General features: G+C 74.2%; 48 protein-coding genes and 1 pseudogene (1 of these 49 cut by a window edge). 25 read left to right on the forward strand and 24 right to left on the reverse strand.

The features are described from left to right. Positions 1-167 precede the first annotated feature (167 nt). Positions 168-812, reverse strand: coding sequence for a fasciclin domain-containing protein (locus ACFYW3_RS14585; protein ID WP_389386435.1), 645 nt, complete (start codon positions 810-812; stop codon positions 168-170). An 852-nt stretch (positions 813-1,664) separates the two neighbouring features. Here ACFYW3_RS14585 and dhaL point away from each other — a divergent pair. Both dhaL and ACFYW3_RS14595 read left to right on the forward strand, forming a co-directional pair. Further along, complete coding sequence (gene dhaL / locus ACFYW3_RS14590) at positions 1,665-2,270, forward strand: dihydroxyacetone kinase subunit DhaL (protein WP_351763520.1); 606 nt, start codon at positions 1,665-1,667, stop codon at positions 2,268-2,270. Continuing rightward, positions 2,267-2,674, forward strand: a complete 408-nt coding sequence (locus ACFYW3_RS14595; protein ID WP_351763518.1) for a PTS fructose transporter subunit IIA — start codon at positions 2,267-2,269, stop codon at positions 2,672-2,674. Before dhaL ends, ACFYW3_RS14595 begins: the two co-directional genes overlap by 4 nt. 29 nt (positions 2,675-2,703) lie before the next feature. Here ACFYW3_RS14595 and ACFYW3_RS14600 read toward each other — a convergent pair whose 3' ends face one another. Continuing rightward, positions 2,704-3,081: an RNA-binding S4 domain-containing protein gene (locus tag ACFYW3_RS14600; protein ID WP_053681862.1), complete on the reverse strand. Its 378-nt coding sequence runs from the start codon at positions 3,079-3,081 to the stop codon at positions 2,704-2,706. A 134-nt stretch (positions 3,082-3,215) separates the two neighbouring features. Here ACFYW3_RS14600 and ACFYW3_RS14605 point away from each other — a divergent pair, with 134 nt between their 5' ends. The 3 genes from ACFYW3_RS14605 to ACFYW3_RS14615 all read left to right on the forward strand — a co-directional run bounded on the left by ACFYW3_RS14605 (position 3,216) and on the right by ACFYW3_RS14615 (position 6,701). Continuing rightward, the gene (locus ACFYW3_RS14605; protein ID WP_053681863.1) at positions 3,216-3,611 is read left to right on the forward strand and encodes a molybdopterin-binding protein; all 396 of its coding nucleotides are present in this window, start codon (positions 3,216-3,218) and stop codon (positions 3,609-3,611) included. A gap of 178 nt (positions 3,612-3,789) precedes the next feature. Next, on the forward strand, positions 3,790-4,617 hold the full coding sequence (modA, locus tag ACFYW3_RS14610) for a molybdate ABC transporter substrate-binding protein (RefSeq protein ID WP_389386436.1): 828 nt from the start codon (positions 3,790-3,792) through the stop codon (positions 4,615-4,617). Positions 4,618-4,775: 158 nt separating this feature from the next. Beyond that, on the forward strand, positions 4,776-6,701 hold the full coding sequence (locus tag ACFYW3_RS14615) for an ABC transporter permease (RefSeq protein WP_389386437.1): 1,926 nt from the start codon (positions 4,776-4,778) through the stop codon (positions 6,699-6,701). A 12-nt stretch (positions 6,702-6,713) separates the two neighbouring features. Here ACFYW3_RS14615 and ACFYW3_RS14620 read toward each other — a convergent pair whose 3' ends face one another. The 3 genes from ACFYW3_RS14620 to ACFYW3_RS14630 form a co-directional block, all read right to left on the reverse strand. After that, complete coding sequence (locus tag ACFYW3_RS14620; protein WP_389386438.1) at positions 6,714-9,464, reverse strand: phosphodiester glycosidase family protein; 2,751 nt, start codon at positions 9,462-9,464, stop codon at positions 6,714-6,716. A 99-nt stretch (positions 9,465-9,563) separates the two neighbouring features. After that, positions 9,564-11,633, reverse strand: a complete 2,070-nt coding sequence (locus tag ACFYW3_RS14625; RefSeq protein ID WP_351751317.1) for a SpoIIE family protein phosphatase — start codon at positions 11,631-11,633, stop codon at positions 9,564-9,566. Between the two features lie 39 nt (positions 11,634-11,672). Beyond that, complete coding sequence (locus tag ACFYW3_RS14630; protein WP_389386439.1) at positions 11,673-13,013, reverse strand: DUF6777 domain-containing protein; 1,341 nt, start codon at positions 13,011-13,013, stop codon at positions 11,673-11,675. A 149-nt stretch (positions 13,014-13,162) separates the two neighbouring features. On the opposite strand from ACFYW3_RS14630, the gene ACFYW3_RS14635 reads away from it, so the two are divergent. Together ACFYW3_RS14635 and ACFYW3_RS14640 are read left to right on the forward strand one after the other, a co-directional pair. Beyond that, the gene (locus ACFYW3_RS14635) at positions 13,163-14,428 is read left to right on the forward strand and encodes a streptophobe family protein (RefSeq protein ID WP_389386440.1); all 1,266 of its coding nucleotides are present in this window, start codon (positions 13,163-13,165) and stop codon (positions 14,426-14,428) included. A 105-nt stretch (positions 14,429-14,533) separates the two neighbouring features. Then, positions 14,534-14,899 carry a hypothetical protein gene (locus ACFYW3_RS14640; protein WP_351751314.1) on the forward strand — a complete coding sequence of 122 codons (366 nt, stop codon included), beginning with the start codon at positions 14,534-14,536 and terminating at the stop codon, positions 14,897-14,899. 77 nt (positions 14,900-14,976) lie between these two features. On the opposite strand, the gene ACFYW3_RS14645 is transcribed toward ACFYW3_RS14640, so the two are convergent. Genes ACFYW3_RS14645 through ACFYW3_RS14655 form a run of 3 tightly spaced genes read right to left on the reverse strand, consistent with a single transcriptional unit; the run spans position 14,977 to position 19,303 of the window. Next, the gene (locus tag ACFYW3_RS14645; RefSeq protein ID WP_389386441.1) at positions 14,977-15,987 is read right to left on the reverse strand and encodes a protein kinase; all 1,011 of its coding nucleotides are present in this window, start codon (positions 15,985-15,987) and stop codon (positions 14,977-14,979) included. Continuing rightward, entirely contained in the window at positions 15,987-16,751 is a 765-nt protein-coding gene (locus ACFYW3_RS14650) for a hypothetical protein (protein WP_389386442.1), read from the reverse strand. The genes ACFYW3_RS14645 and ACFYW3_RS14650 overlap by 1 nt, the downstream gene beginning before the upstream one ends. A 5-nt stretch (positions 16,752-16,756) precedes the next feature. Beyond that, positions 16,757-19,303 carry an FHA domain-containing protein gene (locus ACFYW3_RS14655; RefSeq protein WP_389386443.1) on the reverse strand — a complete coding sequence of 849 codons (2,547 nt, stop codon included), beginning with the start codon at positions 19,301-19,303 and terminating at the stop codon, positions 16,757-16,759. 151 nt (positions 19,304-19,454) lie between these two features. Here ACFYW3_RS14655 and ACFYW3_RS14660 point away from each other — a divergent pair, with 151 nt between their 5' ends. From ACFYW3_RS14660 to ACFYW3_RS14680, 5 genes are all read left to right on the forward strand, one after another. Continuing rightward, on the forward strand, positions 19,455-20,480 hold the full coding sequence (locus ACFYW3_RS14660) for a cation diffusion facilitator family transporter (RefSeq protein WP_389386444.1): 1,026 nt from the start codon (positions 19,455-19,457) through the stop codon (positions 20,478-20,480). Between the two features lie 70 nt (positions 20,481-20,550). Then, on the forward strand, positions 20,551-21,030 hold the full coding sequence (locus tag ACFYW3_RS14665; protein ID WP_351373183.1) for an NUDIX domain-containing protein: 480 nt from the start codon (positions 20,551-20,553) through the stop codon (positions 21,028-21,030). Between the two features lie 48 nt (positions 21,031-21,078). Continuing rightward, entirely contained in the window at positions 21,079-22,332 is a 1,254-nt protein-coding gene (locus ACFYW3_RS14670) for a Tm-1-like ATP-binding domain-containing protein (protein WP_351751308.1), read from the forward strand. Between the two features lie 118 nt (positions 22,333-22,450). Then, entirely contained in the window at positions 22,451-24,094 is a 1,644-nt protein-coding gene (locus ACFYW3_RS14675; protein ID WP_389386445.1) for a protein kinase, read from the forward strand. Continuing rightward, on the forward strand, positions 24,091-24,849 hold the full coding sequence (locus tag ACFYW3_RS14680) for a hypothetical protein (protein WP_389386446.1): 759 nt from the start codon (positions 24,091-24,093) through the stop codon (positions 24,847-24,849). The genes ACFYW3_RS14675 and ACFYW3_RS14680 overlap by 4 nt, the downstream gene beginning before the upstream one ends. Positions 24,850-24,970: 121 nt before the next feature. On the opposite strand, the gene ACFYW3_RS14685 is transcribed toward ACFYW3_RS14680, so the two are convergent. Then, on the reverse strand, positions 24,971-26,260 hold the full coding sequence (locus ACFYW3_RS14685) for a bifunctional GNAT family N-acetyltransferase/ATP-binding protein (protein ID WP_351751303.1): 1,290 nt from the start codon (positions 26,258-26,260) through the stop codon (positions 24,971-24,973). Positions 26,261-26,484: 224 nt separating this feature from the next. After that, positions 26,485-27,288 carry an alpha/beta fold hydrolase gene (locus ACFYW3_RS14690; protein ID WP_351751301.1) on the reverse strand — a complete coding sequence of 268 codons (804 nt, stop codon included), beginning with the start codon at positions 27,286-27,288 and terminating at the stop codon, positions 26,485-26,487. Between the two features lie 311 nt (positions 27,289-27,599). Between ACFYW3_RS14690 and ACFYW3_RS14695 the strand changes: the two genes are divergently transcribed. Next, on the forward strand, positions 27,600-28,376 hold the full coding sequence (locus tag ACFYW3_RS14695) for a trypsin-like serine peptidase (protein ID WP_389386447.1): 777 nt from the start codon (positions 27,600-27,602) through the stop codon (positions 28,374-28,376). A 33-nt stretch (positions 28,377-28,409) separates the two neighbouring features. Here ACFYW3_RS14695 and ACFYW3_RS14700 read toward each other — a convergent pair whose 3' ends face one another. From ACFYW3_RS14700 to ACFYW3_RS14715, 4 genes are read right to left on the reverse strand one after another with little or no spacing between them, the layout of a single operon-like run. Beyond that, positions 28,410-28,718, reverse strand: a complete 309-nt coding sequence (locus ACFYW3_RS14700; protein ID WP_351751298.1) for a hypothetical protein — start codon at positions 28,716-28,718, stop codon at positions 28,410-28,412. After that, positions 28,711-29,235, reverse strand: a complete 525-nt coding sequence (locus ACFYW3_RS14705) for an NUDIX domain-containing protein (protein ID WP_389386448.1) — start codon at positions 29,233-29,235, stop codon at positions 28,711-28,713. The genes ACFYW3_RS14700 and ACFYW3_RS14705 overlap by 8 nt, the downstream gene beginning before the upstream one ends. Before the next feature lie 37 nt (positions 29,236-29,272). Further along, positions 29,273-30,931 carry an apolipoprotein N-acyltransferase gene (gene lnt, locus ACFYW3_RS14710; protein WP_351751295.1) on the reverse strand — a complete coding sequence of 553 codons (1,659 nt, stop codon included), beginning with the start codon at positions 30,929-30,931 and terminating at the stop codon, positions 29,273-29,275. A gap of 44 nt (positions 30,932-30,975) precedes the next feature. Continuing rightward, the gene (locus ACFYW3_RS14715) at positions 30,976-31,491 is read right to left on the reverse strand and encodes a hypothetical protein (RefSeq protein WP_351751293.1); all 516 of its coding nucleotides are present in this window, start codon (positions 31,489-31,491) and stop codon (positions 30,976-30,978) included. Between the two features lie 398 nt (positions 31,492-31,889). Here ACFYW3_RS14715 and ACFYW3_RS14720 point away from each other — a divergent pair, with 398 nt between their 5' ends. Further along, entirely contained in the window at positions 31,890-32,864 is a 975-nt protein-coding gene (locus tag ACFYW3_RS14720) for an ADP-ribosylglycohydrolase family protein (RefSeq protein ID WP_389386449.1), read from the forward strand. A gap of 43 nt (positions 32,865-32,907) precedes the next feature. Here ACFYW3_RS14720 and ACFYW3_RS14725 read toward each other — a convergent pair whose 3' ends face one another. Next, a complete protein-coding gene (locus ACFYW3_RS14725) occupies positions 32,908-33,702 on the reverse strand; it encodes an aspartate/glutamate racemase family protein (RefSeq protein ID WP_351751289.1) in 795 nt (264 codons plus the stop codon). Between the two features lie 221 nt (positions 33,703-33,923). Here ACFYW3_RS14725 and ACFYW3_RS14730 point away from each other — a divergent pair, with 221 nt between their 5' ends. From ACFYW3_RS14730 to ACFYW3_RS14750, 5 genes are all read left to right on the forward strand, one after another. Continuing rightward, positions 33,924-35,096: a glycosyltransferase gene (locus ACFYW3_RS14730; protein WP_389386450.1), complete on the forward strand. Its 1,173-nt coding sequence runs from the start codon at positions 33,924-33,926 to the stop codon at positions 35,094-35,096. Positions 35,097-35,342: 246 nt separating this feature from the next. Then, the gene (locus ACFYW3_RS14735) at positions 35,343-35,849 is read left to right on the forward strand and encodes a DUF6643 family protein (RefSeq protein WP_389386451.1); all 507 of its coding nucleotides are present in this window, start codon (positions 35,343-35,345) and stop codon (positions 35,847-35,849) included. Between the two features lie 81 nt (positions 35,850-35,930). Beyond that, on the forward strand, positions 35,931-36,758 hold the full coding sequence (locus ACFYW3_RS14740; RefSeq protein ID WP_389386452.1) for an MOSC domain-containing protein: 828 nt from the start codon (positions 35,931-35,933) through the stop codon (positions 36,756-36,758). A gap of 265 nt (positions 36,759-37,023) precedes the next feature. Further along, positions 37,024-37,635 carry a hypothetical protein gene (locus ACFYW3_RS14745; protein ID WP_351751284.1) on the forward strand — a complete coding sequence of 204 codons (612 nt, stop codon included), beginning with the start codon at positions 37,024-37,026 and terminating at the stop codon, positions 37,633-37,635. 162 nt (positions 37,636-37,797) lie between these two features. Next, positions 37,798-40,266 carry a right-handed parallel beta-helix repeat-containing protein gene (locus ACFYW3_RS14750; protein ID WP_351751282.1) on the forward strand — a complete coding sequence of 823 codons (2,469 nt, stop codon included), beginning with the start codon at positions 37,798-37,800 and terminating at the stop codon, positions 40,264-40,266. Positions 40,267-40,318: 52 nt separating this feature from the next. On the opposite strand, the gene ACFYW3_RS14755 is transcribed toward ACFYW3_RS14750, so the two are convergent. After that, a complete protein-coding gene (locus ACFYW3_RS14755; RefSeq protein WP_351751281.1) occupies positions 40,319-42,667 on the reverse strand; it encodes a hypothetical protein in 2,349 nt (782 codons plus the stop codon). Between the two features lie 194 nt (positions 42,668-42,861). On the opposite strand from ACFYW3_RS14755, the gene ACFYW3_RS14760 reads away from it, so the two are divergent. Further along, positions 42,862-43,422: an SRPBCC family protein gene (locus tag ACFYW3_RS14760; protein ID WP_389386453.1), complete on the forward strand. Its 561-nt coding sequence runs from the start codon at positions 42,862-42,864 to the stop codon at positions 43,420-43,422. A 73-nt stretch (positions 43,423-43,495) separates the two neighbouring features. On the opposite strand, the gene ACFYW3_RS14765 is transcribed toward ACFYW3_RS14760, so the two are convergent. Then, the gene (locus ACFYW3_RS14765) at positions 43,496-44,623 is read right to left on the reverse strand and encodes a PLP-dependent cysteine synthase family protein (protein WP_351751277.1); all 1,128 of its coding nucleotides are present in this window, start codon (positions 44,621-44,623) and stop codon (positions 43,496-43,498) included. 231 nt (positions 44,624-44,854) lie between these two features. Here ACFYW3_RS14765 and ACFYW3_RS14770 point away from each other — a divergent pair, with 231 nt between their 5' ends. Then, positions 44,855-45,463 carry an ATP-binding protein gene (locus tag ACFYW3_RS14770; RefSeq protein ID WP_389386454.1) on the forward strand — a complete coding sequence of 203 codons (609 nt, stop codon included), beginning with the start codon at positions 44,855-44,857 and terminating at the stop codon, positions 45,461-45,463. A gap of 73 nt (positions 45,464-45,536) precedes the next feature. On the opposite strand, the gene ACFYW3_RS14775 is transcribed toward ACFYW3_RS14770, so the two are convergent. After that, positions 45,537-46,799 (reverse strand): ROK family protein, encoded by a 1,263-nt coding sequence (locus tag ACFYW3_RS14775; protein WP_351751275.1) that lies wholly within the window; start codon positions 46,797-46,799, stop codon positions 45,537-45,539. A 40-nt stretch (positions 46,800-46,839) separates the two neighbouring features. After that, complete coding sequence (locus tag ACFYW3_RS14780) at positions 46,840-47,562, reverse strand: alpha-ketoglutarate-dependent dioxygenase AlkB family protein (protein WP_389386455.1); 723 nt, start codon at positions 47,560-47,562, stop codon at positions 46,840-46,842. Between the two features lie 257 nt (positions 47,563-47,819). On the opposite strand from ACFYW3_RS14780, the gene ACFYW3_RS14785 reads away from it, so the two are divergent. Together ACFYW3_RS14785 and ACFYW3_RS14790 are read left to right on the forward strand one after the other, a co-directional pair. Further along, positions 47,820-48,071 carry a DUF6332 family protein gene (locus ACFYW3_RS14785; RefSeq protein ID WP_351751272.1) on the forward strand — a complete coding sequence of 84 codons (252 nt, stop codon included), beginning with the start codon at positions 47,820-47,822 and terminating at the stop codon, positions 48,069-48,071. A 124-nt stretch (positions 48,072-48,195) separates the two neighbouring features. Continuing rightward, positions 48,196-48,834: pseudogene (locus ACFYW3_RS14790) on the forward strand (phosphatase PAP2 family protein); the annotation flags it as partial. Positions 48,835-48,873: 39 nt separating this feature from the next. Here ACFYW3_RS14790 and ACFYW3_RS14795 read toward each other — a convergent pair. The 3 genes from ACFYW3_RS14795 to ACFYW3_RS14805 form a co-directional block, all read right to left on the reverse strand. Next, positions 48,874-49,557 (reverse strand): response regulator transcription factor, encoded by a 684-nt coding sequence (locus ACFYW3_RS14795; RefSeq protein ID WP_351751271.1) that lies wholly within the window; start codon positions 49,555-49,557, stop codon positions 48,874-48,876. Further along, on the reverse strand, positions 49,554-51,104 hold the full coding sequence (locus ACFYW3_RS14800) for a histidine kinase (protein WP_389386456.1): 1,551 nt from the start codon (positions 51,102-51,104) through the stop codon (positions 49,554-49,556). The genes ACFYW3_RS14795 and ACFYW3_RS14800 overlap by 4 nt, the downstream gene beginning before the upstream one ends. A 102-nt stretch (positions 51,105-51,206) precedes the next feature. Continuing rightward, positions 51,207-52,178, reverse strand: coding sequence for a spherulation-specific family 4 protein (locus ACFYW3_RS14805; protein ID WP_389386457.1), 972 nt, complete (start codon positions 52,176-52,178; stop codon positions 51,207-51,209). A 309-nt stretch (positions 52,179-52,487) separates the two neighbouring features. On the opposite strand from ACFYW3_RS14805, the gene ACFYW3_RS14810 reads away from it, so the two are divergent. Continuing rightward, on the forward strand, positions 52,488-53,714 hold the full coding sequence (locus tag ACFYW3_RS14810) for an MFS transporter (RefSeq protein ID WP_389386458.1): 1,227 nt from the start codon (positions 52,488-52,490) through the stop codon (positions 53,712-53,714). Positions 53,715-54,094: 380 nt separating this feature from the next. On the opposite strand, the gene ACFYW3_RS14815 is transcribed toward ACFYW3_RS14810, so the two are convergent. Next, positions 54,095-54,793 carry a TetR/AcrR family transcriptional regulator gene (locus ACFYW3_RS14815; RefSeq protein ID WP_389386459.1) on the reverse strand — a complete coding sequence of 233 codons (699 nt, stop codon included), beginning with the start codon at positions 54,791-54,793 and terminating at the stop codon, positions 54,095-54,097. Positions 54,794-54,942: 149 nt separating this feature from the next. Here ACFYW3_RS14815 and ACFYW3_RS14820 point away from each other — a divergent pair, with 149 nt between their 5' ends. Further along, positions 54,943-55,401, forward strand: coding sequence for a nitroreductase/quinone reductase family protein (locus tag ACFYW3_RS14820; RefSeq protein ID WP_389386460.1), 459 nt, complete (start codon positions 54,943-54,945; stop codon positions 55,399-55,401). Between the two features lie 477 nt (positions 55,402-55,878). On the opposite strand, the gene ACFYW3_RS14825 is transcribed toward ACFYW3_RS14820, so the two are convergent. Beyond that, on the reverse strand, positions 55,879-56,709 hold the 3' portion of the coding sequence (locus tag ACFYW3_RS14825; RefSeq protein ID WP_351751324.1) for a geranylgeranyl reductase family protein. 396 nt of this gene lie beyond the right edge of the window; only the last 831 of its 1,227 coding nucleotides appear in the window; its start codon lies beyond the right edge, outside the window; the stop codon is at positions 55,879-55,881.

Here is a 56,709-nt window from a genome sequence, read left to right on the forward strand (position 1 = left end):
TCTGTCTTTTGGGGGGTGGGGTCCGCGGGTTGGTATCGGCCCCGGCAAGGGCCCGTTTACCATAAAGGGCCGGGGCCCCCCCCCCGGGCCGGGGGGGGTGCGCCCCGGCCGGCGGGGGCCGCACGGCGTGCGCTCGTCCGTCGCGCGCGCCCTCGCGCGCGTCGGTGCTACTTGGGCATCAGGACGGTGTCGACGATGTAGACGGTGGCGTTGGCGGTGGGGACGTTGCCGCAGACCACGTTGGAGGTTCCGTTGACCTTGTAGGCCTCGCCGGAGCCCGCGGTGGTGATCTTGCCCTTCTCCAGGGTGTCGAAGGAGCCCGAGTCGAGCTGCTTGGGAGCGAGCTTCTGGCCGACGACGTGGTAGGTCAGGATCTTGGTGAGCATGGCCTTGTCGGCGAGGACCTTGTCCAGGTCGGCCTTCGGGATCTTCGCGAAGGCGTCGTTGGTGGGGGCGAAGACGGTGATGTCCTTCGCGTTGTTGAGGGTGTCGACCAGTCCGGCCTGCTTGACGGCCGCGACCAGCGTGGACAGGGCGGGGTTGTTGGAGGCGGCGGTGGCGACCGGGTCCTTGGCCATCCCGTCGAAGCTGCCCGCGCCCTCCTTCGGCACACCCGCACACGCCGGGCCGAACGGGGCGTCCATCGCCATGGCGGGCGTGGAGGCGGCGTCCGCGCCGGGGGTGGCCTGTTCGGAGGCGGCGCTGCCGGCGCTCGACTTCTCACCGGAGTCCGAGCAGGCGGCCAGCGCGAAGGGAAGGACCGATGCGGCGGCGACGGCGACGGCGGTACGGCGGAAACGAAGAGCCATCATGACGGTTGTTCTCCTTGGGATCATCCGGGGGTACTTCAGGGGGATTCAGGCATGGGGGTGGTACGGGAGGAGCGGTGTGGGGGTGGCGGCACCGCCGCCGGGTGGGTCAGGCGGCGGGAACCACGACCGGGTGCCGGCGGCTCGCGCGGCCGGTGGGGGGTCTGCGGTCCGGGCCGGGAGCACCGGTGGGTGCCGGGCCCGGCCGGTCGGGGGAACCCGGCACCGCCGAGGCCCGCGCGGAGTGCCCCGGCGCCGACGGGATGCCCCGAGGGGTCACCACCGTCCGGACGGGGACTCCGGACGGCAGAACTGTCGGCGCCGCCTGGGCGTCGCGCTCGATGGTGCTGCCGTTGTCGCTCACACCCGGTCTTCGGCGCCGGGGGGCGGGTGGATTGGTCATTCCTCCTCTCGGATGACAACCGATCATCGGGTTGACGTCTTGCGAGCCTTTCGGGAGTTCACCTGCCGCCCGGTTCCGGCGCAGCACCGCCGACAAGGGCGTATGGGCCGCAGGGCCCGGCGCGAGGAGAGGAGTCCGCGCGGGCTCCGGGGAGGGCCGCGCGGGTCCGGGGGCCGCACGGCGAGGAGACTCGGCCGACGGGGTGTCAGTGGGCGCCGGCACCCATGGGCCCATGCCTGATGACGGGGGGGCACGACCGGGCCGGGGACGGGGCCGAGCCCCGGGCGGGGGCGGTGTCCAAGCCCGGGGCGATGACATCGCGGCAGCGCGCCCACCCGGTTTCGCTTCCGATGACGGCGCCACGCGGTACCTCGCGCCGAGGGCCGTCGGGCCGGGGTGACCGTAGGGTGGTGGAAGGACTGCCCCGGTGGACGTGAGGCGAGGAGATTCCGGTGCGTGACGCAGACTTCTTCCGACGCTGGATGGACGCCGTCGCGTCCGTCGTCGAACGGGAGGCGGACCGGCTGACCGAGCTCGACTCCCCCATCGGGGACGCCGACCACGGCAGCAATCTCCTGCGGGGGTTCGTCGCCGTACGGGCGGCCCTCGAAGCCGAGAGCCCCGCAACGCCCGGCGCGGTGCTGCAACTCGCCGGCAGGACCCTGATCTCCACGGTCGGCGGCGCGTCCGGACCGCTGTACGGAACGCTGCTGCGCCGCACCGGCAAGGAACTGGGCGACGCCGCCGAGGTCTCGGACGAGGATCTGCGCAAGGCCCTGTACGCGGGGGTGGGCGCGGTCGCCCAACTCGGCGGGGCGGCGCCCGGCGACAAGACGATGCTCGACGCGCTGGTGCCGGGGGTGGCGGCGCTCACCACCTCGTTCCGCGCGGCCGCCGAGGCGGCGGAGAACGGGGCGCTGGCGACGGTGCCGCTCCAGGCGCGCAAGGGCAGGGCCAGCTACCTGGGTGAGCGCAGCATCGGGCACCAGGACCCGGGGGCCACTTCGTCCGCGCTGCTGCTGGGGGCCCTGGCCGAGGTCGCGGAGGCACGTGGATGAGCGCCGAACCGATGGTCGGAATCGTCCTGGTGTCGCACAGCGAGGGGGTCGCGGAGTCGGTGGCCGCGCTGGCCACGGGTCTCGCCGCGGGCGGCGCGACGGCCCTGGTGGCCACGGCGGGCGGTGGCCCCGACGGCGGCCTGGGCACCAACCCGGAGCTGATCGTGACGGCCGCCCGGACCGTGGACCGGGGCGCGGGCATCGCGATCCTGGTGGACCTCGGCAGCTCGGTGCTGTCGGTCAAGTCGCTGCTGCTGGACGAGGAACTGCCCGAGGGCAGCCGACTGGTCGACGCGCCGTTCCTGGAGGGGGCGGTGGCGGCCGTGGTGACCGCCTCCACCGGAGCCCCCCTGGACGCGGTGGCGGCCGCGGCCGAGGAGGCGTACGCGTACCGGAAGGCCTGAGCCCCCCGGCGCGTTCCGAACGTGACGCTTCAGCGGCCGCGCAGGGTTTCGATCTCGCGGCGCTCCCGCTTGGTCGGGCGTCCCGCGCCCCGGTCGCGGATGCCGACCACGGCCGCCTCGACGGGCGTGGGCGGCGGCGGACTGTTGTCGGTGAGGCATTCGGCGGCCACCGGGGCGCCGACCCGCTTGGCGACCGTCCGCCGCACCACCACGATGCGCTCGCGCCCCGCGTGGAAGAGTCGCACCTCGTCCCCCACCCGTACGGGCTGGGCCGGTTTGGCGCGTTCCCCGTTGACCTTCACGTGGCCCGCCCGGCAGGCGGTCGCCGCGGTCGAGCGGGTCTTCGTCAGACGCACGGCCCAGATCCACGCGTCGACCCGAACTGTTCCCGATCCCTCTTCAGCCATGCCCCGACTTTAACGAGCGGCTCGGGGAAAGCCGGAACGGCTTTTGGCGGAAACACCAATCACCATGGCATCTGCCATGTACATCGCCCCAATGGAATTGCAAATGCGCGACAAGTGCCCCTACCTTGTCGCCCATGCAGTCCTACACCATCGGACAGGCCGCGCGTCTGCTGGGCGTCAGCCCGGACACGGCGCGTCGCTGGGCCGACGCCGGCCGGGTCGCGACCCATCGCGACGAGGGCGGTCGCCGGCTGATCGACGGCCGCGCGCTGGCCGCCTTCTCCGTCGAGGTGGGCCAGGGAGCCCACACCGAGGACGAGGAGCCCTACACCTCCGCGCGCAACGCCTTCCCGGGCATCGTCACGGCCGTCAAGCTCGGCGACGTGGCCGCCCAGGTCGAGATCCAGGCGGGTCCCCACCGTCTGGTCTCCCTGCTCACCCGTGAGGCCGTCGAGGAGCTCGGACTGGAGGTCGGCATGCGGGCCACCGCCCGCGTGAAGTCCACCAGTGTGCACATCGACCGCACCTGATCCCTCCCTCGTGGCGGGTCACGGCGTCCCCGACCGACCCGCCGCCGATCAGCGGTCCCCGCACCACCGCTCAGCACCACCGAACGTCCCCACCCGCTCCGCCCGTCACCGGCGCGGGTCACCACCACGCGGTCCCGGCACCAGGCCGGCCGCCGACCCGACCGAGGAGCTCCTGCTCATGTCCCCGACGCTGAACCGCCGTCGTACCGTCGCCGCAGCCCTGACCACCGCCCTTCTCGTGCCGGTCCTGGCAGCCTGTGGCGGCGGTGACGACAAGAAGGACGAGTCGGCCTCCTCCCCGAGCGCCGCCCCCTCCTCCGCCGGCTCCGCCGCCCCCAAGGCCGCGAACCTCACCGTCCTCGCCGCGTCCTCCCTCACCGACGTCTTCAAGAGCGCCGGCGCCGCCTACGAGAAGGCGCACCCGGGCACGAAGGTCACGTTCTCCTTCGCCGGTTCGCAGGAACTCGCCGCGCAGGTCAAGCAGGGCGCCCCGGCCGACGCGCTGGTCACCGCGGACACCAAGACGATGGACGGCCTGAAGGCCGAGACCAACAGCCCGACCGTCATCGCCAAGAACCGCCTGGTCATCGCGAGCGCCAAGGGCAACCCGTTCAAGATCGACGAGTTGAAGGACCTCGCCGACACCAAGATCAAGGTCGTGCTCGCCGGGCCCGAGGTCCCGGTCGGCCGCTACAGCAAGCAGATCCTCGACGCCCAGAAGGTCGAGGTGAAGCCGGTTTCCCAGGAGCCCAACGTCCGCGCCGTACTGGGCAAGGTGGAGCTGGGCGAGGCCGACGCCGGTCTCGTGTACAAGACGGACACCCTCAAGTCCGGTGACAAGGTCGCCGTCGTCGACATCCCGGACGGGCAGAACGCCGTGGCCTCCTACCCGGCCGCCTCGCTGAAGGGCTCCAAGAACGCCGATGCCGCGGCCGCGTTCGTCGCCTGGCTGAGCACCCCGGAGGCGCAGAAGATCCTCCAGGACGCGGGCTTCCAGAAGCCGTAACGGGCCCCGCGCCCAATGCCGAGAGGGGTTGCCTGGTCCGGGGGGACAGGCGGCCCCTCTCGGCGTGTCCCGTCCGCGTGTCGTCCGTTCCGGCCGCGCCGTCCGCCCCCGTCGCCGTACGCTTCCCACCCGGCGAAACTCCCAGCCAGGAACCCCACATGACCAGAGTCCGTACCCGTGTCAGGCCGCCCGTGGCCCTGGCGCTGCCCGCCCTGCTGGCCGTCGCGTTCCTGCTGCTGCCCCTCGTCGGCATCCTCACCCGCACCCAGTGGGGCGAGCTGACCACCCATCTGACCAGCCCCGACGTGGTTCAGGCCCTCGAACTCTCGCTGGTCGTCTCCTTCTGGGCCCTCGGTCTCTCGCTGGTCCTCGGGGTGCCGCTGGCATGGCTGTTGGCCCGGGTGGAGTTCAAGGGGAAGGCGTTCGTCCGGTCGCTCGTCCTCCTGCCCATGGTGCTGCCGCCGACCGTCGGCGGTGTGGCCCTGCTGCTGGGCTTCGGCCGGCGCGGACTCCTCGGGCCCTGGCTGGAGGACACCTTCGGCATCACGCTGCCCTTCCACACCTCCGGCGCCGTCGTCGCCGCCACGTTCGTCGCGATGCCCTTCCTCGTCATCAGCCTGGAAGGGGCGCTCGGTGGACTGAAGCAGAGCTACGAGGAGACCGCGTCCTCCCTCGGCGCCTCGCCGGTCCGCGTGTTCTTCACCGTGACCCTGCCCATGGTGGCCCCCGGCCTGGTCGCCGGAGCGGCGCTCACCTGGGCCCGCGCGCTCGGCGAGTTCGGCGCGACGATCACCTTCGCCGGGAACCTGCCCGGCGAGACCCAGACCCTGCCGCTCCAGGTCTACCTGCTGCTCCAGGACAGCCCCGAGGCGGCCACGTCCGTGTCGCTTCTGCTGCTCGCGATCGCCATGGGCGTACTGATCGCCCTGCGCGGGCGGTGGACGGGAACCCCCGTCGCCCGCAAGGACGTCGAGACCCCCGCGGCGCCCGAGGACTCCCCCGCGGCCCGTGTTCCGCAGGCGCCTGCCGCCGCCGCGCACGAGGACGGCCGCTGGGCGTTGCACGCCGAGGTGACCGGCTTCAACCGGCTGATCCTCGACGCCGAACCCGGCACCACCATCGCCGTCGTCGGCGAGAACGGCGCCGGGAAGACCACCCTCCTGCGCGCGCTCCTCGGACTCACCCCGCGCGCCCACGCCCGACTCACCCTCGGCGACACCGACGTCACCGCCCTGCCCCCGCACAAGCGACACGTCGCCTGGGTCCCCCAGGACGGCGCCCTCTTCCCGCACCTCACCGCACTCTCCAACACCGCCTACGGGCTCCGCGCCCACGGCACGCCCCGCGCCCGCGCCCGCACGGAGGCCCGGCAGTGGCTCGACCGCCTCGGCGTCGGCCACCTGGCCCACCGCAAACCCGGCCAGCTCTCCGGCGGCCAGGCCCAACGCGTGGCCCTGGCCCGCGCCCTCGCCACCCGACCCCGGCTCCTCCTCCTCGACGAGCCCCTCGCCGCCCTCGACCAGACCACCCGGGCGCGCGTCCGCCACGCCCTGCGCACCCACCTCGCCGGCTTCGGCGGGGTCTGCCTCATCGTCACCCACGACCCCGTCGAGGCCGTGTCGCTGGCCGACCGGGTGCTCGTGCTCTCCGACGGCCAGACCCTCCAGGACGCCCCGCCCGCCGAGGTCACCCGCCACCCCCGCAGCCCCTGGGTCGCCCGCATGCTCGGCCGCAACGCCTGGCCGGGCACCACCACCGCCCATGGGCTGGCGCTCGCCGGAGGCGGCCGGCTGGTGGTGCCGGAGGCGCAGCCCGAGGGGGCGCCGGCGCTCGCGATCATCGCCCCGGAGGCCGTGTCGCTGCACCGGGACCGCCCGAGCGGAAGCGCCCGCAACGTCTGGCCCGGAACCGTACGGGAGATCACCGCGACCGGCAGCCGACTGCGCGTGCTGGTCTCCTCGCTCGAAGTGCCCGACCTGGTCGCGGAGATCACCCCGGAGGCGGCGGCCGAACTGGGCGTCGTCGACGGGGCCTCCGTCTGGTGCAGCGTCAAGGCCACCGAGATCACGCTGGTGTCGCTCTGAGCGGTGCCCGCGTCAGGGCGCGACGCCTCCGGATCCTCTCGGCCGCGGCGGCGATGGCACCGGCGCCGGCCCGGGCAGGATCGAGAGCCACTCCCCCGCCGCGAAGGCGTCGACTCCGATCAGGGTCCGGCCGGCGCGCCCGACCGTGACGGTCGGCACGCCCTCGGTGCGGGCGGCCGTGAAGCGGGGGGCGTCGAGCGTGAACAGGGCGGCGCGTTTCCCGGTGGCGCGCCGGAACTCGGCGAGGCGCCGGGTCAGCAGGGCGGCCTCGTTCCGGTCGACGGTGCTCGGCGCGTACCGCTGTACGACGGCCACCGCGCCCGTACCCGGCTCCCGTGCGGCGGCCGTGAGGGCGTCGGCGAGGACCCGCATCCGGTCCAGCCCGCCGCCCGCGTCGAGCGTACGGCGGCGACCGTCGAGCGGCACGAAGCGTACGCCCCGGTGTGTGAAGCCCGGGCGGCCGTCCACCCCGTCCAGGACGAAGTCCGCGCCGGCGCCCGGTACCCGCCCGTCCGGCGAGACCGCGAACCGCCAGGGCCGCGCGCGCACCCCGGCGGGCGTCGACACGACCGGGTCAGGGGGGAGGGTGACCCTCGGGGCGGATCCGGTCGGCGGGGTCTCGGCGGTCAGCGTGTCCAGCAGCAACCGGGCCGGGCCGCCCCCGTCGGTGGCCGACAGCCCGGTGAGGCGCAGCGGTGGCTCGGCCGTCGCCGGCAGCGGCAGGGTGATCCGGCGCCAGCCGGACCAGTCGGCGGCCGGTCCGCGCAGGGTGAGAACTGCCCCGTCCCCGTCGGCCAGGTGCACCACCGGTCGCGCCCCGGACCCGTCCCCGGCGACCCACAGGGACACCGAACGGGCCTGCTCCGGAAGGGGGATCGGGCGGGGGGCGACGGCGATGGCGGTCGGGGCCGGGGCGGGAAGGGTGAGGGCGATCCCGGTGCCCGGTCGGCCCTCGCCCGGGGCGGCGGTCGCACCCGCGCCCTTCCAGTGGCCGGCGTCCTCCAGGTCGGCGAGGGGCAGCGCCTCCAGGCCCGCCCCGAGGGCCAGTTCGGCGGTGGCGCCGGTGGCCGGGACGGTGAGGCGCAGCCGCCCGGTGGCCCGCGCGACCAGTGCCCGGACGGTGAAGCCGCCCCGCCCGTCGGGGGTGACCCGCCAGCGGGAGCGGTCGTAGCGCAGGACGGTGTCCCCGGGTTCGACGGTGGTCGCGCGGCCCTGGCCGTCGTACCCGGTCAGCTCGAAGCCGGCGCTCTCCGTCCGGTCGGCGAGCCCGATCCGGTCCCGGGTCGGGCGGATCCGGGTCAGCGGCCCGAGCACCTCCAGCGCCAACGAGCCCTCGGCCGGGCCGCTTTCGGCCGGGCCGGCGCCGGGCCGGGCCGTGCGGGCCCGTACGGTGACGGGCCCCGGCCGGGAGCCGCGCAGGATCCCGTCGGGGCCGATCCGGCCGGCGCCCTCGGCCGACCAGGAGGGTGTGCCGGGGGCCGGCCCGAGCGCGGGGTCGTGGCCGATGGCGGTCAGGGTGCGGGTCAGCCCGGGAAAGAGGCGGCCGGCGCCGCCGGCGGCCTCGATCCGGTAGCCGGTGAGCCGGCCGGAGCCCACCGGGGCGGTGAGCACGAGGCCGTTGGGGACCGGGCGGGGCTTCCCGTCCGACGGGGTGTTCTCCAGGCGCGGGGCGCTCGCCCCGGCGAGTGCGGCGAGGAGCGTCGAGGAGCCGCCGCCGTCCAGGTTGAGGGCCTGGTGGGATCCGAGCCGGTGCATCATGCGGCCGAGCCCGGTCAGGGTGAGTCCGCCGCTGGCCCGCATGCGGCCGTCCACGGTGACCAGGCGCAGCGACCGGCCGTCCCGCGAGAGGCCGACCGCCGTGCGCGGGGCGGCGGTGTTGTTCGGTTCGCCGTCGTGGTTCTGCGGGATCCCGGCCACGACGAGGGACTCCCGCCCGCCGACGGCCGCCAGGGGTACCGGTCCCGACTCCGGCAGCGGCGCGGCCGTGACGGTCACGGGATCCCCGACGCGCAGGGCGGCGAGTTCGGTCGCCGCCGCGCCGGCCGCGACCAGCAGGGTGGTGCCGGGGGCGGGGCGTTCGCGGCGCGCGGGCCGCCGCGGGACCGGTGTCGGGGCCGCGACGGCGACGCGGCCGTCGCGCAGTTCCACCGCCGGCCCGGTGTCCGGGAGTGCGGAGCCGGGCCAGTCGGCGGTGTACGCGGCGAAGCCCTCGGCGGGTGGCAGGGCGGCGTTGTACCCGGCCGGGGTGCGGACCGCACCGCCGGGCAGGGTGACGCTCCCGGTGAGACCGAGGCGCAGGACGCGGCCGCTGCCGTCCGGGGCGAAACCGACGGCGGCGCCGGGGCCGGGCGAGGCGGAGTGCAGCAGCCGGCCGTCCCGTACCCCGGGGCCGAGGGGGGCGCCGGTGCCCCGGATGTCGAAGAAGTCGCCGTTGACGGCTCCGACGACGCGGCGTCCCGGCCCGGCCGGGTGGTGGGCGACGGCCTGGGCGAGCGTCTCGGCGCCGTGCCCGCCCAGGTACTCGGCCCGTACCCCGCCGGGTGCGGCGAGGTCGACGACGAGTTCGTCGATCCGCAGCCAACGGTCGCTCTCCAGCCGGTCGTACGACTCCAGCCGCACGCCGGGGGCGACCGGGCGGGAGGTGCGGGCGGTCTCGATCCCGGCGTCGACCTCCGCGGCGAGCGCGGGCGGCGGAACGGCGAGCAGGGCGCCGCAGAGCAGCGGGGCGAGCAGGGCCGGCAGGGGCGACCGGGGGATCGACACCCGGGAAGGATTTCGCGGGTCGGCGCGGTACCGGGAGCACCACCCGGTCCGGGAACGGCGGGTTCAGCCATTCGCCGTGCGGCCGGGCGGCGGGCACCGCTACCCGGTCCGCCGCGGGACGATGAACTCGCACCACACGCACTTGCCGCCGCCCCGGGGTTCCACCCCCCAGTCGTCCGCGAGCCGGTCCACCAGCAGCAGTCCGCGTCCCGACACCGCCCAGTCCCCCGCCTCGCGCCGGTGAGGCAGGGCGCTGCTGGAGTCCTCGACCTCGATGCGGATCCGCCCCTCGGCGGTCAGCCGCAGGCTGACGTGTCCCGCGCCGTCGGTGTGCACCAGGACGTTCGCCATCAGTTCGTCGGCGGCCAGCTCGACCTCGTCCGCGCGCTCCCGGGCGCCCCAGGCAGCCACCGCGGCCCGGATCAGATGTCGGGCCAGGGCGGGGCCGTCAGGGTCGCCGGGGGCGAGTTCGTGGCGCAACGGGCCGCCTCCGCGCGGGGCGGGGGTGCCCCGGCGGCGCAGCAGGAGCAGGGCCATGTCGTCGCCGCCGCCCGCGTCGCCGACGAGGTCGCACAGCACGTCGGCCAGTCGCTCGACGTCGACCGGTCCGCCCCGGACGGCCTCCATGACCTCCCGCATGCCGGAATCGGCCCGGTCGCCGCGACGTTCCGTCAGGCCGTCCGTACAGAGCAGCAGGGTGTCGCCGGGGTGCAGTTCGACGCTGGTCACGGGGTAGCCCGTACCGGTTCCCGGTTCCTCGCGGGCGGGCAGGCCGAGCGGCAGTCCCCCGGCCACCTGGATCCGGTGGCAACTGCCGTCGCCGCGGCGGACGATCGGGTCGAGGTGGCCTGCCCGCACCAGGTGCAGCATGCCGGTGTTCAGGTCCACCTCGCCGTAGGTGCAGGTGGCGAACCGTTCCGTCGCGAGTTCCCGCAGGAAGGTCGAGGCGCGCGCCATCGCCGTGCCGGGCGTGTGTCCCTCGGCGATGTAGGCCCGCAGGACGATCCGCAACTGGCCCATGACGGCCGCCGCGTCGGTGTCGTGGCCCTCCACGTCCCCGATCACCACCCCGACCCGTCCCTCCCCGAGGGGGATCACGTCGTACCAGTCGCCGCCGATGTCCCGGCCCATCCTGGCCGCCCGGTACCGGACGGCGATCAGCGCGCCCGGCACCTCCGGGATCCTGCGCGGCAGCATGGCCCGCTGGAGCCCCTCCGCGAGGTCGTGCTCCTGTTCGAAGAGGATGGCCCGCTGCAGGCTCTGTGCGATGCCGCTGCCCAGGGCCACCAGCAGGTTCCGTTCCTCGGTGGTGAAGTCCCCGTCCCGGCTGTAGAGCAGCCCGAGCGCGCCCACGGGACGGCCCTGGGCGATCAGGGGCAGGTAGACCCCGCTGCGCACGTCCAGCGGTTCGATGTAGGGCCACAACTCCGGGTAGCGCCTCTGGAACTCCTCGCGGGACGCGACGTAGACCGTCTGGAGGGTCCGGACGGCCTCGCTCATCGGGAAGCGCGCGTCGACGCGGGTGTACTCGATCTCGGGCACGTAGGAACCGAGCTGTCCTTCGGCGACGAGGTGGACGCGGGCGCCGTCGACGACGCCGAGCATCACGCTGACGGCTCCGAGGTGCCCGAGGGCCTCGGGGTCCTTGAGCACGTCGGTCACGTCGTTGACCGTGCGCGCGTGGGCGAGGATCGCGGTGGTCCGTTCGACGACGCCGGTCATCCGGCGGCGCCCCTCGTTGCGTTCCCCGGCGGCGCCCGGCTCGACGGGGTCGTGGGCGGCGTCGCGGAGGATCCCGATGACCCGGTACGGACGACCGTCGTGCGGGTCCCGCAGGATGTGGCCCTGGATGTGGGTCCAGCCGAGGGTTCCGTCCCGCCTGCGACTGCGGAAGTACGCCCCGTAGTGGCTGCGGCCGTCCTTCATCGCCTGGGCGACGCGGGCGTCGATCCGCGACTCCTCGCCGGACACGAGACGGATGCGCAGTCCGGCGGGGGTCCCCGTGAACTCGTCCGGACGCAAGTCGAGGACCTCGAGGGCGGTGGGATCCAGGTGCATCCGTCCGCTGTCGAGGTCCCAGTCGAAGGTGCCCATGCGGTTGAGCGCGAGACTCGTGTCGGGCCGCGCGGGCCAGTCGACCTCGGGGGTCGTGATTCCCCGCTGGTCCATGCAGCCAGGGTCTCACTGTTCCCCGGCCCGGGCGCGCGGTCACTCCGTGCGGGGGTTCGCCTGCGAGGGGGGCGCGGCCGAGGACGGGGTGACCGGCGGCGTGTCCGACGGGGCGACGCGGGCGGGCGGCGAATCCGCCGGGGCCTCGCTCGGGGTGCTGTCGCTCGGTGCGCTGTCGCTCCGGGTGGTGTCGGCGGGCGAATCCGAGGCGGGCTCCTCCGGGGACTGCTCCGGGGATCGCCCCGGGGACTGCGCGGAGGACTCCGGGGGGCTGTCGGACGGGGTGATGCCGGGGGTGTCGCCCGGCGATCGCGTCGGGGTGTCGGTGTCCGTCGGCGAGCCGCTCCCGGGGGCCGTGGCGGTGTCCGAGGGGGCGGTGCCCGTCGGGGTGGGGGTCACCGGCGGGGGCACCGGCTTGTCGCGCTTGCCGTCGTGGTCGGCGCGGTCCCGTCCGTACCAGGTCCCGTTGTGGTGGTCGTAGATCACGAAGGTGTTCACGACCTTCACCGAGGGAGCGATGACCACCACCCGCTGGGGCCGGTACGAGGGCCACGACTGCCCGGTGCGCTTCGCGTCGGCCCCGAGCGCCACCGGCTCCCCCAGCGGATTGCCGCACGCGCAGCGCACCCGCGGCACCCCGCGGTCGTCCACCAGCACCGCGGTACCGGCCTGCAGCACCGCCTGGTAGGGGGTGGCCCTGCCGTCGCGGTAGCCGTGGTTGGTGACCCGGGTGTCCGCGCGCAACCGCAGGGGGGTCAGGGAGCGCAGGTAGGCGGGTACGGCCTCGGGTCGGATCCCGAGGGCGGAGGCGAAGGCGGTGTTCTTGGCCGGTTGCCCGGTCAGCGCCGTGATCTGTTTCCCGACGTCGCAACTGGCGGTGTTCCGGGTGCCCCCGTACAGCCCGGGCGCGGCCCCGCTGACGCTGCGCGTGACCGTCGCCCCGGTCGCCGGCGCGCTGTCGCTCGCGGTGGGCGGCGGGCTCTGCGACGGCGGTGTGGCCTCCTCGGCCGCCGTGGACTCGGTGAACGGGGCGGGTCCGGTCGCGGAGGCGGGCTGGAGGAAGACCTCCCCGCCGCCCGCCCGGGTGGAGGAGGGCGTGCCGCTCGGCCGGGTGAGCACCACCACCAGCGCCACGACGGCCGCCAGGGCGACGACCGCCGCGGCCAACCGGGGGCCGGAACGCCACCACGGGCCCTTGCCGGACGGCCCGGTGGGTGCGGGACCGCCGGGGCCGGCGGGCCCCCCGGGCGGTTGCTCGGGCGGGCCTCCCCGCCGCCCGCCCGACAGGGGGCCGGAAGGGGGACCTGACGGGTGCTCGGACGGCGACTGTGACGACCGCGGGGGCAGCGGCGGTTCCTGGCCGGAGGGTTGCGTGGTCACGGGCTCTTCTTCCCTGACGGCGGAGTTCCGGTCCGGGGCGGACGTTCCGTGGTGGTGTACGGAAATCTCCGGATTTCTTGCACTCTTGCGGACCATTGTGTGGGGCCTCCCGGTGGTGGCCGCAAGCCGAGGGTGCCTACCGTTGTCGGGTGAGCCGAACGTCAGCAACGACCTCCGGTGGTTCCGCGCGGGCTTGGCGTGACGCCCTGGTCGCCGTCGTGGCGGGTTTCGTGGTGATGATCGTGATCGCCTCGGCGGGATTGGCCTGTGCGGGTGCGGGCGACCTTCCGGAGGGTGCGTTCCCCCGGGTGGTCGCCGCCGTGGTCGTGATGGCGGCCGGCGGCTCGATCGCGGTGTCGGGCGGCGCCGGGTTCCTGGCCGAGGCCGACGTGAACCTGTCCGTGCTCCCGCTCTCGGTGACCCTGGCCGGCGCCCTGACGGTCGGCCTCTGCTTCCTGCGGCCCCTGCACAACCGGGCCGTGGCCCACCCGCGCGAACTGCTGGGGCGCATGGTGCCCTTGGTGGTGCTGTGGCTGCTCGCCCTCCTCGGCGTCGCCCTGATCGCCCGGCAGGAGTTCGGGATCTCCACCGGCGACTCCCCCGTCGGGGAGATCGGCGAACTCCTCGACGCCGCGCCGACGGTGGGCTTCCGGGCCGAGGTGCCGGCCACGCTGTTCTTCGGACTGCTCTGGATCCTGGGCCTGCTGTCGATCACCCTGCTGGTCTCCCGGCGTGCGCCGTTGCCCGCCGCACTGGTGCGCTTCCACACGGCGGTGCGTCCGGCCGCCTTCGCCACGGTCGTGCTGCTGCTGGCGTACGTGGCGATCGGTGTGGTCACCGGTCTGGTGGTGGCCGCCACCCGGGGGGACGCCGCGCAGACGTTCGCGGTGATCCTGCTGGGCCTGCCGAACCTGGCCTGGCTCGCGCTGACCCTGGGCTTCGGCGGGTCCTGGGAGGGCCGCGTGGACGGGCCGTTCGGGCTGCCGATGCCGCGGATTCTGGACCAGACGCTGCGCGGTCCCGACCTGTCCACGGTGGACGTCGCCTCGCTCGCGGAACACGACTCCCGGGCATGGTGGCTGGTTCCGGTGGCCGCCGTCCTGCTGCTGGGCACCGGGGTGCTGGCGGCCGTACGCTCGCCCGCGCACGTCCGGGCGCGACAGCACGCGCTGCACCTGGCGGTGGCCCTGGCGCCGGCGACACTGGCGGTGTGCCTGATGGCCTCCGTCCACGCCGAGTTCGGTCTGTCACTGCTCGGCATCGGCGACGCGGGCGGTCTCGGGGGCAGGGTCGAGCTCAGTCCGCACCTGTGGCGCAACGTCGGTCTGGCCCTGCTGTGGGGCGCCGTGGCGGGATTCCTCGGAGCCCTGGTGGCCCGCCCCCTGCGCCGCCGCGGCCGTGTGGAGCAGCCCTGATCCCCACAGGGATCGACCCCGAACCCGGCAACCGATGGGCCGTACGGGTGAAGAGCGGGATATCGGTTCATCGGGGCATCGTTTCTGCATGCCAATCTCACCTCCGTGAACACGTTTAGAGGCCTGTTCCGGCCGCTCCACGCCGGCGGCCTGCTTGCCGTCTCCGCCGTCGCCCTGACCCTGTCCACCGCACTCCCCACGGAGGCGACGACCGGCGCGCGCTACCTGGCCGGTCCGGTCGGCGTGCAGGACGCCACGCCCCGCAAGGTCTCCGGGAGCGCGGTCTACTGCCCCGACGGCATGCTCGTACAGTCCGGCGGCTACTCCCTGGAGAACGGCCGAACCGGGCCCGTCCTCGCCAGTCACCCCGTCGTCGGACCGCACGGGCGCAAGGGTTGGTACGCCTCCGCCTCGCACGCGGACGTCCGCGCGTACGTGCTCTGCCTGCCCACTCTCGGGGACGGATCCTGACCACGTCGGGCGACGGGGTCCCCTCACCGGGACACCGGGACACCGCGACACGGCCACACGGCCACACGGCGCAGGCGTCAGGCCCGGTCCCGCGGCCGGAAGACGGGCAGCGCCCAGCGCGGCGGCGGGGGCGCCGGTTGCGACTCGCCCGACTCCGGGGCGTCGACGGGCGGGGCCGGAACCGTTCGGGTGGCCGCGCGCCGGCCGTCCCCCGGCGCTTCCTCCCCCGCCCGGCGCAGCGCCGCGGTGAACTCCAGGCAGGTGCGCCAGCGTTCCTCCGGCGACTTGGCCAGGGCCTTCGCCACCACCTCGTCCACCGCGGCCGGCAGGTCCGGCCGCTCCGCGCTCACCGGTGGTGGCGGGTCGTACTGGTGGGCCCACAGGAGGGCCATGTCGTCGTCCCGCCGGAACGGTGGTCCGCCGGCCAGCATCTCGTGGACGACGCACCCCAGGCCGTAGACGTCGCAGCGCCCGTCCACCGGCTTGCCGGAGATCTGTTCCGGCGCCACGTAGTCCAGCGTTCCGACGAACTGTCCGACGCTCGTGAACCCGGTCAGCGACAGGGACTTCTTCGTCAGCCCGAAGTCCGTCAGGTACACGTGCTCGGGGTGTTCGCTGTCGGTGCCCTCCGCCACCAGGATGTTGCCCGGTTTGACGTCCCGGTGGACCAGGTCGTGGTCGTGGGCCGCGTCCAGGGCCGAGGCCACCTGGCCCGCGATCCGCGCGGCCGTCGCCACCGGCAGCGGACCGGTGCGGTCCAGCATCGCCCGCAGGTCCTGTCCGGCGACGTGGCGCATGGCGATGTACAGCAGACCGTCCGCCTCGCCCGCCTCGAAGACCGGCACGATGTGCGGGTGGTCGAGGGACGCCGCCACCCGCGACTCGTGCGCGAACCGCTGTCGGAACGTGTCGTTGCGGGCCAACTCGGGTGCCAGCAGCTTCAGTGCCACGACACGGTCGAGGCGCAGGTCCCGCGCCCGGTAGACGACGGCCATCCCGCCGCGCCCGATCTCGCCCTCCAACCGGTATCCGGCGATCCGTGTCCCGGTGCCGGCCGGTCGGCCTCCCGGGGCGTCCGCGGCGGACATCACCGGCCACCGCCCCCGGGTGTGTCGACGATCCGCGTCGGCTCGTGTCCGTCCGCCGGCCCGGGGGGCACCCCGCCGGGCCCCTCGCCCGCCGGGCCCGCCTGTTCGTCGGACGCGGGCGCGGGCGCTCGTTCATCGGGCGTGGGCGCGGGCGCGGCGGGCGCTCGTTCGTCGGACGCGGGCCCGGGCGCGGGCGCGGCGGGCGCCTGCTCGTCGGGCTCCGGGTCCTCGACCGGCGGCCGGGGTCCGGGGGCGGTGCCCGGTTCCGCGACGACCGCGTAGGTCGCCCGCCGGGTGCCGTCGCCGTACATCCACCGCCCGGCCGTCTCGTCGTAGAGCCAGATCTCCGCCCCGTCGAGCACCACCCCGGCGCGCAGGCCGCGGGTGGCGCGCCGGAAGCCGTCGGCGTCCGTCCGGCCGGAGGCGAGTTCGTCGGCGGCCCGGCGGTAGCGCTCCAGAGCCTCGACTCCGCGGGCGAGCAGCGGTCGGGGGTCCTCGGCGCGGGTCAGGGGGCGTCCCGCCGTGGGCGGCGGTTGCGGGACGACGACCAGCAGTCGCCCGTCCACCCAGGCGGACCAGCCGTTGGCGCACAGGATCTCCGCCCATTCGCCGCGCCGGGACAGCAGTTGCACGGGCAGGAAGGCGTCCAGGGCCGCGGTGGGCCGCGAGACGTCCGGTGCCTCCCAGGCGGGCAGGCCGTCCCGGGGCACGACGTGGGTGGGCCGGAAGTCGGCGACGCCTTCGGGTGCTTCGGGGCTCGTCACGCGGCCTACTTCCGCATGATGGCGGGTTCGTGGCGCCGCAGCAGCCGGGAGACCAGTACGCCGAACAGCACGCACAGCACGACCAGCATCCCGAGGTTCAGCAGCCACACGCCGACGGTGTGCGCGAACAGCGGGTCGTCGGTGAGGGGGCCGGGCACGATCGCGCCCAGGTCGATGGTGCCCGCCATCGCGCCGAGTGCCCAGCGGGAGGGCACCAGCCAGGAGAGTTGTTGGATCACCGGCACCCCGTCCAGTTGCAGGAGCGCCCCGCAGAAGACCACCTGGACGATGGCGAGGAGGACCAGCAGCGGCATGGTGACCTCCTCCTTCCTGACCAGGGCGGAGACCAGCAGGCCGAGCATCATCGCGGTGAACGACAGCAGGGCGACGGCGATCGTGATCTCGATCAGCGGTGGCATGAGGACGCCCTTGCCGTCGGGGGCGCCTAGGTTCACGCCCAACAGGGCGACGAGGGTCAGCACGACGGCCTGGGCCACCGTGATCGCGCCCAGGACCACCACCTTGGACATCAGATAGGCGGAGCGCGACAGCCCCACCGCGCGTTCGCGCTGGTAGATGGTCCGTTCCTTGACCAGTTCGCGCACCGCGTTGGCGGCGCCGGTGAGCACGCCTCCCACGCACAGGATGAGCAGGGCGTTGATCGCCGTCTCCTGGGTGAGGCGGCTGCCGGCCAGGGCGCGGGCCATGGCGCCCATCACGAACGGCAGCGCGACCATGATGGCGAGGAAGGTCCGGTCCGCGCTCAGCGCCGCCGCGTACCGCCGGACCAGGGTGGAGAGTTGGGAACCCCAGCTCTGCGCCTTGGGCGGAGGGGCGACGAAACCGGCCGGTCCGGGCCTGCCGTCCGCGACGGGGGGCCGGGGGGCGGCCCCGCGCACGTACCTGCGGTGCAGGGGGGACGCCGCGTACTCGGCGGCCCAGTCGCGGTCCTGTTGGTTCTCGAAGGCCTCGAAGGCCTCGGGCCACTGCTCGTAGCCGAAGAAGTCGAGGGTCTCGTCGGGCGGCCCGAAGTAGGCGACGCGCCCGCCCGGGGCGAGCACGAGCAGCCGGTCGCAGACGTCGAGGCTGAGCACGCTGTGGGTGACCACGATGACGGTGCGACCGTCGTCCGCGAGGCCGCGCAGCATGTGCATGACCGAACGGTCCATCCCGGGGTCGAGACCGGAGGTGGGTTCGTCGAGGAAGAGCAGGGAGGGTTTGGTGAGCAGTTCCAGGGCGACGGACACCCGCTTGCGCTGGCCGCCGGAGAGGCTGTGGATGGGCTGGTCGGCGCGCTGTACGAGGCCGAGCTCACCGATCACCTCGTCCACCCGCGCCTGGCGTTCCGCCTTCTCGGTGTCCTGGGGGAAGCGCAGTTCGGCGGCGTAGGTCAGGGCGCGACGCACCGTGAGCTGGGCGTGCAGGATGTCGTCCTGCGGCACGAGGCCGATGCGGCTGCGGAGTTCGGCGTAGTCGCGGTACAGGTCGCGTCCGTCGTACAGGACGGACCCCTGGTCGGCGGGGCGCAGGCCGGTGAGGGCGCCGAGCAGGGTGGACTTGCCGGCGCCGCTGGGGCCGACGACAGCGAGCAGGCATTTGGCGCCGACGGGGAAGGAGACGTGGTCGAGCAGGACCTTGCGGCCGTGGTCGACCGTGACGGCGAGGTCCTGGACGTCGAGCGAGACCTCACCAGTGTCCACGTACTCCTGGAGCTGGTCGCCGACCAGGCAGAAGGCGGTGTGTCCGATGCCGACGATGTCGCCCTCGGCGATCGGCGCGCGCTCGACGCGGGCGCCGTTCAGGTAGGTGCCGTTGTGGCTGGCGAGGTCGACGATCTCGTACGTGCCGTCCGCGCGTGCCCGCAGCTCGGCGTGGCGGCGCGAGACGACGAGGTCGTCGACGACGAGGTCGTTGTCGCCGGCCCGCCCGATGCGCACGGCGGTTCGCGCGGGCAGCGGGCGGACCGAGGTCGGCCGGGCGAAGGTTCCGGTCAGCCCGGGGTGCGCCACGGAGGACGGCCGCGAGGTCCCGCCTGCGGGCCCGGCGGGCGGTACGGGCGTCGACGGCCACGCGGGTTTGGCCGGCGGCGCCGAGCGCAGGGGAAGCGCGGGGGCGGACGGGCGCACGGAAAGCGCGGGGGCGGACGGGGCCGGCGGGGGCTCGGCCGGCGCGGGGGCCGACGGGGCCGTGCGCGCGGGGGTCGCCGCCGGCTCCACGGGTCTGGCGGGCGGCTCGGGGCCGAGCAGGAGGGCGCGCGGGCCGTCGTCGACGCTGCCGAAGCGCAGCTCGCTGCCGGCGCCGACGTTCCAGGCGTGGACCCGGCGGCCGTCGGCCCAGGTGCCGTTGGTGCTGTCCTCGTCCTCGACGGTCCAGTGGTCGCCTTCGGCGCGCAGCACGGCGTGGTGCCAGGAGACGCGGGCGTCGTCGAGGCAGATCTCGCAGAGGGGGTCCCGGCCGACGTGGTAGGTCCGGACCGGGCTCATCGCGGTGGAGCCCCCGGCCGTTTCCAGAACGAGTTCGGGTGCGGTCGGCACACCGGGGCGCTGGACCATGGTCAGATTTTCCCACGATCCGACCGGCTCGGCATAACCGCAGGTCAGAGCCCTCTTATGGGTAATGACAACGGTCCCCGTTGCAGCCTTTGCCCATCTTCGAAAGGTGCGCTTCACTTCACGCGTCGGAACCGAACAAACGGGGGACGCCATGACCGGGCACGACCACGCGAAGGACCACACCCACGCCCACGGCGGCCACGCCCACGGCGGACACAGCCACGGGGTCGACCCGAACGCCGACCGCCGCTGGCTGGGAATCGCCCTCGCCCTGATCGCGGGCTTCATGGCCGTCGAGGTGGTCATCGGCGTCATGGCGCACTCCCTGGCGCTGATCTCCGACGCCGCGCACATGCTCACCGACGCCGTCTCGATCGTCCTCGCGTTGATCGCGATGCGACTAGCCGCCCGGCCGGCGCGCGGTGGGTTCACCTACGGCCTCAAGCGGGCCGAGATACTCTCCGCCCAGGCCAACGGCCTCACCCTGCTCCTGCTGGCGGTCTGGTTGGCGTACGAGGCGGTGCGCAGGCTGCTCGACCCGCCGCCGGTGGAGGGCGGACTCGTCCTGGTGACGGCGCTCGCGGGGATCGTCGTGAACGTGGCGGCGGCCTGGTGCATCTCGAAGGCGAACCGCTCCTCCCTGGCGGTCGAGGGCGCCTACCAGCACGTACTGAACGACCTGTTCGCCTTCATCGGCACCGCCGTGGCCGGTCTGATCGTGCTCACCACCGGTTTCGTGCAGGCCGACGCCATCGCCTCGCTCGTGGTGGTGGCGCTGATGGTCAAGGCGGGCTACGGACTGGTGCGCGAGTCGGGTCGGATCTTCCTGGAAGCCGCTCCGGCCGGCACGGACCCGGACGCGGTCGGCGACCGGCTCGTCGGGCAGCCGCCGGTGACCGAGGTCCACGACCTGCACATCTGGACCATCACCTCGGGTCAGGCGGCCCTCTCCGCGCACGTCCTGGTGGAACCGGCGGGCGACTGCCACGCCGTGCGCCGTGACCTGGAAGCACTGCTGGAGAAGGAGTACGGGATCACGCACACCACGCTCCAGGTGGACCACGCGCAGGACGCGCTGCTCTCGGTCGGGCGGCGACCGGGCGAGGTCCCGACGGGCGACTCGCACTGCGCGGACGCGCACGGCCCGGTCCACCGCGAGGGTCCGCACGACCACTGACGGTCCGACGGTCACGATCGCCGGCGGTCCGGTGGTGCCGACACCCCGCACGCGGGGCATGGATAGCGGCATGGCACAGAAACGAAGCGCCGGCCTGCTCCTCTTCCGTCGGGCCGGCGAAGAGGAGACCGACATCGAGGTCCTGCTCGGGCACATGGGCGGACCCCTGTGGGACCGGCGGGGCGACACCGGCACCTGGGCGATCCCCAAGGGCGAGTACGGTCCGGAGGAGACCCCCCGCGACGCGGCCCGCCGGGAGTTCACCGAGGAGATCGGCCTGCCGCCCCCGGAGGGCCCGTACCTGCCCCTGGGCGAGATCCGGATGCCGAGCGGGAAGCTGGTGACGATCTGGGCGGTGCGGGCGGATCTGGATCCGGCGCTCATGGTGCCCGGGACCTTCACGATGGAGTGGCCGCCGCACTCGGGGCGGATCGGCGAGTTCCCGGAACTGGACAAGGTGGCCTGGTTCCCTCCGGCGGTGGCCGAATCCAAGTTGATTCCCGGCCAAGTGCCGTTTCTGGAGCGGCTGTTGGTGCTTCTGAAGGGTTGACCCGACCTTGACTTGCCAACAAACCCCACCTGCGTGGACATTGCACATATGACGAGCGTCGTGCTGGTGGGGACCCTGGACACCAAGGGTGTGGAGTACGGCTGGTTGCGCGAGAGACTGCTGCGCGCCGGCGTCGAGGTGGTACTGGTCGACACGGGCATCATGGACGAGCCCCGGCTGCCGGCGGACGTGCCGCGCGAGGCGGTCGCGCGGGCAGCGGGAAGGGAACTCGCGGACCTGCGCGCCGCCGCCGACCGGGGGTCGGCCGTCACCGCGATGGCCGCCGGGGCGGAAGCGACCCTCCTGCGCCTGCACGCCGAGGGCCGGCTGCAGGGGGTGCTCGCGATCGGCGGCAGCGGCGGCACGTCCATCGCGACCCGGGCCATGCGGGCGCTCCCCCTGGGCGTGCCGAAGGTGATGGTCTCCTCGATGGCGTCCGGGGACGTCGCCCCGTACGTCGGATCCTCGGACATCACCATGATGTACAGCGTCGTGGACATAGCGGGGATCAACAGCGTCTCCGCTCCCGTGCTCGCCAACGCGGTGGAGGCGGTCGCCGCGATGGCCGGGGGCTTCGCCCGCGCCTCCCGGGAGCGCGGCCCGACCCGGCTCGGCGCCGGTGGGCGGCCGCTCATCGCGGCGAGCACGGCCGGCGTGACCGCGATCGGCGTGGACGCCGCCCGGGAACGACTGACCGGGCTGGGTTACGAGGTGCTCGTCTTCCACGTCAGCGGCACGGGCGGCCGGACCCTGGAGAAGCTGGCGGGCCAGGGAATCTTCGCGGGGGTACTGGACCTCACGCTGAGCGAGCTGGCCGACGACCTGTGCGGGGGCATCCTCACGGCGGGCCCCGACCGGCTCAGCGCGGCCGGTCGTGCCGGGATTCCGCAGGTGGTGAGCCTGGGCGCGCTGGACATGGTGAAGTTCGGCCCCTTGGAGAGCCTGCCCGAACGGGCCCGCTACCGGCGGGTGCGCCTGCACAACCCCTCGATCACGGTGATCCGTACGACCGCGTCCGAGTGCGCCGAACTGGGCCGGCGGGTCGCGGTCAAGTTGCGGTCGGCCACCGGGCCGACGGCCGTCTGCGTCCCCTTGCGCGGACTGTCCACGCTCGGCGCGCCGGGTGGCCCCTACCATGACCCCCGTGCGGACGGGGCGCTGTTCTCGGCTCTGCGCGAGGGATTGCGGGGCAGTGCCGCCCGGCTGTACGACTACGACACCCACATCAACGACCCGGCCTTCGGCAGGGACGCGGCCGACCGACTGCACGCCATGATCGGCGCGGAGCGGGCGGCGGCCTGACACCCGTACGAGACACCCCGCGAGGTTGGGAACCAGCCGTGGCGGAAACCGTGTCCCAGGTGGTGGCCGGTCGGGGGACGACCGGAACCGGGCGCGACGCCATGGGCGGGGGGCAACGATGAACGACGTGTGGACCGTACCGGGGTACGCCCAGGTCCGGGAGCTCGGTGCGGGCGGCAGCGGCCGCGTGGTTCTCGCCGTGCACGGGGCGACGGGGACGGCGGTCGCGGTGAAGTACCTCGCCGACCGGCTGCGCGAGGATCCCGCCTTCGTCCGTGAGTTCCGCGCGGAGGCCCGGTTGCTGGGCGGGCTGCGCTCGCCGTACGTGGTCGGCCTGTACGAGTACGTGGAGGCGCCCGGCGGCGCCGCGATCGTCATGGAACTGGTCGACGGGATCTCCCTGCGCGCCCTGCTGAAGCAGTCGGGCCGGGCGGACGCCGAGGCCGCGCTGGTGGTGCTGAAGGGGTCCCTGCTGGGCCTGGCCGCGGCGCACCGGGCGGGGGTGGTCCACCGGGACTACAAGCCGGAGAACGTGCTGGTCTCGCCGGACGGTTCGTCGAAGCTGGTGGACTTCGGGATCGCGGCGGGGCGCGGCACCACACCCGGCGTGGCGGGCACGCCCGCGTACATGGCCCCCGAGCAGTGGCAGGGACGGCCGGCCTCCCCCGCGGCCGACGTGTACGCGGCGACGGCGACGTTCTTCGAGTGCCTCACGGGGCGCAAGCCCTTCGACGGGACCAACTTCGCGGAGTTGGCGGTCCAACACATCGAGGCGCCCGTGCCGGAGACGGAGGCACCGGAGCCGGTGCGTCCGCTGATTCGGCGCGGTCTGGCCAAGGAGCCCGAGCGGCGGCCGGAGAACGCCGAGGCGTTCGTCGCGGAGTTGGAGGGCGTGGCGCTGGCCGCGTACGGACCCGACTGGGAGGAGCGCGGGCAGCGCAAGCTGGCGGCGCTGGCGGCGCTGCTGCCCTTGCTGTTCCCCTCGGCGGGGGCGCCGGCCGCCGGTACCACCGCGCTGGCGACGACCGCCCTGAAGCCGCCCGCGAGGAGCCTGCTGCCGGGCCGGCGGGGAGCGCTCGCGGCGGGTGCGGTGCTGGTCGTGGGGGCGCTGCTGATGTTCACGTACGACGCTGTCGGCGGCGAGCCGGACGGCGCGGCGGCGCTGAGCGCCTTCGCGACGACCGGCCCGGGTGCGCCGGTGGCTTCGCCGGCTCCCGGTCCGAGCCCGTCGGGTTCCCCTTCGGCGTCCGTGTCTGCGTCCGCGAGTCCCTCGACCTCCGTGTCCCCGTCCGTCTCGACCTCGGCGTCCACGAGCTCCGGCCCGAGCGGCACCCCGACGCCGACGCCCACCTCGACCGTCACCGAGCCGACCCCGACGCCCACTCCCACCCCGACGCCCACCCTCACTCCCACGCCGACTCCGACGCCGACGCCGACTCCGGTGGTCGTCTCGGGGGTGTCCGTCAGCCTGTCCGCCGCCCCGAGCGCCGGTCGGGCGACCGTGTCCCTGGACGTACGGGGCGGACCGGCGACGGTCACCATCGAGTGGTTCCGCGGAGACAGTCCGGGCGACCTGCGCTCGGCGGACGGCGCGGACTCCGTCGCCGTGGAGGCCGGGACGGGTCCGGTGACGCGGTCCCACGCCCTCGCGCGGGTCGGCGGCTGCTACTTGAGCGCTCGGGTCACCACCAAACCGGCGTTCGACAAGAAGACGGCCGTCGACTCGATCCTCATCCCCAGGTGTCAGGAGGTGCCGCGATGAGCGATGCCCGCGCTCCCGAGGGAGACGACTACAGCGCCACCGTCCTCGGCAGTCACTGGTTCAGCGGCCCGCCCGGAGGCGAGGCCGACGAACCGGCGACGCGGCGGGCGGCCGAACCGGGGGCGACGCGGCGGCTCGACCCCGCCCCCGGCTCCGACCCCGCCCCCGACCCCGACCCCGACACACGGCGGCTCGACGAACCGGACACGAAACGGTTCGACACCCCGCAGACCACTCCCGGAGCGGTGCCCGACCGGATCGAGGGCTCGGTCCTGCGGTTCGGGCCCGGGGTGACGGCGGCCGTGCCCGCGCCGTTCCCCGTGGTCGTCGGGACCGCTGTGGGCAACCCGCGCCGCCGCGGGGGGCAGTGGCGTCGGTACACCCTGGCCGCCGTGGTGTTGGCCGCGGTGCTCGCGTACCTGGGCTGGCAGCGCTTCGGTCCGGCCGTCGAGGTCCGGGACGTGGCGGTCAGCACCGATCCGAAGGGGCCGAGCTGCGATTCCGCCGCCGACGTGGTGGCGCTCGTACGGACCAACGGGCGCCCGGGCACCCTCGCGTACCGCTGGCTCCGCAGTGACGGCACCCGATCGGAGCAGCTCACCGAGCGGGTGCCGAGCGGGCGGCGGGAGGTCGCGCTGCATCTGCTGTGGACGTTCCACGGCGCGGGGACCTACCCGGCGCGGGCCGAGATCGAGCTGGTGTCGCCCTCGCGGCACACGGCCTCGGTGGAGTTCACGTACCGCTGCCGCTCCTGAGGCGCGCGCCCGGGGCGGTACCGACCGGTTCCCGCGGCCGGGGCCGCCGTGGCCGTCCGGCCGGAGCGCCGGTGCCGGTGCCTGCGCCGGCGCCGGTCCCCGGGCCACGTGTCCGGCCGGCCTAGAACCGCGCGTGGGCGGTGATGTCCGCCGCGAACTCCCCCGTCATCGCCGGGGTCACCGAGGGCCGGCACTGGGCGACCGCCGTGAGGTAGTCCTCGGTGCTCGCGCCGAGCTGCGCCGCCGACGCGCCGCGGGTGCCCACGGCTTCCAGGTCCCGTTCGAAGGACGCCTGCGCGGCCGCCCGGGCCGCGTGCTCGATGTCCGCCGGGGTGAACAGTTCGCTCGCCTCCACCAGGGCCGCCACGTCGACGTCCACCCGACCGGCCGTGTGCCGCGACCACATCGCGGCGCGGGCCCCGGCGTCGGGGGTGCCGATGGGGATCAGGTAGTCGAAGCGTCCGGGACGCAGGAAGGCGGGGTCGAGGGAGCGGACGGAGTTGGTCGCGCAGACCAGCAGCCGTTCGTCGCCCTCCCGGAAGCCCGGTATCAGCTTGAGCAGTTCGTTGGTCACCCCGTGGATGCCGCCGGGCCGCACGGGCTCGGTGCGTACGGGCGCGATCTCCTCGACCTCGTCGATGAAGACGAGGACGCGTTCGAGTTCGCCGATGCGGGCGAAGGCGTCGCGCAGCGCGGCGGCGAGGTTCCCCTCGTCCGCGAGCCGGGAGGGCAACAGTTCCACGAAGGGCCAGCCGAGTCGGGAGGCGATGGCGCGGGCGAAGGTGGTCTTGCCGGTGCCGGGGGGTCCGAAGAGGGCGATGGCGCGCGGCGGCCGTACCCCGTGCGCGGCGGCCCGTTCGGGTTCGGCGAGCGGCAGCACCACGCGGCGCTCGATGAGGTCCTTCTCCTTCTCCATGCCGGCGACCTTGGTCCACAGGTCGTTCGGCAGGAACCGACCACCGAGGTCGTCGAGGAGTCCGGCGGCCGGTCCGTGCAGCGGCTCGGTCTTCTCGAAGTAGGCGACGGCGGGCTGGCGGGTGTAGCCGGCGTTGAGCAGGCCTTCGCCGAGCAGGTCCTCCTCGGGCAGGACGTAGGCGATCCGCCCGACGCGGGCGGCGATGAGGCGGCGCTCCAGTTCGACGAGGAGGGCGCTGGCCAGGCCCCGGCCGCGCCAGCCGGCGGCGATGGCGATCCGCATCACCCAGGCCCGCTCGCCGGTGACGCAGGCCAGGGCCGCGCCGATGGGGACGCCCTGGTGGACGGCGACCACGCAGGGCTGCCGATCGGTGAGGGCGCTGATGCACTCGGCGAGCGAGAAGACGGACTCCTGGCCGAGTTCGGCCGTGGTGTCGATCAGATGCACCACCGCTGCGAGATCGTTCTCGCGGTAGTCGTGGATGAGCCAGTTCACCGGGTACCGCCCCTCGTTTCGTGCTCCTGCGGCGAGGCTAGGGGCGGCCGGGCCCGACGATCACGCTCCGTCGTGCACAACAGGCGTACGGGAAACCCTCCGTGTCGTCCATAGACCGGGCACGTGCGCCGTCGGAGCGGACACGCGTGCCGTCGGATCCCACCGGGGTCCCGCGTTCTCTTCATGGCATCCGATGGAACGGCGCCGCGCGGCGGGTCGGGAGGTCAGTGCGCGTGGGAGTCCAGCCAGCCGAGCGAGGTACGGGCCAGGTCCGGCCAGCCGTGGTCGACGGTCAGGGAGTGGCCCCGGTCCTCGAAGCACTGGTACTCGGTGGTGGCGCGGGAGTCCCGGTACTGCTTGTAGGTGGAGCGGGTCAGCACGTCCGGGACGGTGTGGTCGAGGCGGCCGGACAGCAGGAGCAGCGGGCCCCGGGTCTCGTTGTCGGTGTTCACCCGGGCGGCGGAGTGCGGGACGAAATTGCCGAGCGCCAACTGGAACAGGGGGCGGGCCGGGCTCGGGATCGTCCACTCGTCGTACAGTTCGGCCGACTCCCGCTCGGAGACCGCGTTGGCGAAGCCGTAGCGGAACTGTTCGGTGTTCAGCGACACCGCGTGCTTGATGTTCACGGGGTCGCGCAGGAAGGCGAAGGTGGACTTCGCCTGCGCCGGGGCGATGGCCCTCACTCCTTTGATCTGGCCGGGGCAGACGGCCACGGCCGCCTTGCCCAGGCCTTGGCCGAGCAGGTGCTGGGCGATGAACCCGCCCACCGAGTGCCCGACGAGCACCGGCGGGACGGAAAGCGCGCGGATGACCCGGGCGTGCGCCTCGGAGATCTCGGCCAGCCCGACGCCGGCCTGGTCGTCGGGGCGCCGGCGGGCCTCGGTGACGGTGTCGGGGACCCCGGGCCACTCGGGGAGGATCGGCTCGAATCCCGCGTCGAGGAAGGCTTCGGCCCAGCCCTGCCAGCTCGTGGAGTGCAACCAGAGCCCGTGGATGAACACCACGGGCGTGCGGTGCGGTGTGGTCATGGCGGGACACCTCCTGGGACCCCCGGCGCCTCTGCCAGTCTCGCCCCGGCCGGGAGGGGACGCCTGCGGAGCCCTCGCCGGGACCGGTGGAGCCTCCCCTCGACGCCGATGGAGCCGCCCGCCGACGCCGATGGACCCGCGCCGCGGCGCGGGTTTCTGCGAGCGGGATCGCCGAGGAGCCCGGATCCTGGACGGACCCGGATCGCCGAGCGACCGGGCTTCGCGAGGTGGTTCGTCCGGGTCCGGCATTCACAGCGGATTCATATGGAATATCGGGCTCCGGACACAGTCTCGAAGGGCAGGCTCGATACATGATCCATCGCGTGCTCCCCCGACAGACCGGCCGCGCCCGCGCCCTGCGGGCCTCCCGGATCGCGCTCGCGCTGGCCGCCATGGGCGCGCTGCTGGGCATCGACCTGCCCGACGCGACGGTCGTGACGCCCGCGGGCGTCACGGCGCAGGCCGCCCCCGACCGGACGGCGGACCGGGTGGGCGCGCTGTTCACGGGCGGGCTGGAGGGCGGCCACTTCTGCACAGCGTCCGTTGTGCGCAGCGCGGGCCGCGACGTGATCGCCACCGCCGCGCACTGCCTGGACCACCCGGAGTCCACCGTGTTCGCGCCGGGCTACCGCGACGGGCGTGCCCCGTTCGGCGTATGGAAGCTGACCGATGTGCACGTGGCCCCGGGCTGGACGAGCGACGAGGACCCGGACGAGGACATAGCCTTCGCCTCGGTCGCACCGGCGGACGGCGGGACGGCGGCGGTCGAGGACGTGGTGGGCGGGTTCCCGGTGGCGCCCGACCAGCCGGACGGCGTGTCGGTGACCGTCGTCGGCTATCCGAGCACCGAGGACGCGCCGCTGCGCTGCGCGAACGGCACCTCGATGTTCTCCGACACGCAGCGCCGCATCGAGTGCCCGGACCTCAGCGGCGGCACCAGCGGCAGCCCGTGGCTGGCGAACGGTGCGCTGACCGGGGTGCTCGGCGGCCACGAGGGCGGTGGCACGGTGCCGGACGTGTCGTACAGCGCGGTGGTGGGTGACCAGGCGCTGGAGCTGTACCGGGAGGCCGCGGTCCCGGCGGGCTGACCGCTCCTCGACCCGTCCGGGGACTCCCGCGACCTAAGCGTCGGGTCCCTCCGCGAAGTCCTCGGGGTCCGTCTCGCGCAGCCGCCGGACCCGATTGTCCAGCAGGTGCGCCGCCTGCCGGTCCCCGCAGTCGAACTCCTCCCCGATCCGGCGCAGGGCCTGGATGCGACGCCCCTCGCGGACGAGGTGGTCGATCCGGGACCAACGGGACTCCGGGTCGTACGCCGGCCGTTTCAGTGAGTCCACCTCGGCCCTCAGCAGCGCCACCTCGCGCAGTGCGGCGTCGCGCTCGGCACGGGTGCGTTCCAGTGCGGCGCGCAGTCCCCCGGCCTCGTCACACATCGCCCACCTCGTGCGCGGGCCCGCTCAACGCGGCCGCCGGCGCCTCGGACGGGGCCTCGAACCAGGTCGGCTCGTCGGTCAGGGCGCGGTGGATGCGGTCCAGGCCGAAGTCGTCCAGCGGGGGCAGGGCGTCCAGCGCGAACCAGGCCACTTCCAGCGACTCGTTGTCGTTGGCGCGGGCCTCGCCGCCGGTGGCCCGGCAGCGGAAGGTGATGTCCTGGAACTGGCAGACGTCCCCGTTGGGGTACACGATCGGCTGGAGCATCTGGACCAGGACGACGCGTTCGGGAACGCAGTGAACGGCCGTCTCCTCGAAGACCTCCCGCACGGCCGTCTCCGCCGGCTGCTCCCCGGGCTCGGCGATGCCTCCGATGACGGCCCACTGGCCGGTGTCGACCCGGCGGCCCAGCAGCACCCGGCCCCGGTCGTCGAAGACGATCGCGGTGACCCCGGGCAGCAGGAGCAGTTGGTGCCCGGCGGTGGCCCGGATCGCGCGGATGAAATCAGGTGTGGTCATGACCCGACCCTACGAGGCCGGGCGCGGCCACCGCCCGTCACACCGCCCGGCGGTCCCGGACGCGGCGTACGAGGACCCACCCGAGGCCGCCCGCGGCGAGCAGGATCAGCGCGTACTCGGTCAGCGGCCCGAAGCGGGTGGCCGGGGTCTGCGTGGAGCGCAGCGGGACCTTCTCCACCAGCGCGTCGGCGGTGAACATCTTCGTCTGGCGGACGACCGTCCCGTCGGGCCGGATGACGGCGCTGACGCCGCTGGTGACGGGGACGAGCACGGTGCGGCTGTGCTCGACGGCGCGGACGCGGTCCATGGCGAGCTGCTGGTAGGTCATCTGGGAGCGGCCGAAGGTGGCGTTGTTGCTCGGTACGGCGATGACCTGCGCGCCGGCGCGGACGGTGGAGCGGACGGCGTCGTCGAAGGCGGCCTCGTAGCAGGTGACCATGCCGACCCGGCTGCCCGCCATGTCGAAGACGCCGGGGTCCTTGCCGGGTCCGAAGTCGCGGCGGACCCGGTCCACGTCCTTGCTGAAGATCCGGATGACGGAGCGCATGGGCATGCGCTCGCCGAAGGGTTGGATCTTGCGCTTGTCGTAGGTCTGGGTGGGCCCCTTGGCCGGGTCCCAGAGGATCATCGTGTTGCGCAGGGGGCCGGTCGGCGGCGCGATGACGGAGCCGATGGCGACGGGGACGCCGATGCGCTTGACGGCGTTGTCGATGACGTCGTGGGCGTCGCGCTCGGCGTAGGGGTCGATGTCGGAGGAGTTCTCCGGCCAGACCACGAAGTCGGGCTGCTCGGCGCGGCCCGCCTTGACGTCGTCGGCGAGCTTGAGTGTGCGGTTGGCGTGGTTGTCCAGGACGGCGCGGCGCTGCGAGTTGAAGTCGAAGCCGGCCCGGGGGACGTTGCCCTGGATGACGGCGGCCACCGAGGTGCCGTCCTCGGCCGCGTCCGACACGAGAGGGCGGGCCGCGAGGGCCGCGCCGATCGGCGCGACGACGGCGAGCAGGGCGAGGGCCACCGTGGTGCGGCGGGGGTCGCGGCGGGCGACGCGCGCGACCTCGTACAGGCCGAATCCGCACAGGGCGACCGCGAAGGACAGCAGCGGGGTGCCACCGAGCGCGGCGAGCGGGAGGAGGAAGCCGTCGGCCTGACCGAAGGCGAGCTTGCCCCAGGAGAAGCCGCCGAAGGGGACTCGGGAGCGCAGCGCCTCGGCGGCCACCCAGATGGCGGCGGCCCACAGCGCCCGGCCGGGGAGCTTGCCGACGAGGGCGATGCCGAGCCCGGCGAGACCGAGCAGCAGGGCTTCGAGGGTGGCGAGGGCCAGCCACGGGACGGGGCCGACCTCCTCGCCGGTCCAGGACAGCAGCGGGACGAGGTAGCCGAGGCCGAAGAGGAAGCCGAGGCCGAAGCCGGCTCGGGCGCGGCGGCCGTGCAGGCAGCCGGCCAGCAGGGCGAGGGCGAACGGCGCCAGCCACCACAGGGGGCGGGGCGGGAAGCTCGCGTAGAGCAGCAGTCCGGCGAGGACGGCGATCAGGGAGCGCGTCTGCCACGGGGCCTTGCGGGCACCGGCGAGCACGGTCCGCGACAGGCGGGCGGCCGTCCACTTCCCGTCGTCGGGACCACCGGGGTTCGCGTCGGCCGCGGCTGCCGCGGTGGAGGGGGAGGGATCGTTCCCGGCCGCGCGGGTGACACTGCTGCTCATCTGGCGGAGTGTACGTCCCTCCGCGCGCGAAGCGGGTGACCGGCTCAGTGGGCCAGGGCCCGCAGGTGGGTGCGGATGACCCGGACGGCGTTCTCGGCGTCGTCGACGGTGACGGTGAACAGTTTCCCGTCGCCCAGGCGCAGCTCCACGCCCTCGCCGCGGCGGACGACGACGGCGGTGCCCTTGTCGGGGCGCCAGCGGTAGCCCCAGCCGCCCCACTGCTGCGGGGTGATCCGCGGCACGAACTCGGCGGAGATCACCTCGGCCAGCGGGATGGTGCGGCGGGGCAGCCCGATGTGGCCGCAGCGCACTTCCATGGCGCGGGAGTCGACGGTGACGGCCACGTGGACGAAGGCGAGGGTGCCGAAGAGGACGAGCAGACCCACCGCGAGACAGCCGATCACGGCCATGAGCAGGGGGATGATGCCCGCCGTCCACGCGTAGTCGACGGCGAGTTCGATGCCCAGGGCGAGGCACGCCACACCGGTGCCGGCGAGCAGCCACTGTGCGCGGTTGGAGGCGCGGCCCGTCCAGAGCGGACCCGGGGGGTGACCCGTCATGTGTAGCAGCGTACTCACGTTCCGCACGCGCGCCACCGTCTCTCCGCCGCCCGGTTCGGCGTCGCCGCCGCCGGGCGGGCCGGTCGAGCGGGCTCTCGCCTCGGTGACCGCCCCAGCCGGGGAGGAGCCCCACGAGGACGTTCCGCGGGGCCGAACGCCTGACGGTCGTGAAGCGGTGCGGGGTCCGCGAGGCGCCCGCCGGGTGTTGTGGCGTCGCCCGGCCCCACGATCACCACGGCCGTGGTGATCCACCTGTCGTATCGTACCCACGTTCGTGGTGCGGCCGACCGGGTGAACCAAGGGCTCGCGTGGATCCCTGGCCGCGGCCGGGCTCGACGACCTGGAGGGTTTCGCCCGCGGACCGCTGGACAGATCTGCCCCGACGAACAGGAGGCCTCGTGACCGGTCGGCTCGATCGTGTGGTGGGAGCGGTGCTGGGCTCGGCCGCGGGGGACGCGCTCGGCGCGCCCTTCGAGTTCGGCCCCGCCGGTGAACTGGCGGCTCGCGGGAGGGAGATGGCCGGGGGCGGTGGCTGGGACCCGGGTGAGGCGACCGACGACACGCAGATGGCGGTGCTGGTCGGCGAGTCCCTGCTGGACCACGGCGGACTCGAACTCCCCGACGTCTTCGCGAGGTTCCGGCGCTGGGCGGCCGGGCGTCCCAAGGACATCGGGCTCCAGACGGAGGACGTGCTGACGAACGGCGAGTCGTGGGACCTGGCCGCCGCGCTGCACTTCCAGGTCAACTCGCGGGCGGCGGGCAACGGTTCGCTGATGCGCGCGGCCACCTCGGCGGTGTACTTCGCGGCCGCCGGGCGGGAGGCCACCATGGACGCGGCCCGGCGGATCTCGGCCCTCACGCACGGCGACCGCGCCGCCTGGGAGGGCACCGCCGTCCTGCACGAACTGGTACGGGTGGCCCTGGACGGGGCCGATCCGCTGGCCGCGCTGCCGGCGACCCTCGACGCGGTGCACCCGGACCACCGTGAACGCTACGGGCGCGTGCTCGCCCCCGACTGGCACCCTGACCTGGCCACCGAGTTCAACGGGGCCGTGTGGCCCTGCCTCGGCTCGGCGGTGTGGGCGCTGCGGACCACCTCGGGGTTCCCCGAGGCCGTGCGCGCCGCGGTGAACCTGGGCGGGGACACCGACACGGTCGCCGCGGTCACCGGAGCGCTGGCCGGCGCCCGCTACGGCCAGGAGGCGATCCCGGACGCGTGGACCGCGCCCCTGCACGTGCCGATGCCCGGCTACGGGGACCGCACCCTCGACGCGGCCGGGCTCCGGGACCTGGCCCGGCGACTGGCGGACGCCGGCCCGGGCGCCGAGAGCCCCTCCGTCGTCCCGCCGACGATCGCGGGCCGGCCTCACTGATCGTCCGGGCCTTCGGGGCCGCCCGCCCGGGCGGCCCGCGCGGTCACTGACCGACGGTCGCGCCCGACCCGGCGAAGAGCCGACCCTCGGCGTAGCCGAGCACCTCGGCGGGCAGCTCCGAAGGGCGTCCGCTGAGCAGCACGGTCAGACCGCCCGTGCGGGGCAGACCCGGCTCGGGGCGGGCGCCGATGCGGCGCAGCGCCTGACCGGCGACGGCCTCGGCGGACCCGTGGAACACGAACCCGTTGCCGCCGGTGCGCTCGATCAGGGCGGCCCGGATGGGCTCCTCCACCAACTCGTAGTGCGTACAGCCGAGGACCACGTCCGTGACGTCGGGCGGGGTCAGCGCGGCGGCCGCGGCGACGGTGCGCGCGACGGCTTCCTCGTCGGCGTACTGCACGGCGTCGGCCAGCCCGGGGCAGGGCACCTCGGTGACCGGGACACCGGCGGCGAAAGCACGGATCAGGTCGCGCTGGTAGGGGCTGCCCGTGGTGGCGGGGGTGGCCCAGATGGCCACGCGACCGCCGGCGGAGGCCGCCGGCTTGATCGCGGGGACCGTGCCGATGACCGGGATCCCGGGCTCCAGCTCGGCCCGCAGGGCGGGCAGGCTGTGCACGGACGCGGTGTTGCAGGCCACGATCAGCGCGTCCGGCCGCAGCGCGGCGGCGGCCCGGGCCACGTCCAGGGCCCGCCCGGTGAGGTCGGCGGGGGTGCGCGGACCCCACGGCATCCCGTCGGGGTCGGAGGACAGCACCAGATCGGCGTCCGGCCGCAGCCGGCGCATCGCGGCGGCCGCCGCGAGGAGGCCGATTCCCGAGTCCATGAGCGCGATCTTCACCTGGTCACCTTAATCGACGACCCCCTCGAACCCGACCTCCACGCCCCACGACGCCCGGCCCGGACCCGCCGCGAGGCCCACCCCCGGCACGGCCCACACCTGCCGCCGCACCGCCCGCCGCACTCCGTCCGGCGAGGCCGGCGCGATCGCGGGCCCGCGTCCGCCGGGCGCCACGCCCCGAAGTGCGCGACACGCACCGCGGGTTTCGGCACACTGCGGCCATGGGCCTCCTCCTGACCGCCGCGTACGTCTCCCTCGCCGCCTGGCTCTGGCTCACCCTCGCCCAGGGCATGTTCTGGCGCACCGACGTGCGGCTCCCCCGGCGCACCGACCCCGCGCACTGGCCGTCGGTCGCGATCGTCGTGCCGGCCCGGGACGAGGCGCGGGTGCTCCCCCGCAGCCTCCCCTCCCTGATCGCCCAGGACTATCCCGGCACCGCCGAGATCTTCCTGGTCGACGACGGCAGCACCGACGGCACCGCCGAGCTCGCCCGACGCCTGGCGGGAGAGCAGCCGGGGCTCCCCCTCACGATCCTCTCCCCCGGCGAACCGGAACCCGGGTGGACCGGCAAGCTGTGGGCCCTGCGCCACGGCATCGGGCGGGCCCGCACGGCCCGCACCATGGAGCCGGACTACCTCCTGCTCACCGACGCCGACATCGCCCACGAGCCCGACAGCCTCCGCGAGCTCGTCGCCGCCGCGACCTCCGCGGACCTCGACCTGGTCTCGCAGATGGCCCGGTTGCGGGTGACGAGCCCGTGGGAACGCCTCGTCGTCCCCGCCTTCGTCTACTTCTTCGCGCAGCTCTACCCGTTCCGCCGGGTCAATCGCCCGGGCGGCCGGACCACCGCCGCCGCCGGCGGGTGCGTGTTGCTCCGTACCGCGACCGCCGTCCGCGCCGGCGTCCCCGACTCCATCCGGCAGGCCGTCATCGACGACGTGTCGCTCGCCCGCGCCGTCCGCCGCTGCGGCGGCAGGATCTGGTTGGGGCTGGCGGAGCGGGTGGACAGCGTGCGCCCGTACCCCGCGCTGGGCGATCTGTGGCGGATGGTCTCGCGCAGCGCGTACACCCAACTGCGCCACCAGCCGCTGCTGCTGGCCGGCGCGGTGGCCGGTCTGACGGTGGTCTACCTCGTCCCGCCCCTCGCCCTCGTCGTGGGACTGGCCGCCGCGCACCCCGCCCTGGCGTGGGCGGGCGGTCTCGCCTGGCTGCTGATGGCGGGCACCTACCTGCCGATGCTGCGCTACTACCGCCAGTCGGCCGCCCTGGCCCCGCTGCTCCCCTTCACGGCGCTGCTCTACCTCCTGATGACCGTGGACTCGGCCGTCCTGCACCACCGGGGCCGCGGGGCCGCCTGGAAGGGCCGCACGTACGCCCGTCCCACCGACGCCTGAACCGACCGGGCCCCACCTGAAAGCGTGTCATCCGAGGTCATCGCGTTGTGACGGAATGTCAGCACCACATGGGTGCAACGCACAACCGGTCGGTACGAGTAGCAGCAAGTTGGGGCGGAAGTGGCGAATCGTGCACGTGGACGTGAAGTGAAGCCTGTGGCTCTGACCTGCGAATATGCAGGTCAGGGCGGTGTTGGTCACACCTCGCTATGGACCCGGTGAAGTCGTGGGCTTAACTTAGGTCCCATGACCTCCCCCCGCTCCACTTATGGCGGCGGTTACTACTCCGCGCCCTCCTTCCCGGACACCCCCATCTACGACTCCCTCGTCGCCGAACGCGGCACCCCGCAGATCGCGCCGATCCGTGTCCCGGCCCAGTACGACTCTCCGGGTGCCGGTTATTCGAGCGGTGGGTACCTGCCGGCCCTCCCGTCCGCCCTGCCCGCCCTGCCGCCCGCACCGCAGCAGCAGCAGCAGGCTCCGGCGTACGGGTACCCGTACCAGCAGCAGTCCGCACCGCAGCAGATGCCCGTGCCGTTGCAGCAGGCGCCCGCGCCGTACATCCCGCAGCAGCAGCCCGTCGCCTCGCGTCCGGTGTACGCGCAGCAGCAGCCGCAGCAGCCCCGTCCGGTCGCCACGGGCACCGGGTACGAGGCCATGCGCCCGGCGGCGCCCAGGCCGATGCAGGCACCCGTGCAGGCCACCTCGTACGACGACCCGTACGGCCGCCAGTACCAGGGGCGCGGCTACTGACCGGTCCTCCCGGAGGTCGGGGGGTCGGCGCCGCACGGCGCTGACCTGGGGACGCGTGAGGGCGGCCGGTAAAATGCCCTCATGCCGACCCTGTATGTCCATTCGCTCCACGTCCATCCCGTCAAATCGGTGGCGGGGATCGCTCCCGACGAGGTGGCCGTGGAGCCCTGGGGTCTGTCCGGTGACCGCCGCTGGGCCGTGGTCGACGTCGAGGGTTCGGTCGTCACCCAACGACAGCAGCCCCGGCTGGCCTTGGCCTCCTCGCGTCCGCTCGCGGCCGGCCGGATCGTGCTGTCGGCGCCCGGGATGGCCGACCTGACGGTGGAGGTGCCGGAACCGGGGCCGTTGGAGCCGGTGGTGCTGTTCGGCAAGAAGGTCGAGACGGTGGTCGCCGAGGGCGCGGCCGGCGACTGGCTCAGCGCCTTCCTCGGGATGCCCGTCCGGCTGGTGCACCTCGACGATCCGGCCGTCCGGCGCCCGGTGGACCCGGACTACGCGCTGCCCGGCGAGACCGTGAGCCTGGCCGACGCCTATCCGCTGCTGATCACCACCTTGGCCTCTCTGGAGGCCCTGAACGAGCTGATCGCCCGCGGGGACCATCCCGAGGAGGGGCCGCTGCCGATGAACCGGTTCCGGCCGAGCCTGGTGGTGGCGGGTTCCGGGGCCTGGGCCGAGGACGGCTGGCGACGGATCGCGGTGGGCGACACCGCCGTGTTCCGGGGGGTGCGGGAGTGCGGGCGGTGCGTCGTCACCACCACCGACCAGCGGACGGCGACGCGGGGCAAGGAGCCCCTCAAGACCCTGGCTCGCCACCGGCGGATCGGGAAGTCCCTCGCTTTCGGGCGGCAGGTGGCACCGGTGACACTGGGCACGGTGCGCGTGGGCGACGAGGTCCGCGTCCTGGAGTGAGCACGCCGACCGCGACCGGGCCGGGGTGATCGTCCGGACGGTGCCGTCGGAGCAACACCTTCGAGGGGCTCGACCCGCCCCCCGGAACCAACCGGCACGGCGGGGCCGTTGAATGACTCGGGACGGGTGACACCGAAACGGCCGGCGTACGGGGGACGTGCACCGGATCGGGTGGCCACGCGTCCGCGCGTCCCGGAATGCGCGTACACCGGGCATGCGGGAGGCTCGGACGCGCAGACAGACGGAGGCAAGGGGGTGCCGGACCGTGCGGACAGCAATGGGTGTGTGGCGTTGGCGGCGCAATCCGCTGCGCCGACCGACCGATCTCTTCGAGGCGTGGGTGGCGTTCGCCGCCGTGGTCTGCGTCCTGGTGGTGGCTCCGGCCGTCGGCTGGGTCACCGGACTCCGGGTGGACGGCACCCTTCAGCGGGCCGCGAGCGAACAGCGGCACGAGCGGCGACTGGTGCCGGCGGTGGTGCTCCGCACGGCTCCGGACCCGCCCGCCGGCGCGGACAACGATCCGACGGCCGACCGGCAGCCCCCGGCGCGGACCCAGGTCGTGGCCTCGTGGATCGCGCCCGACGGCACCAGCCGGCAGGGGACGGTGCCGGCCGCCGAGGAACCACCGCGTCCCGGCGACAGGTTCCGGATGTGGACCGACTCCGGGGGGCGGCTGGTGGGCCGCCCGCTCGACCCGTCGGCGGCGTCCTTCCACGCCACGATGGCCGGTCTGGCAGCCGCTCTGGGCCTGGCCGCGCTGGTGGAGACGGTCCGGCGTCTGGTCGTACGCAGGCTCATGCATCGGCGGTACTCGTGTCTGGACCGTGCGTGGGCGGCGGCCGGCCCGGACTGGGGCCGGGCGGGTGCGGGCAGCTGACCTGGCAACTCATCGGCCCCGCGCGCGCTACGGTGGTCCGGGTGGTTCAGCCGCTCCAGGCACTTCGATCTCTTCGAGTTGCCTCGGTGACGTCAGTCGCCGACGTCAGTCGCTTCGGCAGCGCGAATACCGCGAATACGAGGGTGGGGGCACGACAGCACCATGGCTCAGGGCACGGTCCAGGTGACACACGGCGGGGCTTCGCGGTGGCGCCGCCGCTCCGGTGAGTATCCGACACTGAGCGCCGCGCTCGCCGTCGCGGGCGACGGGGACGTCCTCTCCATCGGCCCCGGCACCTACCGCGAGAACCTGGTCCTGGAACACGCCGTGACGCTGCGCGGCCTGGAGGGCGGGGTGGGTTCGGTACGGATCGCCCCGCTCGACGGCGTGGCACTGACCGTGCGCGCCTCCGCCGTGATCCAGGACCTGCACCTGGAGGGCCAGGACCGGGCGGCGCCGGCGCTGCTCGTGGAGGAGGGCTCCCCCGAGCTGACCGACCTGCGCGTCATCACCCGCTCGGCGGCCGGCATCGAGGTGCGCGGCGGCGGGGCCCGGCCGCTGGTGCGCCGTTGCACGGTGGAGAACCCCACCGGGGTCGGCATCGCCGTGCTCGACGGCGGCGGCGGGGTGTTCGAGGAGTGCGAGGTCGTGGCCGCGGGCCAGACCGGGGTGTCGGTGCGCGGTGGCGCCCGGCCGCGCCTGGAACGCTGCCGCATCCACCACGCCACGGGTGCGGGCATCGGCGTCACCGGTGAGGGCTCCGGACTGGAGGCGCTGGGCTGCGAGGTGTACGAGATCAAGGGCACCGGCGTACAGGTCGCGGCGCGGGCCACCGCCCGGCTCACCGACTGCTCGGTGCACCGCACCTCGGCCGACGGGGTCACCCTCGACACCGACGCGGTGCTCACGCTCGCCGGCTGTGACATCCACGACATCCCGGAGAACGCGGTCGATCTGCGCTCCCGTTCGGTGCTGACGCTCAGTCGCACCACCGTGCGGCGCTTCGGGCGCAACGGCCTGTCGGTGTGGGATCCGGGGACCCGGGTGGTCGCCGAGTCCTGCGAGATCCACGACAGCACCGGCGACTATCCGGCGGTGTGGGTCAGCGACGGGGCCACCGCCTCGCTGGACTCCTGCCGGGTGCACGACGTGCCGGACGCGCTGTTCGTCCTGGACCGGGGCTCCCGTGTCGACGTCGTCGACAGCGATCTCTCCCAGGTCCGCAACACCGCGGTGTCGGTGAGCGACGGGGCGACGGCGCAGTTGGACGACTGTCGGATCCGGGAGGCGGCGACCGGGGCCTGGTTCCGCGACCACGGCAGCGGCGGCACCCTCGCCAACTGCACCGTCGACTCGGTGCAGACGGGCGTGATCGTCACCAAGGGCGCCGACCCGGTGTTGGAGCGGTGCACGGTCAGTTCCCCCGCGGAGGCCGGGTTCTACGTGTCGGCGGGCGGTCGCGGGACCTTCACGGCCTGCCGGGTGACCGGCAGTTCCGGCTTCGGATTCCATGTCATCGACGGCTCGCGCACCACCCTCGCCAAGTGCCACACCGAGCGCTGCGCGCGCGGCGGCTACGAGTTCGCCGAGGACGGCCCGGTGACCGAGGACTGCACGAGTGACGAGTCCGGGCCTCGGCTCACCGCCCAGTCGTCCGCGATCGGCGGGCAGGGCGGGGCGCAGGCGGGAATCCGGACCCTCGCGGCGGACCAGGGCCCGGCGGCGCGGGCGGCCGACGTGCCGCCCGCCCGGTCCGGCGAGCCCGAGGCGGAGCGGGCGACACCGGCGCGCGGGTCCGGCGAGGTGTTGGGCCACCTCGACGCGCTGGTGGGCCTGGACAGCGTCAAGCGCGAGGTGCGCGCCCTCACCGACATGATCGAGGTCGGTCGCAGACGGCAACAGGCGGGCCTCAAGGCCGCCTCGGTACGCCGCCACCTGGTCTTCACCGGCTCCCCCGGTACGGGCAAGACGACCGTGGCCCGTCTCTACGGGGAGATCCTCGCCTCCCTCGGGGTGTTGGAGCGCGGTCACCTCGTCGAGGTGTCCCGGGTGGACCTGGTCGGCGAGCACATCGGTTCGACGGCGATCCGTACCCAGGAGGCGTTCGACCGGGCGCGCGGCGGGGTGCTGTTCATCGACGAGGCGTACGCGCTGGCCCCGGAGGACTCGGGGCGGGACTTCGGGCGCGAGGCGATCGACACGTTGGTGAAGCTCATGGAGGACCACCGTGACGCGGTGGTGGTGATCGTCGCCGGCTACACCGCGGAGATGGACCGGTTCCTGACCGTGAATCCGGGTGTGGCCTCGCGGTTCTCCCGCACCATCACCTTCGGCGACTACGGCCCCGAGGAACTGCTGCGGATCGTGGAACAGCAGGCGGAGGAGCACGAGTACCGGTTGGGCGAGGGCACGCCGAAGGCCCTGTTGGTGTACTTCGCCGACCTTCCCAAGGGGCCCGCCTTCGGCAACGGCCGTACCGCGCGTCAGACCTTCGAGGCGATGGTCGAGCGGCACGCCGGGCGGGTGGCGCAGCTCGCCGATCCGGGGACCGACGAGCTGACCCTGCTGTTCCCGGAGGACCTTCCGGCGCTGCCGGGGCCGACGGCGGCGCTGCCGGCCGGGACGCTCTGAGGCGGGTCGACGGTCGCCGGTTCGCGGCGTCGGGTGCGTTCGCGGCGTCCGTTCACCGGTCGAGCCGGTTTCCCGGTCTCTGCTGCGGGACTTCGGCCGCGTCGACTCCTGTGAGGACGGCCAGGCGGGCGAGCAGCCTGTCCCGTTCGGCGGTGAACGCCGGGTCGGCCTGGTAGTCGGAGTGTCCGAGGATCGGCGCGGGAAGCGGGTGGAGTTCGCTGCGCCCGTAGGCGAGCGGATCGACGAGCGGGCCCCGGTCCACGTCCTTGTCGGGGCCGGCCCCGACCGGGCCGCCGATGGGATCGGTGGCCCGCCACAGGTTGCGCCAGCAGTCCAGGTCCCGGTGGAGGGCGGTGAGGGGTCCGGGGCCGAAGTAGGCGGGGAACCAGCGTCCGTAGAGCCGGGCCAGCGGGGATCCGTAGGTCAGCAGCGCGACCCGGCCTCGGACGTCCGGCGGCAACTGCCAGACGGCGGCGGCCGCGAGGACACTGCCCTGTGAGTGACCCGAGATGACCAGGCGGCCACCGGTGAGCCCGGTCCAGGCGGTCATCCGCCAGGTCAGGTCCGGTACGGCCCGCTCGGCGTAGCAGGGCGGCGCGAACGGGTGGGCGGCGCGCGGCCAGAAGGTTCCCACGTCCCACAGGATCCCTATGGTGCGGCGGGCCGCCGGGTCCCGGTAGGCGCGCCGGCCCCAGGTGACGAACAGGACGAAGCCGAAACCGATCAGCCAGGAACCGGTGTCCTGGGCGGCGCGGGCGGCGGCTTCCACCGCGGGATGGCTGCCCCGGGCCGCCTCGCCGGGGACCTGCTCGCTGATCCAGGCCCCGGCCAGGGCGCCCGCGCCGAGCAGGAGCGTTATGCCGGAGACGGCCGCCACGAACCAGGGCGCGGAGTCGGTGAGGGCGGCGGCCGCCCGGGCCCCGGCGATCCGGCGGCTGCGCGCCGGGTCGGCGGGCTCGTCGGGGTACTCGGCGGCGACGGTGGCGGCCATCCGGCGCGTGACGAGGGCCCCGCGCACGGCGAACCAGGCGGCGAGCAGGGCGAGGACGAGCAGCAGGGGCGGCAGTACGGCGGCCTGCCAGGACAGCAGTACGGGCGGCCCGGGCAGGGTGGCTCCGGCCATGCCGGGGGTGTCTCCCCCGTCGAGCCAGTCGGCGACGCGTTGGGCGACGCCGCCGGACATGACCCCGCCGAGGGCGCACCCGAGCATCGCCACGGCCGGACCGCCGAGGCCCCGCAGGGCGGCCGCGGGGTCGGGGGCCGCCCGGTGGAGGCGGCGGGCGACGACGGCCAGGGCGAGGGCGCAGCAGCCCTGGCCGAGCATCAGCGCCCCGAACGCGAAGTCTCCGGGCAGCCGCCCCGCGGAGGTCCAGCCGGGTCGGGACCAGGACGCGTACACCAGGACGGCGCCGAGCAGTCCGAGGGTGCCGCGCGGCAGCAGGGCCACGGCGGCCCGGTCGAGCCGGTGGTCGGGGCGTGCCTCGGTGCGGCCTCGCCGGCAGACCACGATGGCGACGCAGAGGGCCGTGCCGGCGAGCAGGGCCTGGAGGACCCAGCCGGTGGCTTCGAGGACGGGGGTCCCGGCGCGGCGGTCGTACGCGGCGGCGGGTACCGCGACGGCCACCGCGACGGTGAGCAGTCCGGCGGCGGTGTGGGCGGCGCGCAGCCGGGCCACGAGCCGGCGCCCGTACCAGAATCCGGGCCGGCCGAGTGCGGGGGTGTCGTCCTCGGGGTTGTCGGGCTCGGCGGCGCCGGCAGGGGGCGGCTGGGACTCGTAGGCGCTCCAGGTGCGGTTGGAGAGGTAGCAGAGCAGCCCGGTCAGTGCGGCCGGGAGCAGCGCGCCGAGCGCGAGGCGGCGTCCGGGCTGCCCCCAGGGGCCGTCGGCGCGCGGGAAGGGCAGCGTGTCCGCGCAACCGCCGGACCCCGCGCACTGCCAGGCGACCAGGTCGAGCGCCACCTCGCACGCGGCGGCGATCAACAGCACGGTGAGGCTGAGCGCGAGGAGCCGTACGAGGAGTCCGTACGCGCGCACCGCGCGGGGCGAGCGGCCGGTGGCGGGTGCGGCCGGCCGGGCCCAGTGGGCGAGGTTGGCCACCATGAACGGCAGGAGCAGGAGCCACAGGGCGCGGGCGCCGTTGCCGGAGGTGAGTCGCGACCAGCAGTAGGCCTCGGGCACGGGTCGGCCCACGTACCGCTCGGGGTGGGCCTCGGCATCGGTGTCCTCGGCGCGTCGGAACACGGCGGCGGTGGAGTCCCCGGTGATGCGGACGGTGCGCGGGTCGCCGAGCAGTTCGCCGGGGGCCGCGCCGGCGACGCCGTGGACCAGGAGTTCCAGGGCGAGGGGGAAGGGGGCGGCTGGGGGTCGGGACGGGGAGGGTGGGACTGGGGGGTGGTCCGGCACGGCGGCCTCCGCTCGCGGGGCGGTATCGGGCCCCTGACCAGGATCCCGCCCGGCGGGCCCGCTGCCCAGGCCTCCGTTCGCGTGAAAAACCTCGCCCACCGGGGACTTCTGACGGTGCGCCGGCCACAGCACTAGGGTGGCGCGCACACGTGTTCCCTCTTCGTACTCAGGCTTCGCACTCAGGAGGTACCGCCATGGCTCGCCGACTTCGCCCGGTGGGGCTGGACTTCATCGAGGTGGCCCCGGTCCGTCTGGTCTTCACGGCGCGTGCGGCGGCGGCGCCCGAGGCCGTGTACCGGGCGCTCGCGGAGGAGGTGACCGGCTGGCCCGACTGGTTCCGGGCGGTCACCCTGGCCCGGCCGACAGAGGGCGGGGCCGGCCGCGAGGTCCGGCTGGCGGGCGGGGTCCGGTTCCGCGAGACGATCATGGCGGCGGAGCCGGAGCGGCGGTACGCGTACCGGGCGGACGAGACCAACGCGCCGGGCCTGCAAGCCCTGTTGGAGGAGTGGCTGCTGTCGGCCGCGGGACCCGGCGACGACGGCGGCGATCGGGTCGCCGACGTGCCGGACGGCGTCGCCGGTCAGTACCCGCGGGCGTCCTCGGGGACCCGGATCCGGTGGACCTTCGCGGCGGACGGGCCGGCCCCGTTCCGTGTGGCCCTGAAGGCCGCCCGTCCCGGGCTCGACCTCGCGTTCCGGTCGGCGGTACGCACCCTCGACGCCCGGCTCACGGGCAGGAGCGGCGCGGGTCGCTGAGGCCGGGACGCCCCGCGTGGCCGACCGGTCCCCGCCGGGGACACGGGTCCGCGGGGCGGGCGCCGCCCCGGCGTCAGCTCGTCGGTTCCCGCCAGACGCCGGTCGTGAGCAGCGTGTCGATGGTCTGCTCGTACGGGGCGATGTCCAGGCCTTGTTCGGCCAGCCAGGCGTTCGAGTAGTACTTGTCCAGATAGCGGTCGCCCGGGTCGCAGAGCAGCGTCACGACACTGCCCGTCCGGCCTTCCGCCACCATCTCCGAGACGATCTTCAGGGCGCTCCACAGGCCGGTGCCGGTCGAGCCGCCGGCCTTGCGTCCGATGGCCCGTTCCAGGGCGCGGCAGCCCGCGACGCTCGCCGCGTCCGGCACCTTCATCATCCGGTCTATGGCCCCCGGCACGAAGCTCGGCTCCATCCGGGGGCGGCCGATGCCCTCGATGCGCGAGCCGCAGTCGCTGCTCGCGTGCGGGTCGTGGTGGGTCCAACCGTCGAAGAAGCAGGAGTTCTCCGGGTCGGGCACACAGATCCGGGTGTCGTGCTGCATGTAGTGCACGTAGCGCGCGATGGTCGCGGAGGTGCCGCCGGTGCCGGCCGTGGCGACGATCCAGGTGGGCTCGGGGTACCGCTCCAGCCGCAACTGCTGGTAAATCGATTCCGCGATGTTGTTGTTGCCGCGCCAGTCCGTCGCCCGTTCGGCGTAGGTGAACTGGTCCATGTAGTGCCCGCCGGTCCGCGCCGCCAGCTCCGCGGACTCCTCGTACATCTTCATCGAGTTGTCCACGAAGTGGCACTCGCCGCCGTGGAACTCGATCAGCCGACACTTCTCCGGGCTGGTCGTGCGCGGCATCACGGCGATGAACGGGACGCCGATCAGCTTGGCGAAGTACGCCTCCGACACGGCGGTGGAACCGGACGAGGCCTCGATGACCGGCCGACCGGGGCGGATCCAGCCGTTGCACAGCGCGTACAGGAACAGGGACCGGGCGAGGCGGTGCTTGAGCGAGCCCGTCGGGTGCGTGGACTCGTCCTTGAGGTACAGGTCGATGCCCCACTCCTCGGGGAGCGGAAAGCGCAACAGGTGGGTGTCGGCGGACCGGTTGGCGTCCGCCTGCACCTTGCGTACGGCTTCTTTCAGCCAGGCGCGGTAGTCCGCGTCACTGCGGTCGACGTCATCGGTCGTGGCCGTCGTGCGTATGGTGCTCATGCGCCGTGCTCCTTCGTGCCTTCCGTGGTCCCCTCCTTCGCAATGTACCTCCCTCACCTGCGCAAACACTTTCTTTGGGTCTCCATGCGAATCGCTTTAAGGGACCCGCGGGCGGGGTTCCGGAGCGCCCGTCGTGCTCGTTCGGTTGCACAGCGGGGTGGTGTGGGTGACCCTGGTGGAGCATTACCGAGGGTGCAGCACCCGTAACACTCATGTCGGGGAGTCGCAGCCGTGATCAGTCATTCCCGCAGGCACTGCGTCGTCGAACTGCAGGCCCTGCCCTCGCGGATCGGCCAGGTCCGCCGCATCGTTTCCGCTCAACTGCGCCACTGGCAGCTCGATCCGCTCATAGACCGGGCTGCGCTCGGCGTGACGGAGCTGCTCGGCAACGTCCACCGCCACGCGCAGCCGAGCAAGGTCTGCACGGTGGAGATCGAGCTGCGTCTCGGCCGCCTCACCGTCTCCGTGGCCGACAGTGATCCGCGCCTGCCCGTCCTGCGGGCGGCCGGGGACCTGGAGGAGCTGGAGACCTGCGGACGCGGGCTCGCGCTCGTCGAGGCGGTCAGCGAGGCGTGGGGGGCGCGGGAGCGGACGGACGGCTGCACGGGCAAGGTGGTGTGGTTCTCGATGCGGGCGGCCCCCGCCGTGACCGCGCCCACCCGTACGGTCCGGATCCCGACCAAGCCCGTGGGCGAGCCCGCCCCGGTCGTGTCGGTCTCCGTGGAGCCCGCGGCCGTGATGACGAGCGTGCCGGTGTCGGCTTCGCTGCCGGCGTCCATGGTGACGGCCACGGCTGATGCGGGGTCGGCGCCGGTGGCGGTCGGCGCCGAGTCCGGTTGACAGCCGGAGCCATTCCACCGGCGGAGCCGCACGGCAGCCGGACCGAGTCGACAGGACCGGGTGTTCCGGCCCGTCAGGCCGCCGCGCCCAGCGCCCCCAGCGGGTCGTCGAGCACCGGCTGCCACGCCAGTTCCGCCGCGCCGACCAGGCTGTTGTGGTCCAGGGTGCACGGCAGGATCGGCACGCCGCCGCTGCGCCCCCACAGGCTCCGGTCCGCCACCACCGCGCGCAGCCGCTCGGGGTCCGCGGACAGCAGTTCCCGGTGCAGGCCGCCCAGGATGATCCGATCGGGGTTCAGGATGTTGACGAGGCCCGCCAGGCCCAGGCCGAGCCGGTCGATGAGTTCCTCGGCGGCCGCCCGGACGGCCGGTTCGGCGTACTCGGCGCGCAGCAGGTCACGCGCCTGCTGGAGCAGTGACACCTCGGGGCCGGGCGTGCGGCCCGCCGCCGTCAGGAAGGCCAGCGGGTCCGCCTCGACGTCCAGGCAGCCGCGGCTCCCGCAGTGGCAGGCCCGCCCCTCGGGATTGACCGTGAGATGGCCTACTTCCAGGGCCAGCCCGGCACTGCCGCTGTGCAGGCGGCCGTCCAGGACCAGTGCCCCGCCGACCCCGCGGTGACCGGTCGCCACGCACAGCAGGTGCTGCGCGCTGCGGCCGGCGCCGTGACGGTGCTCGGCGAGCGCGGCGAGGTTGACGTCGTTGCCGGTCAGCGCCGGCCCGTCGATCCCGGCGGCCTTCACCCGTTCGGCGAAGATGGCCCGTACGGGAGAGCCGGCCGGCCAGGCCAGGTGCAGCGGGTTCAGCGCGGTGCCCTCCGGCTCCGCGACCGCCGAGGGGACGGCGAGGCCCGCGCCGACGCACCGCAGCCCGGACTCGGCGAGCAGCGCGGCGCCCGCCTCGACGACGGCGCCCAGCACCTGCGCGGGGTCGGCGGAGACGGTGACCTTGCCGGGTGCGGTGGCCACGATCCGCCCGCCGAGGCCGACCAGGGCTGCCCGGAACCCGTCGGGATGGACCTGCGCGGCCAGTGCCACGGGCCCGTTCTCGTCGATGGAGAGCCGGTGCGAGGGCCGGCCCTGCGCGCCGCCCGCGCCCCCGGGACGGGAGTCGACGCGGATCAGTCCGAGCGCTTCCAGTTCGGCGGCGACGGCCCCGGCGGTGGCGCGGGTGACGCCCAGCTCCGCGGTGAGGACCGCGCGGGTCGGGGCCCGGCCGGTGTGCACGAGCTCCAGCGCGGGACCGAGTGCGCCGCGCCCCCGCTCCAGCCTGGTCCTCGCGGACGCCGCGGACGCCGTGGACGCATCCCCCACGCGCGGCGGGGCCCCGTTGCCGTTCATGACAGCGATCCTCGCATGATCGGGAGCCACCCGAGGCCGCTCACGGGTCGAGGCCGCCGACCCGCAGTGTGATGTTCAGCCGCCCGCTCAGGCCGAGGGCTTCCGGCCCGGTGCCGGGCAGCACCTTGGGCACGCCGTGGTGGGCCAGTCGACTCGGCCCGCCGAAGACGAACAGGTCCCCGCTGCGCAGCTCGACGTCCCGGTACGGCCGTCCGCGCGAGGCGGTGTTCCCGAAGCGGAAGAGGCAGGAGTCGCCGAGGCTGAGCGAGACGACGGGCGCCCCGGAGCGCTCGTCGGCGTCGCGGTGCATGCCCATGCGGGAATCCCCGTCGTAGAAGTTGATCAGCGCGATGTCGTAGACCTCCCCGCCCTGCCAACCGTACGAGGGGTACGGGCCGCACCGCCCGGCGGGCTGCTCCCCGTCGCCGTGCCCGATCGGGTCGGCCTCCCCGTACGCCGCGGTCACCGCGGCGCGTCCCAGTGCGGCGAGCCGGGCGGGCATCGGTTTGACCGGCGCCCCGTCGCCGTCGACGGCGGTGCGGGCATATCCGTACGGGTACCAGTGCAGGCCCAGGCACACCTGCCGGGCGGTCATCGTGCCGCCGCCGGGGGTGTGCACGGTGCGCAGCCCGGCGGGCGGGCGTGCCCACTCCCGGCAGTCCGCGAGCAGTTCCCGCTGCCGGTCGGGGCCGAGCCAGTCGGGCACGTGCACGGCGCCGGGTGCGATCTCGGTCCGCTCGCGCGGGAAGAGTTCCCCATGCATGCCTCCCATTGTCACGGCCGACCGTCCCCCTCGCCCACGCGGTGCCCCGGCGGCGGACGGGGCGCGTCCGTCCACGCGGGACGGGACGGCGACGGGGACGGGACGGGGACGGGACGGGACGGCGACGGCGACGGCGACGGGGACGCGGCGGGAAGCGGGCAGGGGTGTTCGGCGGGAGCCGTCAGCGGGGTGTCCGCGCCGAACGGCGGCTCGAAGAAGCCCTTGTGACGGTCCGAAGGTCACTGGACACTGCCCGTATGGAGCGACGCACACAGGCCGATCGGGACGCGATCACCATCGAGATCGGCTATGCCTTCGTCAGCGGGTGCCTCGCGGCCGGCCTGGTCTTCGCGGCGGTGTTCGGGCCCGCGCCGGTCTTCGACCTGTCCGACGCCGCGCACCGCTTCCTGGCCATCGCGGGCGGGATCCTGGCCGCCGTGGTGTTCGTGCTTCGCGTCACGCATCTGCTGTGGCGCTTCGCCCGCCGCCCGGAGAACGACGGCCGCTGAGTCGTCTCTTTCGGATCTTGTCGGTCGGGGCCGCGGTGTCCGGGTCAACCCCGACGAACGGCGGGGGTGCGGGGTGCCGTTCGGCCCGGGCCGGCGGGGCGCGGCCGTTCCTACCGTCGGCGGCATGGAAACGAACACGCGGTACGGATGGGGCCGACGCACGTCGGTGGCGGGTGCGACGGTCGGGGCGGGAACGGGGCTGGTGGTCTGGTTGGCGCCCGCCGGGGGAACGGGCACGAACGAGCCGGTCCGGGTCACCGACGGCTGGTCGGTGTCCCTTCACGAGGCACTGACCGGGGGTGTGGCGTCATGGCCGACCTGGGCGGGAACCGTCCTTGAGGCGGCGAGCGAGGGGACGCTGCTCCTGTCGGCCGCGTTGTGGGCCTGGGTGGCCGGGGGCGCTCTGCGTCGCCGCGACCCGCGCGGTCTGGCCGGCGTGGCCCTGGTGGCCGTCGCGACCGTGGTGGCGTATGCGTTCAGCGAGGCGTTGAAGCTCCTCATGGACGAGGAACGTCCCTGTCGGGCGCTCGCCGAGGCCGTGGCGCTCGCACCGTGCCCCGAGGTCGGCGACTGGTCGTTCCCCAGCAACCACGCCACCCTCGCCGCCGCCCTCGCCTGCGGTACGGCCCTCGTACGGCCCCGGATCGCGGGGGCGGCCCTGCCGGTGGCGGCCTTGGCGGCGTTGCTCCGGGTGGTGCTGGGGGTGCACTACCCGCACGATGTCCTCGCGGGCGTCGCGCTCGGTGTCACCGTGGCGGTGGCGCTGACGTGGCTTCCGCTGCCGGTTTCCACGCGTGCCGTGTCAGCGCTGTGGGGCCGCCGGCCGGGGGGTGACGCCGGCCTCGTGGGCGACCACGGCGGCCGCCGCCCGATTGTCCACGCCGAGGCGCGCGAGGATCGAGCTGACGTGGGCCTTCACGGTGCCCTCGGCGAGCCGCAGACGCCGGGCGATCTGCCCGTTGGAGTGCCCGCCGCCGAGGAAGGCCAGTACGTCGCGTTCGCGCGGGGTCAGGGCGTCCACCCGGGTCCGGGCATCGGCCCGTCGACCGGCGCGGGCTCCCGCGCCACCGGCCGCGAGGTGGGCGACGACCCGGGCGGTGACCTTCGGTGACAGGTAGGCGGCGCCGTCGGCCACGGCCCGGATCCCGGCGATCAGTTCCTCCGGTTCACCGGACTTGACGAGGAACCCGGCGGCTCCCTCGCCCAGGGCGCGCAGGATGTAGTCGTCCTCGCCGAAGGTCGTCAGCATCACCACGCCCGTGTCGGGCACGGTCCTGCGGATCTCGGCGGCGGCCTCGATCCCGCCCGTGCCCGGCATCCGTATGTCGAGCACCGCGACCCGCGGCCGGTGTCGTCGCGCCAGCTCCACGGCCTCCCGGCCGTCGGCGGCTTCGGCGACGACGCTCAGACCGGGGTCGGTGGCGAGGACGGCGCGGACTCCCGCGCGGATCATGGGTTCGTCGTCGGCGATCAGGACGCTGATCACGGCAGTTCCTTTCCGGTGAAGGCATCGGTGGAGACCAGGAGGCCGGCGCGGAAGCAGAGCCGGTAGAGATCTCCCGAACGGTCGTCGAAGGGGTCCGCGGTCTGTACGTAGAACTCGCAGGTCGAGCCGGGTGGTCGGGGCCGGTCCCCCGCGTCGGCGGGACGGCGGGCCGTCTGCCGTTCCGGAAGGTACGGGGCCACCTCGGCGTGCGACTGCTGCCCGGGGCGCAGGCGTGCGTAGTCATGCGGATCGAGCGCCGACGCGCGGGCGGTGTAGGTGTCCCAGACCCGCACCCCGCCGATCAGCGCCGCCGCGGTGAGCAGCGGCACCAGCACGGTGGCGGCGGCGCTCCGTCCGAGGAGGCGGCGGGCCCGGCGACGCTCGGGGGACACGGACTCGACGGGCCTGTCGTCCCACTCGTCCTCCCGCGCCTCGAACTGTCCGGCCTTGCCCGCGTCGGCCCGGGGTCCGGGGGCACCGGACCCCTGCGGGGTGCCGCCCCCGGCGGCGGTGCGGTGCGGTAGTACGGCACGGACGGTGAAACCGGCGCCGGCCGGGCCCGCCTCGAAGGTGCCGCCGGCGAGCCGGACCCGCTCGTCGAGGCCGATCAGCCCGAATCGGTGGTCCCGACCGGGCGGCTGCTCCCCGTGACCCGGGGTACCTCGTGCCCCGCTCGCCGGGCCGTTCACGACGCGGACCTCCGTCCACTCGCGGGTGTGCCGCATCCTCACCCGCGCCGGGCTGTCGGGCGCGTGTTTGGCGACGTTCGTCAGGGCCTCCTGCACCACGCGGCGCACGGCCCGGTCCACGACCGGCGGTAGCCCGCCGGGTGTCTCGCCGCGCACGCGCAGCGCGACGTCGAGCCCGGCGTCGGCCGCGCGGGCGACCAGGGCCTCGACGTCGGCGGGTCCGGCGTCCTCGGGCGGGGCCTGCGTGTCCTCGCGGAGTACGCCGATCACCTCGCCGAGGCGTTCGACGGCGGCTCCGGCGCGTGCCCGGATGTCCCGGGCCGCGGCCCGGTGTTCCTCCGGCACGCCGGGTGAGAGTTTCAGCGCCCCCGCCGACAGGGCGATCAGGCTGAGCTCGTGGCCGAGCAGATCGTGCATGTCCTGGGCGATACGGGTCCGTTCGCGCAGGCGGGCCTGCTCGGCGACGAGACCCCGCTCCCGCTCCAGACGCGCGGCGTGCTCCCAACCGGCCCGCACGAGGGCCCGGTACCGGCGTACGAACCGGCCCGCGCACCAGGGCGCCACGGCGGCGAGCACCAGACCCACGAACCGGATCGCCCACACGAACCATTCCGGCACAAGGGCCACCGCGATGACGGCGGCCGCCATCCATGCGAGCACCGCCGCGGCCAAGTGCCGGGCTCGCCCGGGCAGTCCGCCCGCGAGAAACGCGCAGACCGCCTCCGGGACCACCCACCAACCGCTGGTCACACTGGCCGCGGCGGCGGCCACGACCGCGCCGAGCAGCCCGACGTACGTCACCTGGGCGGGAATCGGCGTCCTGCCGATCATCGGGGTCCTGCCGATCACTGATCTCACACCGGCGACCCTACGGAAGCGGGCCCGTCCGGCGGCACCCCCGAAAGTCCCATGGCGCGCCGGCGCGGACATCGTCGTACGACCGGCCCGCCGGTCGGACGCTCAGCCCAGGGTGGCGGCGTACGTGGTCTGGCTGTGGTACTTCCACGTCGGGCCGGTGTTCCACGGGTTGGGCATGACCGCGTTGGTGGCGTAGGCGTAACCGGCGCCGCGCTCGAAGGCGGTGCGCAGTGTGGTGCGCATGGCGGGGGCGTCGGGCACGTCGTGGACGAGGTGCCAGAACGAGGTTCCGGTCGGGTCGAGTTCGCCGCCGGAGCGGTAGCCGGTCGTCTCGTTGAAGACGTTTCCGCCGAGCCAACCCCCGGAGGTGTAGGCGGCGTACGTGTCCTCGTACGTGACGAAGACGTCGGCGGTGCGGCGGCCGGGCTCCAGGTAGCAGTCGGCGATGGCGGTGCCCGGGTTGTTGACGACCAGGTCGGGGGCGGCCGGGTCGACGGCGCCCATCGTCTCCTGAACGTAGCGGCGCAGTTCGGCGTAGTGGTCGCGGGTGGCGTTGTCAGGACCGCAGTCGCGGCTGACGACGTCGAAGAAGATCCCGTCCACGTGCAGTCGGCCGTCGGAGGTCTTGAGGTAGTTGTCCACGGAGGCCTTGACGGCGGCGATGTCCCGGTTCCCGTGGTCGGTGTGGACGTAGCCGAGCACCTTGGTCCGCTCGCCGGTGGAGGTGGTGCCACCGCGCAGGGCGTCGGCCCGGTCCCGCCACGGGGTGTCGAAGGGGGAGTCGCCGTTGCCGGGGTTCAGGACGACCAGTGAGGCGGCCGGGCCCGTGGCGGTGACGTCGTTGAGCATCGGGTCGTCGGCGAACACGTACGCGGGGACGCCGACTTCCAGCCCCCGAACCCCGGGCAGCCGGGGCACGGGAGGCGCGGTGGGCGCCGGGGCCGGCGCGGGTTTGCGGGCCGCCGTCGCACGGCCGGCACTGTCCGCGGCGGCGGTCACGGCCGGCGCCGGGGCCGCGAGGAAGAGGGTGGCCACGACGGCGAGCAGGGCCTTTCCGGCACGAGCGCGGGTCATGGCTGTTCCTCCGGCGGCAATGGACGGGACCCGACGAACACTAGACGGACGGACGGTTTGTGAAAGCCGAACCAACCGCTTTCGCGTCAGGAACAGAAAAACGATCCTTCACCTCATCATGTGAATCCTCGTCAGGTGCGGTCGCTCCCCACACCCTCCACACCCCCTGTGCGATCACGACCGAGGCGAGGCCCGACCTCGGCCGATGCGACCTCCTCGGCGTCACCCGGCGGCAGGGTCGGATCCGGGTGCTAAAATAATCACGTTGGCCTTCAGCGCCCCCGACCCGGGCGTTCGGAGGCTTTTTTCATGCCTTCTCACACCACCCGCCCCACGGTGCCCGCCACGGCCGGCTACCGATTGCTGCTCCGCGACCGCGAGTTCGCCGGCCTGTACGCCGGCTTCACCCTCACGGCCGCCGCGAGCACCCTGTCCGGTTTCGCACTCGGCACCCTGGTCCACGACCGGACCCACTCACCGTTCCTGACGGCCGTGACCATGTACGGGGCGACGCTCGCGGCGGTGCTCGGCGCGCTGACCCTGATGTCGGTCGCGGACGGGCACCGCCCTCGCCGCACCCTGGTCACGCTCCAGTGCCTCTCGCTGGCGGGTGTCGCCGCTCAGGCGGTACCGGGACTCCCCCTGGCGGCCCGGTTCGGGCTGCTGTTGATGCTGGGGTTCTTCCAGTCCCTGGGAACCGGTACCCGGATGGGGCTGCTCGCCGAAATCGTGCCGGTCTCCTCCTACGCGACGGCGCGTTCGCTCATGAACATCACCTCCGGTGGCACGGCGATCCTCGGCTACGCCCTCGGCGCCGCACTACTGAGGCACCTGAGCCCGCACGGCGTGTTCCTCGTGGCCGCGGCATTGACCGGGATCGCCCTCGTCGTGGTCGCGGCCACCGTACGGGAGCACTCGATCCGCCTGACCCGGCGACCGGGACCGCGTCAGACCTGGACCACGAACGTCGAGCTGTTCTCCCACCCCGGTCGGCGGGCGCTGCTGCTGAACCTGTGGGTCCCCAACGGCCTGATCGTCGGCTGCGAGGCCCTGTTCATCTCCTACGCGCCGGACCAGGCCGGCGCCCTCCTGGCCGCGGGTTCGGCCGGCATGCTCCTCGGAGACCTCGCTGTCGGCCGCCTGCTCACCGCCGAGCGGCGACGGCGGTACGCGTTCGCCCTGCGGCTGCTCCTCGCCGTCCCCTACCTGTTGTTCGCGTTCCATCCGCCCGTACTGGCGATGACGGTCACCGTGTTCGTCGCGGGCGCCGGATTCGCCGCGACCCTCCCCCTGCAGGAGCAGCTCCTTCGACTGACGCCCGATCCGGTCCGCGGCCAGGTCCAGGGAGTCGAGTCCGCCGGTCGGATGACCTGGCAGGGCATCGGGGCCGCGATCGCGGGTGGCATCGCCCAACACCTCCCACCGGGCACCACGATCACGGTGATCGCCTCGGTCTCCATCGCCGTCACCGTGGCCTCCCGGCCGTACGTGACGCGCGCCCACACCGACGGCGGTGGGGCGAAGGGCGGCGCGTAGCGGGTCGGGGGCGGCGGGTAGCGGGTCGGGCGGGGGGTTGGCGGCTCATACGGGTCGGGGCGGCTCGTACGGGGCGGGGGCAGGGCCGGACGGGTCGGAGTGGGGCGGCTCGTACGGGTCGGGGTGGGGGCGGCTCGTACAGGTCGGAGTAAGGCCGGACGGGTCGGAGTGGGGGCGGCTCGTACAGGTCGGAGTGAGGCCGGACGGGTCGGCGTGGGGCGGCTCGTACGGGTCGAAGTGGGGCCGGACGGGTGGCAGATCGGGGGCGGCGGGGCGCACGGGTCGAGGCGGGGCGGCGGATGGGGCGGCTCGGGGGGGCCGGCCGGACGGCGTCGTGGCGGGTCGGGGCCACGGACACACGCGGTGTCGCGCGGCGGACGTCACACCGCGGGGAGTCCGACCCCCTGCGCCAACTGTCCGGCGGCGTGCGTGAAGAGTCCGGCACGGTCCTCGACCACCCGATTGAACTGGCCGAACAACTCGAAGGAGACCATCCCGGCGAGCTGCGCCCAGGCCACGACCAGGGCGGCGGTGACTTCCGGGGGCAACCCTTCCGCGAAGTCGCCGGTCATCCGGACGGCCTCCGGGCGCAGGCTGTCGGGCAGCGGTGGCAGGGCGAGGCCCCGCCCCTCGTACGCGGTACGCAGCACGCCGATGAGGGTGTTGCCCACCCGGGACGCGGGGCCGACGGTGTCGAGGGGAGCGCTGTAACCGGGAACGGGGGAACCGTAGATCAACGCGTACTCGTGCGGGTGCGCGAGCGCCCAGGACCGGAAGGCCTCGCAGATCGCGAGCCAGCGCGCCCGCGGCGGGGCTCCGTCGGCGCGGGCAGCGGCCTCGGCCCGCTCCGCCGCCGCGCCGACGCTGTCGTACGCGTCGACGATCAGCGCGGTGAGCAGCTCGTCACGGCTGGGGAAGTAGCGGTACAGGGCCGAGGAGACCATGCCCAACTCGCGGGCGACGGCGCGCAGCGAGAGTTTGGCGGCGCCCTCGGCCGCGAGCATGCGGCGTGCCTCGTCCTTGATGGCGGCGGTGACCTCGATACGGGCCCGTTCCCTGGCCCCACGCACGGTGCTCATGCGGATCAGTGTGCCATGCAGACGGAGCAGTGCCCAAGAACGAGAGCTCCGATCCACTCCGAGAGCACTGCTCTTGCCTTGCTCCGCGGCGGCGTGCACACTGATCTCAAGCGAGAGCAGTGCTCTCCCAAGTGGTCCCGGAGGCCATCGTGAACGCGCCCGCTCCCTATTACGTCAAGGCCGGCCCGTTCGGCGTCCGCTTCAACGCCCTCTTCGGCAAGCTCGCCCGTCTCGGCGTCAGCCTCGCCGGTACCGCCGAGCTGTCCGTCCGGGGTCGCACCTCGGGCAAGATGCAGCGGATCCCGGTCAACCCGCACGCCTACAAGGGCGACCAGTACCTGGTGTCGGCTCGCGGCCACTCCCAGTGGGTGCGCAATATGCGGGTCGCGGGCGGTGGGGAGTTGCGCGTGGGCCGCAGGGTGCGCACCTTCACGGTCACCGAGGTCACGGACCCGGTGCGGCAGGCGGCGATCCTGCGCGCCTACCTGGAGAAGTGGGGCTGGGAGGTCAACCGGTTCTTCCAGGGGGTCACCGCGAAATCCTCCGACGCCGAGCTCCAGGCGGCGGCCGGCGACCACCCCGTCTTCCGGATCACCGTCACGAAGTGAGGCCACGGCTCGACTGGACCTGGCCCGAAGCCAGGCCTGTACCAGTCGACCCCGCCGAACGGACCGGACCCAAAGCCGGGCAGAACGAGTCTGCCCGGCCGAAGCCGCAGGTCAGGTCGCCCCAGACCCAAAGCCGGCCCGCGCGGCCCGGTCCCGCCCGAGGCACGATCGGGTCCGCCCGAGGCACGATCGGGTCGCGGGTCGCGCGGCCCGGCCGGGGCCCGGTACCGGCCTGCCCCGCCCGACCCAGGGCCGGGGTGACCGGCCCGACCCCGAGCCGGGGTGGCCAGCCCGGTCAGCCCGATCCCGAGCCGAGCGCGACCGGCCCGGTCAGCCACACCGGCCCCGCGTCGCCCCCGCACCCGCCCCGGTCCGACCGGCCCCGCGCCGGCCCCGCGCCCGGCCGGGCCGCCCCGGCCCGACCGGTCCCACCACCCCGGTCCGATCGGCCCACCGACCACGCCCCGCCTCGGCGAACTACGAACCGTCCTTGCCGGCCTGTCGGCTGTCCAGCGCGTGCAGCGCCCGCCGCGCCAGCGGGTACTGACGCACCAGTTCGGCGAGCGTCGTCGAACCGCGCGTGATCCGGGCGAAGGCCAGCCACGCCGGCCGCAGACCCGTGATGACGGCGTGCAGCAAACCCGGCTTGGACTCGAACAGGGTCAACATGCGCCTGCCCACGCCCATCTCCACACCCAGCCCGGCCTTGATGGCGAAGGCGTAGTTCAGGGCCTGGCGCCGTGCGTCCACCGCGTCCTGCGCCTCGGAGATCTTGACGGCCCACTCCCCCGCGAGCCGACCCGAACGCAGGGCGAACGAGATGCCCTCACGGGTCCACGGCTCCAGCAGTCCCGCCGCGTCGCCCGCGACCAGCACCCGCCCCCGTGACAGCGGCGACTCGGGCTTGCGGCAGCGGGTCAGGTGTCCGGAGGAGACGGACGGCTCGAAGCCGGCCAGGCCCAGTCGGGCGATGAAGTCGTCGAGGTACCGCTTGGTGGCGGCGCCTTCGCCCTTGGCCGAGATGACGCCGACGGTGAGGACGTCGCCCTTGGGGAAGACCCAGCCGTAACTGCCGGGCAGCGGACCCCAGTCGATGAGCACCCGCCCCTTCCAGTCGGCGGCCACCGTCTGCGGTACGGGGATCTCCGCCTCCAGACCGAGGTCGACCTGCTCCATCTCGACCCCGACGTGCGCGCCGATGCGGCTGGCGCTGCCGTCCGCCCCGACCACGGCGCGGGCCAGCACCGTCTCGCCGTCCGCGAGCACCACGGCCACGGTGCGCCGGTCGGGCACCGCCGCGCCATGCTG

The sequence above is a fragment of the Streptomyces sp. NPDC002602 genome (genome assembly GCF_042889445.1).
Classification (GTDB): domain Bacteria; phylum Actinomycetota; class Actinomycetes; order Streptomycetales; family Streptomycetaceae; genus Streptomyces.

Bases quoted from the DNA above. Each gene is read 5' to 3' on its own strand.
- ACFYW3_RS14735 (WP_389386451.1), top strand. From the start codon at position 35,343: ATGACCTCCCCCCGCTCCACTTATGGCGGCGGTTACTACTCCGCGCCC.
- ACFYW3_RS14775 (WP_351751275.1), bottom strand. From the start codon at position 46,799: ATGAACGGCAACGGGGCCCCGCCGCGCGTGGGGGATGCGTCCACGGCG.
- ACFYW3_RS14645 (WP_389386441.1), bottom strand. From the start codon at position 15,987: ATGTCCGCCGCGGACGCCCCGGGAGGCCGACCGGCCGGCACCGGGACA.
- ACFYW3_RS14665 (WP_351373183.1), top strand. From the start codon at position 20,551: ATGGCACAGAAACGAAGCGCCGGCCTGCTCCTCTTCCGTCGGGCCGGC.
- ACFYW3_RS14600 (WP_053681862.1), bottom strand. From the start codon at position 3,081: ATGGCTGAAGAGGGATCGGGAACAGTTCGGGTCGACGCGTGGATCTGG.
- ACFYW3_RS14715 (WP_351751293.1), bottom strand. From the start codon at position 31,491: ATGACGGGTCACCCCCCGGGTCCGCTCTGGACGGGCCGCGCCTCCAAC.
- ACFYW3_RS14660 (WP_389386444.1), top strand. From the start codon at position 19,455: ATGACCGGGCACGACCACGCGAAGGACCACACCCACGCCCACGGCGGC.
- modA (WP_389386436.1), top strand. From the start codon at position 3,790: ATGTCCCCGACGCTGAACCGCCGTCGTACCGTCGCCGCAGCCCTGACC.
- ACFYW3_RS14625 (WP_351751317.1), bottom strand. From the start codon at position 11,633: ATGGACCAGCGGGGAATCACGACCCCCGAGGTCGACTGGCCCGCGCGG.
- ACFYW3_RS14700 (WP_351751298.1), bottom strand. From the start codon at position 28,718: ATGTGTGACGAGGCCGGGGGACTGCGCGCCGCACTGGAACGCACCCGT.
- lnt (WP_351751295.1), bottom strand. From the start codon at position 30,931: ATGAGCAGCAGTGTCACCCGCGCGGCCGGGAACGATCCCTCCCCCTCC.
- ACFYW3_RS14730 (WP_389386450.1), top strand. From the start codon at position 33,924: ATGGGCCTCCTCCTGACCGCCGCGTACGTCTCCCTCGCCGCCTGGCTC.
- ACFYW3_RS14655 (WP_389386443.1), bottom strand. From the start codon at position 19,303: ATGGTCCAGCGCCCCGGTGTGCCGACCGCACCCGAACTCGTTCTGGAA.
- ACFYW3_RS14780 (WP_389386455.1), bottom strand. From the start codon at position 47,562: ATGCATGGGGAACTCTTCCCGCGCGAGCGGACCGAGATCGCACCCGGC.
- ACFYW3_RS14785 (WP_351751272.1), top strand. From the start codon at position 47,820: ATGGAGCGACGCACACAGGCCGATCGGGACGCGATCACCATCGAGATC.
- ACFYW3_RS14760 (WP_389386453.1), top strand. From the start codon at position 42,862: ATGGCTCGCCGACTTCGCCCGGTGGGGCTGGACTTCATCGAGGTGGCC.
- ACFYW3_RS14695 (WP_389386447.1), top strand. From the start codon at position 27,600: ATGATCCATCGCGTGCTCCCCCGACAGACCGGCCGCGCCCGCGCCCTG.
- ACFYW3_RS14705 (WP_389386448.1), bottom strand. From the start codon at position 29,235: ATGACCACACCTGATTTCATCCGCGCGATCCGGGCCACCGCCGGGCAC.
- ACFYW3_RS14805 (WP_389386457.1), bottom strand. From the start codon at position 52,178: ATGACCCGCGCTCGTGCCGGAAAGGCCCTGCTCGCCGTCGTGGCCACC.
- ACFYW3_RS14810 (WP_389386458.1), top strand. From the start codon at position 52,488: ATGCCTTCTCACACCACCCGCCCCACGGTGCCCGCCACGGCCGGCTAC.
- ACFYW3_RS14750 (WP_351751282.1), top strand. From the start codon at position 37,798: ATGGCTCAGGGCACGGTCCAGGTGACACACGGCGGGGCTTCGCGGTGG.
- ACFYW3_RS14680 (WP_389386446.1), top strand. From the start codon at position 24,091: ATGAGCGATGCCCGCGCTCCCGAGGGAGACGACTACAGCGCCACCGTC.
- ACFYW3_RS14740 (WP_389386452.1), top strand. From the start codon at position 35,931: ATGCCGACCCTGTATGTCCATTCGCTCCACGTCCATCCCGTCAAATCG.
- ACFYW3_RS14585 (WP_389386435.1), bottom strand. From the start codon at position 812: ATGATGGCTCTTCGTTTCCGCCGTACCGCCGTCGCCGTCGCCGCCGCA.
- ACFYW3_RS14765 (WP_351751277.1), bottom strand. From the start codon at position 44,623: ATGAGCACCATACGCACGACGGCCACGACCGATGACGTCGACCGCAGT.
- ACFYW3_RS14675 (WP_389386445.1), top strand. From the start codon at position 22,451: ATGAACGACGTGTGGACCGTACCGGGGTACGCCCAGGTCCGGGAGCTC.
- ACFYW3_RS14690 (WP_351751301.1), bottom strand. From the start codon at position 27,288: ATGACCACACCGCACCGCACGCCCGTGGTGTTCATCCACGGGCTCTGG.
- ACFYW3_RS14670 (WP_351751308.1), top strand. From the start codon at position 21,079: ATGACGAGCGTCGTGCTGGTGGGGACCCTGGACACCAAGGGTGTGGAG.
- ACFYW3_RS14595 (WP_351763518.1), top strand. From the start codon at position 2,267: ATGAGCGCCGAACCGATGGTCGGAATCGTCCTGGTGTCGCACAGCGAG.
- ACFYW3_RS14615 (WP_389386437.1), top strand. From the start codon at position 4,776: ATGACCAGAGTCCGTACCCGTGTCAGGCCGCCCGTGGCCCTGGCGCTG.
- ACFYW3_RS14605 (WP_053681863.1), top strand. From the start codon at position 3,216: ATGCAGTCCTACACCATCGGACAGGCCGCGCGTCTGCTGGGCGTCAGC.
- ACFYW3_RS14815 (WP_389386459.1), bottom strand. From the start codon at position 54,793: ATGAGCACCGTGCGTGGGGCCAGGGAACGGGCCCGTATCGAGGTCACC.